The 57,485-nt window shown below is 63.4% G+C and carries 48 protein-coding genes and 1 tRNA gene (2 of these 49 running past the window's edge); 24 read left to right on the forward strand and 25 right to left on the reverse strand.

The window, feature by feature from the left end:
- Positions 1-525: the start of a primosomal protein N' gene (locus U8L64_RS15040; protein ID WP_234303217.1), read on the reverse strand. Its footprint begins 1,698 nt before the window's first position; the window shows 525 of its 2,223 coding nt (coding positions 1-525); the start codon lies at positions 523-525; its stop codon lies off the left edge, out of view.
- Positions 526-698: 173 nt separating this feature from the next.
- On the opposite strand from U8L64_RS15040, the gene rpmE reads away from it, so the two are divergent.
- From rpmE to U8L64_RS15055, 3 genes are all read left to right on the forward strand, one after another.
- Entirely contained in the window at positions 699-911 is a 213-nt protein-coding gene (gene rpmE / locus U8L64_RS15045; protein ID WP_008568318.1) for a 50S ribosomal protein L31, read from the forward strand.
- Between the two features lie 37 nt (positions 912-948).
- Entirely contained in the window at positions 949-1,722 is a 774-nt protein-coding gene (locus tag U8L64_RS15050; RefSeq protein WP_231736811.1) for a thermonuclease family protein, read from the forward strand.
- A gap of 147 nt (positions 1,723-1,869) precedes the next feature.
- The gene (locus U8L64_RS15055) at positions 1,870-3,138 is read left to right on the forward strand and encodes a malic enzyme-like NAD(P)-binding protein (protein WP_008568316.1); all 1,269 of its coding nucleotides are present in this window, start codon (positions 1,870-1,872) and stop codon (positions 3,136-3,138) included.
- A 65-nt stretch (positions 3,139-3,203) separates the two neighbouring features.
- Here the strand turns inward: U8L64_RS15055 and U8L64_RS15060 are convergent, their stop codons facing one another.
- Positions 3,204-5,603: a penicillin-binding protein 1A gene (locus U8L64_RS15060; protein ID WP_333398157.1), complete on the reverse strand. Its 2,400-nt coding sequence runs from the start codon at positions 5,601-5,603 to the stop codon at positions 3,204-3,206.
- A gap of 178 nt (positions 5,604-5,781) precedes the next feature.
- Between U8L64_RS15060 and U8L64_RS15065 the strand changes: the two genes are divergently transcribed.
- The 11 genes from U8L64_RS15065 (at position 5,782) to hemE (ending at position 21,269) form a co-directional block, all read left to right on the forward strand.
- Complete coding sequence (locus U8L64_RS15065; RefSeq protein ID WP_043297919.1) at positions 5,782-6,846, forward strand: pilus assembly protein PilM; 1,065 nt, start codon at positions 5,782-5,784, stop codon at positions 6,844-6,846.
- Positions 6,846-7,418, forward strand: coding sequence for a type 4a pilus biogenesis protein PilN (gene pilN, locus U8L64_RS15070; RefSeq protein ID WP_077682695.1), 573 nt, complete (start codon positions 6,846-6,848; stop codon positions 7,416-7,418). Before U8L64_RS15065 ends, pilN begins: the two co-directional genes overlap by 1 nt.
- Positions 7,415-8,038, forward strand: coding sequence for a type 4a pilus biogenesis protein PilO (pilO, locus tag U8L64_RS15075; protein ID WP_156716153.1), 624 nt, complete (start codon positions 7,415-7,417; stop codon positions 8,036-8,038). Before pilN ends, pilO begins: the two co-directional genes overlap by 4 nt.
- The gene (pilP, locus tag U8L64_RS15080; RefSeq protein ID WP_333398158.1) at positions 8,035-8,562 is read left to right on the forward strand and encodes a type 4a pilus biogenesis lipoprotein PilP; all 528 of its coding nucleotides are present in this window, start codon (positions 8,035-8,037) and stop codon (positions 8,560-8,562) included. The genes pilO and pilP overlap by 4 nt, the downstream gene beginning before the upstream one ends.
- Before the next feature lie 55 nt (positions 8,563-8,617).
- Complete coding sequence (gene pilQ / locus U8L64_RS15085) at positions 8,618-10,693, forward strand: type IV pilus secretin PilQ family protein (RefSeq protein ID WP_333398159.1); 2,076 nt, start codon at positions 8,618-8,620, stop codon at positions 10,691-10,693.
- Positions 10,694-10,697: 4 nt separating this feature from the next.
- Complete coding sequence (gene aroK / locus U8L64_RS15090; RefSeq protein WP_333398160.1) at positions 10,698-11,243, forward strand: shikimate kinase AroK; 546 nt, start codon at positions 10,698-10,700, stop codon at positions 11,241-11,243.
- Positions 11,244-11,263: 20 nt separating this feature from the next.
- Complete coding sequence (aroB, locus tag U8L64_RS15095; protein ID WP_333398161.1) at positions 11,264-12,367, forward strand: 3-dehydroquinate synthase; 1,104 nt, start codon at positions 11,264-11,266, stop codon at positions 12,365-12,367.
- Positions 12,368-12,376: 9 nt separating this feature from the next.
- Positions 12,377-13,930 (forward strand): AAA family ATPase, encoded by a 1,554-nt coding sequence (locus tag U8L64_RS15100; protein ID WP_333398162.1) that lies wholly within the window; start codon positions 12,377-12,379, stop codon positions 13,928-13,930.
- Positions 13,931-14,107: 177 nt separating this feature from the next.
- The gene (gltB, locus tag U8L64_RS15105; protein ID WP_043298836.1) at positions 14,108-18,553 is read left to right on the forward strand and encodes a glutamate synthase large subunit; all 4,446 of its coding nucleotides are present in this window, start codon (positions 14,108-14,110) and stop codon (positions 18,551-18,553) included.
- A gap of 111 nt (positions 18,554-18,664) precedes the next feature.
- On the forward strand, positions 18,665-20,083 hold the full coding sequence (locus U8L64_RS15110) for an FAD-dependent oxidoreductase (protein ID WP_333398163.1): 1,419 nt from the start codon (positions 18,665-18,667) through the stop codon (positions 20,081-20,083).
- Between the two features lie 121 nt (positions 20,084-20,204).
- Positions 20,205-21,269 (forward strand): uroporphyrinogen decarboxylase, encoded by a 1,065-nt coding sequence (hemE, locus tag U8L64_RS15115; protein ID WP_054094454.1) that lies wholly within the window; start codon positions 20,205-20,207, stop codon positions 21,267-21,269.
- A 45-nt stretch (positions 21,270-21,314) separates the two neighbouring features.
- On the opposite strand, the gene U8L64_RS15120 is transcribed toward hemE, so the two are convergent.
- A complete protein-coding gene (locus U8L64_RS15120; RefSeq protein ID WP_043298841.1) occupies positions 21,315-22,595 on the reverse strand; it encodes an MFS transporter in 1,281 nt (426 codons plus the stop codon).
- A gap of 144 nt (positions 22,596-22,739) precedes the next feature.
- Here U8L64_RS15120 and U8L64_RS15125 point away from each other — a divergent pair, with 144 nt between their 5' ends.
- On the forward strand, positions 22,740-23,639 hold the full coding sequence (locus U8L64_RS15125) for a LysR family transcriptional regulator (RefSeq protein WP_043298843.1): 900 nt from the start codon (positions 22,740-22,742) through the stop codon (positions 23,637-23,639).
- A 48-nt stretch (positions 23,640-23,687) separates the two neighbouring features.
- Here the strand turns inward: U8L64_RS15125 and U8L64_RS15130 are convergent, their stop codons facing one another.
- On the reverse strand, positions 23,688-24,113 hold the full coding sequence (locus U8L64_RS15130) for a hypothetical protein (RefSeq protein WP_077682686.1): 426 nt from the start codon (positions 24,111-24,113) through the stop codon (positions 23,688-23,690).
- 269 nt (positions 24,114-24,382) lie between these two features.
- Here U8L64_RS15130 and U8L64_RS15135 point away from each other — a divergent pair, with 269 nt between their 5' ends.
- The gene (locus tag U8L64_RS15135; RefSeq protein WP_008568296.1) at positions 24,383-24,871 is read left to right on the forward strand and encodes a DUF3015 domain-containing protein; all 489 of its coding nucleotides are present in this window, start codon (positions 24,383-24,385) and stop codon (positions 24,869-24,871) included.
- 67 nt (positions 24,872-24,938) lie between these two features.
- Positions 24,939-26,792: an Lnb N-terminal periplasmic domain-containing protein gene (locus U8L64_RS15140; protein WP_333398164.1), complete on the forward strand. Its 1,854-nt coding sequence runs from the start codon at positions 24,939-24,941 to the stop codon at positions 26,790-26,792.
- A 16-nt stretch (positions 26,793-26,808) separates the two neighbouring features.
- Here U8L64_RS15140 and U8L64_RS15145 read toward each other — a convergent pair whose 3' ends face one another.
- From U8L64_RS15145 to rpsU, 8 genes are all read right to left on the reverse strand, one after another.
- Complete coding sequence (locus U8L64_RS15145) at positions 26,809-27,102, reverse strand: hypothetical protein (RefSeq protein ID WP_156716168.1); 294 nt, start codon at positions 27,100-27,102, stop codon at positions 26,809-26,811.
- 78 nt (positions 27,103-27,180) lie between these two features.
- A complete protein-coding gene (trxC, locus tag U8L64_RS15150; protein WP_156716170.1) occupies positions 27,181-27,615 on the reverse strand; it encodes a thioredoxin TrxC in 435 nt (144 codons plus the stop codon).
- A gap of 78 nt (positions 27,616-27,693) precedes the next feature.
- A complete protein-coding gene (locus U8L64_RS15155; RefSeq protein WP_333398165.1) occupies positions 27,694-28,971 on the reverse strand; it encodes a bifunctional O-acetylhomoserine aminocarboxypropyltransferase/cysteine synthase in 1,278 nt (425 codons plus the stop codon).
- Positions 28,972-29,073: 102 nt separating this feature from the next.
- Positions 29,074-30,864: an SLC13 family permease gene (locus U8L64_RS15160; protein WP_333398166.1), complete on the reverse strand. Its 1,791-nt coding sequence runs from the start codon at positions 30,862-30,864 to the stop codon at positions 29,074-29,076.
- 250 nt (positions 30,865-31,114) lie between these two features.
- A tRNA-Ile gene (locus U8L64_RS15165) sits at positions 31,115-31,191 on the reverse strand.
- 112 nt (positions 31,192-31,303) lie between these two features.
- Positions 31,304-33,160 (reverse strand): RNA polymerase sigma factor RpoD, encoded by a 1,857-nt coding sequence (gene rpoD / locus U8L64_RS15170; RefSeq protein WP_043298875.1) that lies wholly within the window; start codon positions 33,158-33,160, stop codon positions 31,304-31,306.
- Between the two features lie 67 nt (positions 33,161-33,227).
- Positions 33,228-35,171: a DNA primase gene (dnaG, locus tag U8L64_RS15175; protein ID WP_333398167.1), complete on the reverse strand. Its 1,944-nt coding sequence runs from the start codon at positions 35,169-35,171 to the stop codon at positions 33,228-33,230.
- Between the two features lie 138 nt (positions 35,172-35,309).
- On the reverse strand, positions 35,310-35,525 hold the full coding sequence (gene rpsU, locus U8L64_RS15180) for a 30S ribosomal protein S21 (protein WP_003290642.1): 216 nt from the start codon (positions 35,523-35,525) through the stop codon (positions 35,310-35,312).
- A gap of 197 nt (positions 35,526-35,722) precedes the next feature.
- Between rpsU and tsaD the strand changes: the two genes are divergently transcribed.
- Positions 35,723-36,748, forward strand: coding sequence for a tRNA (adenosine(37)-N6)-threonylcarbamoyltransferase complex transferase subunit TsaD (tsaD, locus tag U8L64_RS15185; RefSeq protein ID WP_333398168.1), 1,026 nt, complete (start codon positions 35,723-35,725; stop codon positions 36,746-36,748).
- Positions 36,749-36,790: 42 nt separating this feature from the next.
- On the opposite strand, the gene plsY is transcribed toward tsaD, so the two are convergent.
- Entirely contained in the window at positions 36,791-37,360 is a 570-nt protein-coding gene (plsY, locus tag U8L64_RS15190) for a glycerol-3-phosphate 1-O-acyltransferase PlsY (protein ID WP_102828987.1), read from the reverse strand.
- 75 nt (positions 37,361-37,435) lie between these two features.
- Here plsY and folB point away from each other — a divergent pair, with 75 nt between their 5' ends.
- Together folB and folK are read left to right on the forward strand one after the other, a co-directional pair.
- On the forward strand, positions 37,436-37,789 hold the full coding sequence (folB, locus tag U8L64_RS15195) for a dihydroneopterin aldolase (RefSeq protein WP_043298879.1): 354 nt from the start codon (positions 37,436-37,438) through the stop codon (positions 37,787-37,789).
- Entirely contained in the window at positions 37,780-38,325 is a 546-nt protein-coding gene (gene folK, locus U8L64_RS15200; protein WP_333398169.1) for a 2-amino-4-hydroxy-6-hydroxymethyldihydropteridine diphosphokinase, read from the forward strand. The genes folB and folK overlap by 10 nt, the downstream gene beginning before the upstream one ends.
- On the opposite strand, the gene U8L64_RS15205 is transcribed toward folK, so the two are convergent.
- From U8L64_RS15205 to U8L64_RS15255, 11 genes are all read right to left on the reverse strand, one after another.
- A complete protein-coding gene (locus U8L64_RS15205; RefSeq protein WP_333398170.1) occupies positions 38,308-39,468 on the reverse strand; it encodes a multifunctional CCA tRNA nucleotidyl transferase/2'3'-cyclic phosphodiesterase/2'nucleotidase/phosphatase in 1,161 nt (386 codons plus the stop codon). The two genes, folK and U8L64_RS15205, sit on opposite strands and share 18 nt — an antisense overlap.
- 76 nt (positions 39,469-39,544) lie before the next feature.
- Positions 39,545-41,086 carry a SpoVR family protein gene (locus U8L64_RS15210; RefSeq protein WP_054094464.1) on the reverse strand — a complete coding sequence of 514 codons (1,542 nt, stop codon included), beginning with the start codon at positions 41,084-41,086 and terminating at the stop codon, positions 39,545-39,547.
- 9 nt (positions 41,087-41,095) lie between these two features.
- Entirely contained in the window at positions 41,096-42,367 is a 1,272-nt protein-coding gene (locus tag U8L64_RS15215; RefSeq protein ID WP_043298886.1) for a YeaH/YhbH family protein, read from the reverse strand.
- A 101-nt stretch (positions 42,368-42,468) separates the two neighbouring features.
- The gene (locus U8L64_RS15220; protein ID WP_008568271.1) at positions 42,469-44,391 is read right to left on the reverse strand and encodes a PrkA family serine protein kinase; all 1,923 of its coding nucleotides are present in this window, start codon (positions 44,389-44,391) and stop codon (positions 42,469-42,471) included.
- A gap of 269 nt (positions 44,392-44,660) precedes the next feature.
- Positions 44,661-44,993, reverse strand: coding sequence for a thiosulfate sulfurtransferase GlpE (gene glpE, locus U8L64_RS15225; RefSeq protein ID WP_333398171.1), 333 nt, complete (start codon positions 44,991-44,993; stop codon positions 44,661-44,663).
- The gene (locus U8L64_RS15230; RefSeq protein ID WP_043298889.1) at positions 44,990-45,817 is read right to left on the reverse strand and encodes a symmetrical bis(5'-nucleosyl)-tetraphosphatase; all 828 of its coding nucleotides are present in this window, start codon (positions 45,815-45,817) and stop codon (positions 44,990-44,992) included. The genes glpE and U8L64_RS15230 overlap by 4 nt, the downstream gene beginning before the upstream one ends.
- A complete protein-coding gene (gene apaG / locus U8L64_RS15235) occupies positions 45,814-46,197 on the reverse strand; it encodes a Co2+/Mg2+ efflux protein ApaG (protein WP_043298891.1) in 384 nt (127 codons plus the stop codon). Before apaG ends, U8L64_RS15230 begins: the two co-directional genes overlap by 4 nt.
- Before the next feature lie 27 nt (positions 46,198-46,224).
- Positions 46,225-47,019 (reverse strand): 16S rRNA (adenine(1518)-N(6)/adenine(1519)-N(6))-dimethyltransferase RsmA, encoded by a 795-nt coding sequence (rsmA, locus tag U8L64_RS15240; RefSeq protein WP_043298892.1) that lies wholly within the window; start codon positions 47,017-47,019, stop codon positions 46,225-46,227.
- A gap of 179 nt (positions 47,020-47,198) precedes the next feature.
- Complete coding sequence (gene pdxA / locus U8L64_RS15245; RefSeq protein ID WP_333398172.1) at positions 47,199-48,188, reverse strand: 4-hydroxythreonine-4-phosphate dehydrogenase PdxA; 990 nt, start codon at positions 48,186-48,188, stop codon at positions 47,199-47,201.
- A gap of 84 nt (positions 48,189-48,272) precedes the next feature.
- Positions 48,273-49,580: a peptidylprolyl isomerase gene (locus tag U8L64_RS15250; protein WP_054094502.1), complete on the reverse strand. Its 1,308-nt coding sequence runs from the start codon at positions 49,578-49,580 to the stop codon at positions 48,273-48,275.
- Positions 49,561-52,314 carry an LPS-assembly protein LptD gene (locus U8L64_RS15255; protein WP_333398173.1) on the reverse strand — a complete coding sequence of 918 codons (2,754 nt, stop codon included), beginning with the start codon at positions 52,312-52,314 and terminating at the stop codon, positions 49,561-49,563. The genes U8L64_RS15250 and U8L64_RS15255 overlap by 20 nt, the downstream gene beginning before the upstream one ends.
- Positions 52,315-52,442: 128 nt before the next feature.
- On the opposite strand from U8L64_RS15255, the gene U8L64_RS15260 reads away from it, so the two are divergent.
- From U8L64_RS15260 to U8L64_RS15270, 3 genes are read left to right on the forward strand one after another with little or no spacing between them, the layout of a single operon-like run.
- Positions 52,443-53,462, forward strand: coding sequence for an aminoglycoside phosphotransferase family protein (locus tag U8L64_RS15260; RefSeq protein WP_333398174.1), 1,020 nt, complete (start codon positions 52,443-52,445; stop codon positions 53,460-53,462).
- A complete protein-coding gene (gene murU / locus U8L64_RS15265) occupies positions 53,459-54,127 on the forward strand; it encodes an N-acetylmuramate alpha-1-phosphate uridylyltransferase MurU (RefSeq protein WP_333398175.1) in 669 nt (222 codons plus the stop codon). The genes U8L64_RS15260 and murU overlap by 4 nt, the downstream gene beginning before the upstream one ends.
- The gene (locus tag U8L64_RS15270) at positions 54,127-54,894 is read left to right on the forward strand and encodes a DnaJ domain-containing protein (RefSeq protein ID WP_043298901.1); all 768 of its coding nucleotides are present in this window, start codon (positions 54,127-54,129) and stop codon (positions 54,892-54,894) included. Before murU ends, U8L64_RS15270 begins: the two co-directional genes overlap by 1 nt.
- Positions 54,895-54,901: 7 nt before the next feature.
- Here U8L64_RS15270 and U8L64_RS15275 read toward each other — a convergent pair whose 3' ends face one another.
- On the reverse strand, positions 54,902-55,918 hold the full coding sequence (locus U8L64_RS15275; RefSeq protein WP_333398176.1) for a DUF3530 family protein: 1,017 nt from the start codon (positions 55,916-55,918) through the stop codon (positions 54,902-54,904).
- A gap of 96 nt (positions 55,919-56,014) precedes the next feature.
- Between U8L64_RS15275 and U8L64_RS15280 the strand changes: the two genes are divergently transcribed.
- On the forward strand, positions 56,015-57,485 hold the 5' portion of the coding sequence (locus U8L64_RS15280; RefSeq protein WP_333398177.1) for a PAS domain-containing sensor histidine kinase. It continues 947 nt past the right edge of the window; the window shows 1,471 of its 2,418 coding nt (coding positions 1-1,471); the start codon lies at positions 56,015-56,017; its stop codon lies off the right edge, out of view.

Below are 57,485 nucleotides of genomic sequence, written 5' to 3' on the forward strand. Positions count from 1 at the left end.
GTCCAGCAACAGTTCGAGGCTGTCGCGGTTCAGCTGCAGCTTGCCGAGCAGGCTGTGCGGTACGCCGTGCGGGTGCTGGGCGATGGTCTTGAGCGCTTCACGCTGGCGCGGCGCGCGTGCCAGGCGCGGATCGTCGGCGCGGGCGCCTTCGGCCAGCTGCCAGAAACGCTCCTGCCGCGCTTCCGCCGCCTCGCCCTGACGCAGCAGTGCCGGCAATGCCCAGCTGAAGGTGTCGCCCAGGCTATGCTGGTAATACTGGGCGGCCCACAGACAGAGTCGGAACAATGCGACCGGCAGCAGCGGCTGGCGGTCGAGCAGTTCGAGTGCCGGCTTGAGCTTCGCCTCCGGCACTTCACTGTGGTCGGACAGCTCGACCAGTACGCCCACCACCTCGCGCCGGCCGAAGGGCACGCGCAGGCGCACCCCCGGTTGCAGCGCGGCGATTGCGCAGCCGGCCGGCGGCAGATAGTCGAACAGGCGGCGCAGCGGCGAGGGTAGGGCCAGGCGAAGGATGGTCGTGGGCACGCGGCAATCCCTGGAGAGCGGGCGCCGATGGTAAACGATCGCCGCGCGCGCCGCTGCTTTGGCGGCCACGGCCCGCGCTTGCATCACCCGAATGCTCTGGTATCATTCGCGCCCTAATTCGTGCGGTACTCGGCATAGGGTCGGGTGGCGGCACGCAATCCAGAGGATTCATCATGAAAGCCGATATCCATCCGAACTACGTCGAAATCGACGCCACCTGCAGCTGCGGCAACGTCATCAAGACTCGCTCCACGCTGGGCAAGAACCTGAACATCGACGTGTGCTCCGAATGCCACCCGTTCTACACCGGCAAGCAGAAGGTACTGGATACCGGCGGCCGTATCGATCGCTTCAAGCAGCGTTTCGGTGTGTTCGGCGCCAAGTAAGCTGGCGTATCGAGAACTTATGCAGTTCTCCGAGTGCATGAAAAAGGCGTCCCTGGTGGGCGCCTTTTTCGTTTCCGTCACCTGCAGCTTGTCGGTGCAGGCTTTCTGTCCGGCACCGGAGCGCCTGCCCCAGTTCGCGGTAGCTCAGGTCATCGATGGCGATACCCTGCGCCTGACCGACGGCCGCAGCGTCCGCCTGATTGGCCTTAACACGCCGGAGTTGGGGCGTAAGGGGCGTGCCGCCGAGCCGCTGGCAGACGCGGCGCGTAGCCATCTGCAGCAACTGGTGAAGGCCAGTGACGGCCGGCTCGGTCTGCGCATGGGGGGCGAAGCGCGCGATCGCTACGGTCGCGTGCTGGCGCATGCTTATGATGCGCAGGGAAACAACTTGGAGGCAGCATTGCTGGCGCAGGGGCTCGGCTTCTTCGTCGCGGTGGCGCCCAATACCGAACTGGTCGACTGCCATCGTGCTGCCGAGGCGCAGGCGCGCCAACAGCATCGAGGTCTCTGGAAGCGACCGCTGCTGCGCCAGGCGCGGGAAATTCGCGCCGGCGGCTTCGCTCTGGTCGAAGGGCGGGTCGAGCGCGTCGAGCGCAACCGCGGGGGGCTGTGGATCGAGCTTGACGGACCGCTGGTGCTGCACGTGCCGCTACGCGATGTCGCAGCGTTCGCTGCGGTGCAGGCGTCGCTGCGAGGTGCGCGAATCGAGGCGCGCGGCTGGGTGGTCGATCGTGGCTCGCGGACGCGCCGCGATCAGGCGCGCTGGCTGATGCGGCTGTCTCATCCGGCGGCGCTTGTCGTTCGTCCGTGAGAAAACGCCGTTTAGCCTGGCATTTATTCCCTAAAAGTCGCAGTCGTCAGCGCTTGACACTCTCCTCTTGGCTCGCTTGTGACGGCGCGCGCTCTTGGCGTATGCTCGACCGCCTGTCTGTCCCAGAAAAAACAAGCGGAAATGCCAATGACTGACCTGAAAACCGCCGCTCTCGACTACCATTCCCAGCCGCGTCCGGGAAAACTGAGTGTCGAGCTGACCAAGCCTACCGCCACCGCCCGCGATCTGTCGCTGGCCTACAGTCCAGGTGTTGCCGCTCCCGTACGAGAAATCGCTCGTGATCCCGAGCTGGCCTACCGCTATACCGGCAAGGGCAATCTGGTCGCTGTGATCTCCGACGGTACCGCGATTCTCGGTCTGGGCAACCTCGGCCCGCTGGCCTCCAAGCCGGTGATGGAGGGCAAGGGTGTGCTGTTCAAGCGCTTCGCCGGCGTCGATGTGTTCGACATCGAGGTGGACGCCGAAAGCCCGCAGGCCTTCATCGACACTGTCAAGCGCATCTCGATCACCTTCGGTGGTATTAACCTGGAAGACATCAAAGCGCCCGAGTGCTTCGAGATCGAGCGCGCGCTTATCGAGCAGTGCGATATTCCAGTCTTCCATGACGATCAGCACGGCACGGCCATCGTGACCGCGGCGGGCATGCTCAACGCGTTGGAGATCGCTGGCAAGACCATCGAAGAGGCAAAAATTGTTTGCCTCGGCGCCGGCGCTGCCGCGACGTCCTGCATGAAGCTGCTGGTCAGCATCGGCGCGAAGATCGAGAACATCTTCATGGTCGACCGCAAGGGCGTGATTCATGCCGGTCGTGACGATCTCAACCAGTACAAGGCGATCTTTGCCCACGAAACCGACAAGCGCACGCTGGACGATGCGCTGGACGGCGCCGATGTGTTCGTCGGCCTGTCCGGGGCCAATCTGCTGAGTGCCGAGGGTCTCAAGCGCATGGCGGCCGATCCGATCGTTTTCGCTTGCTCCAATCCGGATCCGGAGATCAGTCCCGAGCTGGCGCACGCCACCCGTTCCGACGTCATTATGGCCACCGGTCGTTCGGACTACCCGAATCAGGTTAACAACGTGCTTGGCTTCCCGTTCATCTTCCGCGGTGCGCTGGACGTGCGTGCGACCCGCATCAACGAGGAAATGAAGATCGCTGCGGCGCTCGCCCTGCGTGATCTGGCGAAGCTGCCGGTGCCGGCGGAAGTCGCGGCTGCCTATGGCGTGTCCGACCTGCAGTTCGGTCGCGAGTACATCATTCCGAAACCGATGGACCCGCGTCTGATCACGCTGGTATCGGACGCGGTTGCCAAGGCGGCAATCGACAGCGGCGTGGCGACGTTGCCCTATCCGTCGAACTACCCGCTCAAGTCGGTCAACGACGTATTCAACGGCTGATCCCGACCTGAATGAAAAAGCCCCGCAGATTCTGCGGGGCTTTTTTGTTTGGGGTCGAAGGGGTTCTAGAACAGGTCGATCGGCGCCGCTTCGCTGGCTGGCAAAGGGCTGCCAGGCACCGGCGCGCCGGGCTCGAGTTCGCTCATCGAGGGGGGCGAGTCTTCGCTTTTGAATAGCTCGAAATATGCATTCGGCGTCGACGGTGTTGCTGCACGGCCGCTCTGCGGATCGACCCGTAGTGTCAGCAGCCCGGCGGGCTCGGCTGGCAAATGTTCTGGAAGATCTTTGAGCACGGTTCCCATGTACTTCATCCAGATGGGCAATGCCACGGTGCCGCCGTACTCGTGCCGGCCTAGACTCTGTGGCTGATCGAAGCCGGCCCAGACCGTCGTCACCAGATCCGCGTTGTAGCCCGAGAACCAGCTGTCGATCGAATCGTTGGTAGTGCCGGTCTTACCGGCTAAGTCGTGGCGGCCGAGCGCCAGCGCGCGCCGGCCGGTACCGCGAGTGATCACGTCCTGCAACATGCTGGTCATGATATAGGCGGTTCGTTCATCGATGATCTGCTCGGCAGTGCGGGGGGGCGTGTCCGCCTCCGCAGGTGCGACTTGGTCCGTACTGACGGTGGCCGCGTTCGGCGCATCCGGAACACGGGTGGGGTTGGCGGCGAAGACCTGCTGGCCTTCGCGATCCTCGACGCGCTCGATGAGATAGGGCTCGATCTTGTAGCCCCCGTTGGCGAACACGGTCCAGCCGGTAGCGATCTCCATCGGTGTGAGCGTCGCGGTGCCCAGCGCCAGCGAAAGGTTGCGTGGCAGATCCTGCGCTTGGAAGCCGAAACGGCTGATGTAGTCGATGGTGTAATCGATGCCAATGCTTTGCAGTAGCCGGATCGAAACGAGGTTACGCGACTTATATAGCGCCTCGCGCATGCGGATAGGACCGAGGAAGGTGTTGTTGTCGTTCTTCGGTCGCCAGATGCGATCCATCCCTTCTTCCACGAAGACGATTGGCGAGTCGTTAACGAGCGTGGCGGCGGTGTAGCCCGCGTCGAGCGCGGCGCTGTAGACGAAGGGTTTGAAGCTCGAGCCCGGCTGGCGTTTGGCCTGGATCGCACGGTTATATTTGCTTTGACCGAACGAAAAACCACCGGCCAATGCTTCGATGGAGCCGTCGACGGGATCCAGCGATACCAGCGCTGCCTGTGCGACTGGAACCTGGCTAAAGGTGGCACTCTCGCCATCGAGACGGATGCGAATCAGGTCGCCACGCGCCACGACATCGGCAGGTCGCTGGGGGCGAGGACCCAGGCTGTTGGTGGCCAGAAACGGCCGGGCCCATTTCATGCTCTCCCAGCTCACCGCGTGTTCGCTGCCGTCACGCAACAGCACCTTGATCCCTTCGCCGCCGACCTGGCTGACGATTGCCGGGAGCAGGCCGGAAAGTGCGCGATGCTGCGCCAGTTCTTCAAGCCAGACAGCTGGTGTCTTGTCACCCAGGCGAGCCTCGGGACCCCGGTACCCGTGGCGTTGGTCGTATTCGATCAGGCCTTCGAACAACGCCCGATTGGCGGCCTGTTGCCGCTCACTGCTGACGGTGGTGTAGACGCGAAAGCCATCGGTATAGGCTGCACTGCCGAAGCGGCCGACCATCTCCGCGCGTGCCATTTCGGCGATGTAGGCTGCATCCAGCTCCGGCGCAGCGCCATGGTAGCGTGCGGTTTCGGACTCAGCGATGGCTTGCTGGTAGCTGGCCTCATCGATCGAGCCCAATCGATACATGCGACCCAGAATCCAGTCGCGGCGCTCCTTGCTGCGAGCGGGATTGACCAGTGGATTGAACGCCGAGGGGGCTTTGGGTAGGCCGGCAATCATCGCCTTCTGAGCGAGGGTCAGCTCGCCGATCGATTTACCGTAATAGACCTGCGCCGCCGCCTCGATACCGTAGGCGCGATGACCCAGGTAGATCTTGTTCACGTAGAGCTCGAGAATTTCGTTCTTGGTGAGCTCGCGCTCGATCTGCAGGGCCAGCAGAATTTCATTGATCTTGCGGGAAAAGCTGCGCTCGCTAGTCAGGAAGAAGTTCTTGGCGACCTGCATGGTGATAGTGCTGCCGCCGGTCTGAATGTGGCCGCTCTTCAATAATTGCGCGGCAGCGCGCAGCAGCCCGGTGACGTCGACGCCATAATGATTTGCGAAATTGTCGTCTTCGGCGGCCAGCAGCGCCTGGATGAAGTCGCTGGGAATCTCCTCGAAGCGAACAGGAGAACGACGCATTTCCCCGAACTCCGCAATGAGCTTGTCATCGGCGCTGTAGACCCGCAGCGGGATCTGCAGCTGGATGCTGCGTAGCGAATCCACGGACGGCAGGTTCGGACTCAGATAGAGAAAAGCACCGCTGAGGCTGAGCGCAAATGCGCAAAAAAGTGCAAGGCAAGACCAGAAGAGAAACTTCAGAAAGCGCATCGGGGTTCTTGAAATCCAGAATATAGGAGGGCGCCGCAGGCGATGCTGAAAGGGAAAAACCGGTCACATTATAAGCGGTTTTTTTGTCAGCTAGCCATTTGCGCTTCTGTCAAGGCTGTAATCTAATGTGGATAACCATAATTAATCCGTAAGTCGCGGATAAAATAGGAAATTGGTCGTGCTAGGGCTCTTCACGAAGAAAGCGAACACGCTACTTGGGATCGATATTAGTTCGACATCCGTCAAGCTCCTCGAATTGAGCCGCTCGGGTAATCGCTATCGGGTGGAGGCTTACGCCGTTGAGCCATTACCGCCGAATGCCGTCGTCGAGAAGAATATCGTCGAGCTCGAGGGTGTCGGTCAGGCGCTGCAGCGTGTTGTCGCCAGGGCCAAGGTAAGCGTCAAGCAGGCGGCGGTTGCCGTGTCTGGCTCGGCGGTCATTACCAAGAGCATCGAGATGGAGTCCGGCCTCTCGGACGATGAGTTGGAAAATCAGCTAAAGATCGAGGCGGATCAGTACATCCCTTACCCCCTTGAAGAGGTAGCCATCGACTTCGAGGTACAGGGTCCTGCCGCGCGTTCGCCCGGACGTGTAGAAGTGCTGTTGGCAGCCTGTCGCAAAGAAAACGTCGAGATTCGCGAGGCCGCCCTTGCGCTGGCGGGCCTAACTGCGAAGGTGGTGGATGTCGAGGCCTATGCGCTGGAGCGCTCCTACGGCCTGCTTGCTCCGATGTTGGCAGGTGCGCAGGGCGAGCTGACAGTGGCTGTCGTTGATATCGGTGCCACCATGACAACTCTAAGCGTGTTGCACAACGGACGCACCATCTATACGCGCGAGCAACTATTCGGCGGCCGTCAGCTGACCGAAGAGATTCAGCGGCGTTATGGTTTGTCCGTTGAGGAAGCTGGTTTGGCCAAGAAACAGGGTGGTCTTCCAGATGACTACGACAGCGAGGTGTTGCAGCCGTTCAAGGAGGCGGTGGTGCAACAGGTCTCGCGTTCGCTGCAGTTCTTTTTCGCCGCCGGCCAATTCCATGATGTGGATTACATTTTGCTGGCCGGCGGTACGGCGTCGCTGCCAGGACTCGATCGTCTGATCCAGCAGAAGATCGGTACTCAGACTCTAGTCGCCAATCCCTTTGCCGATATGTCGCTGAGTAACAAGGTCAACGCAGGAGCGCTGGCCAGTGATGCACCGGCGCTGATGATTGCGTGTGGCTTGGCGATGAGGAGTTTCGACTGATGGCACGGATCAACCTGCTTCCCTGGCGCGAGCAGCTGCGCGAGGAGCGTAAGCAGCGCTTCCTGGCGACGCTGGCCGGTGTGCTTCTGCTCGCGGGTGGACTGGTCTTCCTCGGTGATCGTTATTTTCAAGGTGCTATCGAGTATCAGAACGCGCGTAACGACTTCGTGCGCAAGGAGATTGCTGTGCTCGATGCGCGTATCAAGGAGATCAGAGAGCTGAAAGAGCGGCGCCAGCAGCTTCTGGAGCGCATGAAGATCATTCAGGATCTACAAGGCAATCGACCGGTTATCGGTCGTGTGTTCGATCAGTTGGTGCGCACCTTGCCCGATGGCGTCTATTTCACCGGCTTGAAGATGACCGGGAAGAACATCGCCATCGTCGGCGCTGCCGAATCGAATAATCGGGTTTCCAACCTGATGCGCAATCTCGATGGGTCAGATTGGCTTGATGCGCCGAACCTCACTGAGGTCAAGGCGGTCACCGCGGGCGCGGTGGATCAGGAAAACGTGTTCCAGCTTACGGTGCAACAGACGCAGCCTGGCGTCGCCACGGAAGGAGGCAAGCCATGAGTCTGGCCGATTCGCTGGAAAGTCTGCGCAAGGTCGATCTGGCAGAACTGGATCTCAACAACCTCGGCTCCTGGCCCGGGCCTGTTAAGGTCATTGCCTCGGTACTTCTGCTGTCGGTCGTACTTGCGTTGGGTTACTACTTTCATTTGAAGGACCTGCAGACGAGTCTTGAGCAGCAGCAGGCTCAGGAGGAAACGCTGAAGCAGCAGTTCTCGACGAAGGCGTTCCAGGCGGCGAATCTGGAAGCCTACCGAGAGCAAATGGCTGAAATGGAAACTTCTTTTGGTGCGCTGTTGCGTCAACTGCCTAGCGATACGGAAGTTCCCGGTTTACTTGAGGATATAACTCGCACCGGGTTGGGAAGTGGCCTGGAGTTCGAGGAGATAAAGCTACAGCCGGAAGTTGTTCAGCAATTCTATATAGAGCTCCCCATACAAATAAAAGTAGTGGGTGGCTATCACGATTTGGCGACGTTTGTGAGCGGCGTTGCAAGCTTGCCACGTATCGTCACGTTGCATGATTTTGAGATCAAGACGGAAAAAGCGGATACCTCCAACAAGTTGCGCATGAGTATTTTGGCCAAGACTTATCGCTATAACGACAAGGGGCTGCAAAAATGAAAAAAGCCCGTTTCGCCGTATTGGGCTTGGGTCTGCTAGCGCTGACAGGTTGTGGCGACGGATCCGATTTATCCGATTTGCAGCAGTATCTCGACGAGGTGCGAGCCCGACCGAAAGGCTCGATCGAGCCTCTTCCAGCATTTGTTCCATACGAGGCCTTCACCTATAGCGCAGCCGCCCTGCGTCATCCATTCCAGCCGCCGGTGAAAATAGACCTGGCGCAGCGAGAAAAGGGGTCCAAGGATATTCGTCCGGACGAGACCCGGATCAAGCAGTTCCTCGAAGGTTTCAATATTGAAAATTTCGTCATGGTTGGAACATTGGCTAACGGTGACGGCCGATTCGCCTTGGTCAAAGGGGGGGATGGCGTTCATCGCGTTAAGGTCGGTGATTACTTGGGACGAAACCACGGTCGCATCGTCGATATCACTGATGCGGAGATCGAGGTGCTGGAGATAGTTCCGGATGGCGAGGGTGGGTGGCTAGAGCGCCCGCGCAGTTTGAATTTGAAAGAGCGCACCTGAGCGCGGGGCAACAAGAATGGAAAACCTGTACCGGTCTGCACAACGGAAGAACTCTATGAATAGCACCGTCTCGCGTCTTGGTGTCGCATTGTTGGCGCTCCTGGCCGCCCCGGCTCTGCTGGCTGCCAACCTCAACGCGTTGGATGTTGCAGCGCTGCCCGGTGATCGTGTCGAACTCAAGCTGGCGTTCGACGAGCCGGTGAATGAGCCACATGGCTATACGCTCGAGCAGCCGGCGCGCATTGCGCTGGATTTGCCCGGCGTGTCCAACAAGCTGGGTGTGAAGAATCGTGAGTTGGGAGTAGGTAATGCTCGCAGCGTTACGGTTGTTGAGGCGCAAGGGCGTACCCGTCTGATCGTCAACCTGACGACCCTGGTGCCCTACTCGACGCGCATCGAGGGCAGCAACCTGTTCGTTGTGCTCGGCGAATCCTCGGCGCCGGGTGCCGTATCCAATTCCGCCGTGGCTGCCCCGGTAGCTACGCCAGCGCCTTCTAAGCCACTGCTAACGAGCAAGGCAATCAACAACATCGATTTTCGGCGCGGCGAAGATGGCGCCGGTAATGTAATCATCACGCTTTCCGATCCTTCGATCAGTTCAAATATCGAAGAGCAGAGCGGGAAGATCCACGTTTCGTTTGCCAAAACTCAGTTGCCTGAGGCTTTGCGGGTTCGTCTGGACGTGCAGGATTTCGCTACTCCAGTGAAGTTCGTCGATGCGACTACACAGGGTGGTGGTGCAGCTATCGCCATTGAACCTACAGGTCGCTACGACTATCTGGCCTATCAGACCGATGACAAGCTGACGATCAGCATCAAACCGCTGACCGAAGACGAGGCGCAGAAACGCAAGGCAGAGCGCTTTGCCTATTCGGGCGAGAAATTGTCGCTCAACTTCCAGGACATTGATGTCCGCTCCGTACTGCAGTTGATTGCAGACTTTACCGATCTCAATTTGGTCGCCAGCGATACGGTGCAGGGCAACATCACTCTACGGTTGCAGAATGTGCCGTGGGACCAGGCTCTTGATCTGGTCCTCAAGACCAAGGGGCTGGACAAGCGGCAGGTTGGCAATGTGCTGCTGGTCGCGCCGGCTGATGAGATTGCAGCGCGCGAGCGCCAAGAACTTGAGTCGCAGCGGCAGATTGCCGAACTCGCTCCGCTGCGTCGGGAGGTGGTACAGGTCAACTACGCCAAGGCAGCCGATATTGCCAAGCTCTTCCAGTCAGTGACCAACACCGAGGGACAGGTGGACGAGCGTGGCTCCATTGCCGTCGATGATCGAACCAACAATATCATTGCCTACCAGACGCAAGATCGGCTGGATGAATTGCGGCGTATCGTTGCGCAATTGGACATTCCGGTGCGTCAGGTGATGATCGAGGCACGTATCGTTGAAGCCAACGTGGATTACGACAAGAGTTTGGGGGTCCGCTGGGGTGGTACCCAGATTTTTGCTAACGGCCGCGGTGCCGTATACGGCAGTGACGACTTCGGTGATGAGGGCGGCGACGCCGGCGAAGATAGTAACGGCAACTATCCGTTCGTCGATCTGGGAGTTACCAACCGTACCGCAGGTATTGGTATCGGCTATGTGACTGACAACCTGATCCTTGATCTCGAACTTTCGGCCATGGAAAAGTCGGGCAATGGTGAAATCGTTTCCCAGCCCAAGGTAGTGACCTCCGATAAAGAGACGGCAAAGATTCTAAAGGGTTCTGAAATCCCCTATCAGGAAGCTAGCTCCAGCGGAGCGACCAGTACATCGTTCAAGGAGGCGGTGCTGTCACTGGAGGTGACCCCGCAAATTACGCCCGACAACCGCATTATCATGGAGGTAAAGGTCACCAAGGATGCCCCCGACTTTGCAAACGCGCTCAATGATGTTCCGCCTATCAATAAGAACGAAGTAAATGCCAAAGTATTGGTCAACGATGGTGAAACCATTGTGATCGGTGGTGTTTTCTCGAACACCCAGAGTCGGTCAGTCGACAAGGTGCCCTTACTGGGTGACCTGCCGTTCCTCGGTCGCCTGTTCCGTCGCGATACTGTTACGGAGGAGAAATCGGAGCTGTTGGTGTTCCTTACTCCGCGTATAGTTAACAACAACGCCGTAGCTGTGAGTCGTTAACTGGGTGCAGAATCTGATCCTCGTAGGCCCGATGGGAGCTGGCAAGAGCACCATCGGGCGTTTGCTTGCCAAAGAGTTGCGCTTGCCGTTCAAGGACTCGGACAAGGAGATCGAGCAGCGCACTGGCGCCAGTATCCCCCTGATTTTCGATGTGGAAGGTGAAGGCGGCTTCCGTGAGCGCGAGCACGCCGCCATTGCCGACCTTTGCATGTTGAACGGAGTAGTGCTGGCTACGGGTGGGGGCGCTGTGTTGCGGGAGGACAATCGTCGCGCATTGCGCTCCGGTGGACAGGTCGTTTATCTGTGCACGTCCGTGGAGCAGCAGCTGGAGCGAACTTCCAGGGATCGTAATCGTCCGCTCCTGCAGGCCGCAGATCCACGGGCTGTGTTGGAGACTCTCATGGCCGTTCGCGATCCGCTTTATCGAGAGATCGCTGACATCGTGGTGGAAACCGATGAGCGTCCGCCGCGACTGGTGGTGACGGAAATTCTCGATCGGCTTCACGCACTCCGGCACCGTGAAAGCCGTGACGGAACTGCGCTATCCTAGCCTCCTTTTTTGGAGGCCTCATGCAGACACTTCAGGTCGATCTCGGCGAGCGCAGTTATCCGATAGAAATTGGCGAGCAACTACTGGACCGCGCCGATTTGCTGTCCGCTCGAATCCGCGGCAAGCAGGTGGCGATCGTCACCAACGAGACCGTTGCGCCGCTGTATCTGGATCGACTGGCGCGTTCGTTGAGTGCTTTCTCGGTCACGCCGATCATTCTTCCTGATGGCGAAGCCCACAAGAATTGGCAGACGTTGCAGCTGATCTTCGATGGCCTGCTCGGCGCGCGACATGACCGCGGTACCACGATCGTCGCGCTGGGCGGCGGTGTGATCGGCGATATGGCCGGCTATGCTGCGGCCAGCTATCAGCGGGGCGTCGACTTCATCCAGGTGCCGACGACCTTGTTGTCGCAGGTTGACTCTTCGGTCGGCGGTAAGACCGGGATCAATCATCCGCTGGGCAAGAACATGATCGGTGCGTTCTACCAGCCACGCGCGGTGATCATCGATACGACTACGCTAGGCACATTGCCGGCTCGTGAGCTATCAGCCGGACTCGCGGAAGTGATCAAGTATGGCCTGATCTGCGATGCGCCTTTCCTAGGGTGGTTGGAGGCTCATATCGAAGGCCTGCGCGCGCTGGACCCGCAGCTGTTGAGCGAGGCCATCTACCGTTCCTGTGCCGCCAAGGCGCGCGTAGTGGGGGCGGACGAGAGGGAGTCGGGAGTCCGTGCCATTCTGAATCTGGGGCATACCTTTGGACATGCCATCGAGACACATCAGGGCTATGGTGCCTGGCTGCATGGTGAGGCAGTGTCTGCAGGCACGGTGATGGCGCTGGAGATGTCGCGCCAGCTGGGCTGGATCGAAACTGCTGAGCGTGACCGTGCGATCCGCCTCTTGGTGCGCGCGGGTTTGCCGGTCGTACCGCCGCAGGATATGGAGACGTCGGACTTCCTGCAGCACATGGCGGTCGACAAGAAGGTTCTCGACGGCAAGTTGCGGCTAGTGCTGCTCAAGAAGCTCGGTGAGGCCGTCGTGACTGGCGATTTTCCCCGGATGGCGCTGGAAGACACGTTGCGCGTCGACTATGGGGCGCTGACGCAACATTTAGGAGCGTAAGAAATTTCCATGACCAGTTTGTCTGCGGACGACTCGTTTCTGAATCATTACGGGTTCAGTCATGATCCTTTTGCCGCCCGTGTCCCGGGTTTCAAATTCTTTCCCGCTCAGCGCAAGCCTGTGCTGGGGCAGCTGCATCACCTGGCACGATACAGTCAGCTGCTATTGGTGGTGACCGGCCCGCAAGGGAGCGGCAAGACGCTGCTGCGCCAGGCGCTGGTCGCCAGCAGCAACAAGCAATCCGTGCAAAGCGTGGTGATTACGCCGCAGGAAACCGCAGATGCGGCCGCGATACTGCAGCAGGTGGCTCAGGCGCTGAACGTGCAGCGGAGCGATTTCGACGCGGTGATGGCGCAGATCGTCCAGTTGGCACTCACCGGCCAGGAGGTGTACCTGCTGGTCGATGATGCTGAGCGCCTCACCGGTGCGGCAATCGAGACACTGCTGCGCTTCGCGGCAGGCAGCCCGGAGGCACGGCCACACGTGTTTCTGTTTGGCGAGCCGGCGCTGGTTGGGCGGTTGGAGGCGCTCAGCGACGGACCGGGTGAGCGCTATCACGTCATCGCTCTGCAGCCTTACGAGGAGGACGAAACGCGTGAATACCTTGCTCAGCGTCTTGAGGGGGCGGGCAGTGGCCTGGAATGCCTGAGCGAGGAGCAAATCACGCGCGTTCATGAGCTGGCCGGCGGATGGCCTGGTGCAATTAACGAGGTTGCGCGAGAGGAACTGATCGAGGGTATGCAGGCGAACAAGAAGCGCTCGCGCGCTGGCGGTTTTTCCCTGCCTGTTCCGAGAAAACACCTGCTGGCAGTGCTTGCTGTGCTGGTCGTCGTTGGGCTGGCGTTGCTGTTTCGTGGCGCTGGGGAGCGGGATGCGGCGGCACCGAGCAGCACGGCGCTTCCGCTGGGCGGCGCACCGGCTGAATCACCAGCGACCGGTGAGGCCGCAATCGAGTTCGACGGTGCGGATCGGCCGGCGGCGCTGCCGCTGACAGGGGATGCCCAGCCGGTAATTCGTGAACCATTGGCCGCAGCAGCCGGAGGCGAGCAAGAGGATGGGGCGACCGACATGCAAAGCGATGTCGATTCACCCCGGCTGATGGATCCGGCGCCACTGCCACCGGCCGAGACGACACGCGAGCCTGTTATGGCACCGGCACCGGCACCGGCACCCGCACCGGCACCCGCACCCGCACCGATAGCGGCGCCTCCAGTTAGAACGCCCGTGCCGGCCCCGGCTCCTAAACCGGCGGCCCGGGCGAAGACGGCCACGAACGTGGCTGGAGGAAATTGGTACGCCAGCCAACCTAGCGGCAACTATCTGCTGCAGATTCTCGGAACGCGTAGCGAGCAGAGTGCGCAGGCGGTGATTGCCAAGCATGGTGCGAGCTACCGCTATTTCATCAAGCAGCACCAGGGTAAGCCGCTCTACGTAGTGACCTATGGCAGCTTCGCCAGCCGCACCGCAGCCACTGCGGCAATCAAGTCGCTACCGGCAGAACTGCAGTCGAGTAAACCGTGGGTTCGCAGCTTGGGTAGCGTCCAGCAGGAGATACGCAGGTAAGCAAAAATGCCCCAAAAAAGTGCGCAATGCACCGAATTGGGGCTTGCAAAAAAAAATTGTGTCGTTCCACGGTTGCTTTGTAAACTGCTCCCCCTTTCGCCCGCGTGAATGACGGGGCTCTCCTGTGCTCCGTCAGTAAGGGGTTGATTTACAACGCATTTAGCTGGTGGAGTGCCTATGAGAGCAGGTCTGTTTCGTCCTGAAGAGTTCAAGGATAACTGCGGCTTCGGTCTGATTGCCCACATGCAGGGCGAGGCAAGCCATCACCTGCTCAAAACCGCAATTGCGTCACTCACTTGCATGACTCACCGCGGCGGCATCAATGCCGACGGTAAGACCGGTGACGGCTGTGGCTTGCTGATGCAGAAGCCGGACGCTTTCCTCCGTGCCATGGCGCGCGAGCACTTTGCGACCGAGCTGCCGGATCAGTATGCGGTCGGCATGATCTTCCTCAGTCAGGACCCCAGCGAAGCCGACATCGCGCGCGCGCGCCTCAACGAAGAAGTTGCGGCACAAGGGCTGACGCTGGTCGGCTGGCGCGAAGTGCCGGTGGACACCAGCGTACTTGGCCGCCTCGCCCTCGAGCGTCTGCCGCGCATCGAGCAGATCTACGTGGCGGGCGCCGGCCTGTCCGAGCGTGATTTCGGTATCAAGCTGTTCTTCGCCCGCCGCCGGGCGGAGGTCGCGCTTGCCGACCGGGAGTTCTATGTCTGCAGCCTGTCGGACAAGGACATCATCTATAAAGGCCTGATGATGCCGGCCGATCTGGCGCAGTTCTATCCCGATCTCGGCGACGAGCGCCTGGCGACCGCGATCTGCGTATTCCACCAGCGTTTCTCGACTAACACCCTGCCGCGCTGGCCGCTGGCCCAGCCGTTCCGCTATCTCGCGCACAACGGTGAAATCAACACCATCACCGGCAACCGCAACTGGGCGCAGGCGCGGCGACTCAAGTTCGCCAACGAACTGTTACCGGATCTGGAAAGCCTGGCGCCGCTGATCAACCGCACCGGCTCCGACTCCTCTAGCATGGACAACATGCTCGAGTTGCTGGTCACCGGCGGCATGGACCTGTTCCGCAGCCTGCGCATGATCATTCCGCCAGCGTGGCAGAACGTCGAAACGATGGACGCCGATCTGCGCGCGTTCTACGAATACAACTCCATGCACATGGAGCCATGGGACGGCCCGGCCGGCGTGGTGCTGACCGACGGACGCCATGCGGTATGCCTGCTGGACCGAAACGGTCTGCGCCCGGCGCGCTGGGTGACGACGAAGAACGGTTATATCACCCTGGCTTCTGAGGTCGGTGTATGGGATTACCAGCCTGAGGATGTCATCGCCAAGGGCCGCGTCGGTCCGGGCCAGATTCTCGCCGTCGATACTCACACCGGTCAGATTCTGCACACCAGCGACATCGACAACCGCCTGAAAGCCCAGCATCCCTACAAGAAGTGGCTGCGCGGCACGGCGCTGCGCATTCAGTCGACCCTGGACGACAACGACCACGGCTCGGCAGTCTACGACGTCGACCAGCTCAAGCAGTACATGAAGATGTTCCAGGTCACCTTCGAGGAGCGTGATCAGGTGCTGCGTCCGCTGGCCGAGCAAGGTCAGGAAGCGGTCGGCTCGATGGGTGACGATACGCCGATGGCCGTGCTGTCGCGTCGCGTGCGTTCACCCTACGATTACTTCCGCCAGCAGTTCGCGCAGGTCACCAACCCACCGATCGACCCGCTGCGCGAAGCCATCGTCATGTCGCTGGAAACCTGCCTGGGGGCCGAGCGCAACGTCTTCGAGGAAACCGCCGATCACGCTAATCGCGCGATCCTGACCACGCCGGTGATTTCGCCGGCGAAGTGGCGAACCATCATGGAACTCGACCGCCCTGGTTTCGAGCGCCATTTCCTCGACCTGAACTACGACGAGAGCCTCGGCCTGGAGGCGGCGGTGCGCAACCTGGCCGAGCAGGCCGAGGAAGCGGTGCGTGCTGGCAAGGTTCTGCTGGTGCTCAGCGACCGCCACATCGCGCCGGGCAAGCTGCCGATGCACGCCTCGCTGGCGGTCGGTGCGGTGCACCATCGCCTGGTGGAAACCGGCCTGCGCTGCGATTGCAACATCCTGGTGGAAACCGCCACCGCGCGCGATCCGCACCATTTCGCGGTACTGATCGGCTTCGGTGCCACCGCCGTCTATCCGTTCCTCGCCTACGAGGTGCTCAGCGACCTGATTCGCACCGGTGAGGTACTCGGCGATCTGTACGAGGTGTTCAAGCACTACCGCAAGGGCATCTCCAAGGGCCTGCTGAAGATCATCTCGAAGATGGGCATCTCCACCATCGCGTCCTATCGCGGGGCGCAGCTGTTCGAGGCGATCGGACTGGCGGAAGAAGTGGTTGAACTCAGCTTCCGCGGCGTCGCCAGCCGCATCCAGGGCGCGCGTTTCGTCGATCTCGAGGCCGAGCAGAAGGCACTGGCGGACGAGGCCTGGAATAACCGCAAGGCGATCCAGCAAGGTGGTCTGCTGAAGTTCGTCCACGGTGGCGAATACCACGCCTACAACCCCGACGTGGTCGGCGCCCTGCAGGCGGCGGTGCAGTCGGGTGACTACGCCCGTTTCAAGGAATACAGCGCGCTGGTCGACAAGCGTCCGGTATCGATGTTGCGTGACCTGTTGGGCGTCAAGCTGGCGGAGCAGCCGCTGGCGCTGGAGGAAGTCGAGCCGCTGGATTCGATTCTCAAGCGTTTCGATTCCGCCGGCATCTCCTTGGGCGCCCTATCGCCCGAGGCGCACGAGGCGATCGCCGCGGCGATGAACCGCATCGGCGCGCGCTCCAACTCCGGCGAGGGTGGCGAGGATCCGGCACGCTACGGCACCGAGCGCAGCTCGAAGATCAAGCAGGTTGCCACCGGTCGCTTCGGCGTCACGCCGGAGTACCTGATCAACGCCGAGGTGCTGCAGATCAAGGTGGCTCAGGGCGCAAAGCCTGGCGAGGGCGGGCAACTGCCCGGGGGCAAGGTCAACGGCCTGATTGCCCGGCTGCGCTATGCCGTGCCAGGGGTGACGCTGATCTCGCCGCCGCCGCACCACGACATCTATTCCATCGAGGACTTGGCACAGCTGATCTTCGATCTCAAGCAGGTCAACCCTCGCGCGCTGGTGTCGGTCAAGCTGGTGGCCGAGCCGGGCGTCGGCACCATCGCCGCCGGCGTCGCCAAGGCCTACGCGGACCTGATCACCATCTCCGGTTATGACGGCGGTACCGGCGCCTCGCCGCTGACCTCGATCCGCTACGCCGGCTCGCCGTGGGAACTGGGTCTGGCTGAAACCCACCAGACCCTGCGCGGCAACGACCTGCGCGGGAAGGTGCGGGTGCAGACCGACGGCGGCCTCAAGACCGGCCTCGACGTGGTCAAGGCGGCGATCCTCGGCGCCGAGAGCTTCGGCTTCGGCACCGCGCCGATGATCGCGCTGGGCTGCAAGTACCTGCGCATCTGCCACCTGAACAACTGCGCCACCGGCATCGCCACGCAGAACGAGCAGCTGCGCAAGGATCACTTCATCGGCACCGTCGAGATGGTGGTCAACTTCTTCCAGTTCGTTGCCGAGGAAACTCGTGAGTGGCTGGCCAAGCTCGGCGTGCGCAGTCTCGGCGAGCTGATCGGGCGTACCGATCTGCTGGAAATCCTGCCCGGCGAAACCGCTAAGCAGGGCAACCTTGACCTGACTCCGCTGCTCGGCGGAAGCAATGTTCCGGCCGATAAACCGCAGTTCTGCGAGGTGGAGAAGAACCCGCCGTTCGATCAGGGCCTTCTGGCCGAGGAGATGGTGCGACTCGCCAAGGGTGCGATCGAAGCCAAGAGCGGCGGCGACTTCGAACTGGAAATCTGCAACTGCGATCGCTCGATTGGCGCGCGGGTATCCGGTGAAATTGCCCGCCTGCACGGCAACCAAGGCATGGCCACGGCGCCGATCACCTTCCGCTTCAAGGGCACGGCGGGGCAGAGCTTCGGCGTATGGAACGCCGGCGGCCTGAACCTCTATCTCGAAGGCGATGCCAACGACTACGTGGGCAAGGGCATGACCGGCGGCAAGCTGATCGTCACCCCGCCCAAGAACAGCGCCTATGCCTCGCAGGACTCCGCCATTATCGGCAACACCTGTCTGTATGGTGCCACCGGTGGCAAGCTGCTGGCGGCCGGTACGGCCGGTGAACGCTTCGCGGTGCGCAACTCCGGCGCGCATGCCGTGGTGGAAGGCACCGGCGATCACTGCTGCGAGTACATGACCGGTGGCTTCGTCTGCGTCCTGGGCAAGACCGGGCACAACTTCGGTTCCGGCATGACCGGCGGCTTCGCCTATGTGCTGGATATGGACAACAGCTTCATCGACCGGGTCAACAACGAGCTGGTGAACCTGCAACGCATCACCGGCGAAGCGATGGAGGCCTATCGCAGCCACCTGCACGGCGTGCTGCGCGAGTATGTCGCGGAAACCGCGAGCGAGTGGGGTGCCGAGCTGCTGGAGAATCTCGACGATTACCTGCGGCGCTTCTGGCTGGTGAAGCCGAAGGCGGCCAACCTGGCCTCGCTGCTGTCGAGCACTCGGGCCAACCCGCAATAACAAGCAGCTTCAAGCCGCGAGCCTCACGACCCGAGCGGCGTGAGGCACGGCTCCGTGATCGTCATGCGGTTTGCAGCCTGAGGCTGGCCGCTGCTGTTGAGAGGTTTTGAAATGACTGAACGTCTGAATAACGACTTCCAGTTCATCGAGGTCGGGCGCAAGGATCCGAAGAAGAAACTGCTGCGCCAGCGCAAGAAGGAGTTCGTCGAGATCTACGAACCCTTCAAGCCGCAACAGGCCTGCGAGCAGGCACACCGCTGCCTGGGCTGCGGCAATCCCTATTGCGAGTGGAAGTGCCCGGTTCACAACTACATTCCCAACTGGTTGAAGCTGGTGTCGGAGGGCAACATCCTCGCTGCCGCCGAGCTGGCGCACCAGACCAATACCCTGCCGGAAGTCTGCGGCCGCGTGTGCCCACAGGACCGCCTGTGCGAAGGCGCCTGCACCCTGAACGACGGGTTCGGCGCGGTCACCATCGGCTCGGTGGAGAAGTACATCGCCGATACCGCCTTCGCGATGGGCTGGCGGCCGGACCTGTCCAAGGTCAAGCCGACCGGCAAGCGCGTCGCCATCATCGGTGCCGGACCGGCCGGTTTGGGCTGCGCCGATGTGCTGGTACGCAACGGCGTGGCGCCGGTGGTGTTCGACCGTAATCCGGAAATCGGTGGCCTGCTGACGTTCGGCATCCCCGAATTCAAGCTGGAGAAGAGCGTGCTCAGTCGCCGCCGCGAGATCTTCAGCGGCATGGGCGTCGAGTTTCGCCTGAATACCGACGTGGGCAAGGACGTCAGCATCGAGCAGCTGCTCGACGAATACGATGCGGTGTTCATGGGCATGGGCACCTACACGTACATGAAGGGCGGTTTTCCCGGCGAGGATCTGCCCGGCGTGCACGACGCGCTGGATTTTCTCATCGCCAACGTCAACCGCAACCTCGGTTTCGAGAAGTCCGCCGACGACTTCATCGACATGAAGGGCAAGAAAGTGGTGGTGCTCGGCGGCGGCGACACCGCGATGGACTGCAACCGCACCTCCATCCGCCAGGGTGCCAAGAGCGTGACCTGTGCCTACCGCCGCGATGCGGCGAACATGCCGGGTTCGCGTCGTGAAGTGAAGAATGCCAAGGAGGAGGGCGTGAAGTTCCTCTTCAACCGCCAGCCCATCGCCATCGTCGGCGAGGACCGGGTCGAAGGTGTCAAGGTGGTCGAGACCCGTCTCGGCGCGCCGGATGCCCGCGGTCGTCGCAGCCCGGAGCCGATTCCCGGTTCGGAGCAGGTGCTGCCGGCCGATGCGGTGGTCATCGCCTTCGGTTTTCGCCCGAGTCCGGCGCCGTGGTTCGAGGCGCAGGGTGTTCAGCTCGACAACCAGGGCCGCGTGGTGGCGCCGGCGCAGGGCGAATTCAAGCACCAGACCGCCAACCCGAAGATCTTCGCCGGTGGCGACATGGTGCGCGGTTCCGACCTGGTGGTGACGGCGATCTACGAAGGCCGGCAAGCTGCCGAAGGGATCATGGATTACCTCGGCGTCTGAGCCTGTGCCGGGCGCGCCGCGCCTGACATGAATCAAGCCCACGGAAAAGGCACGGCACTCGCCGTGCCTTTTGTTTTCCGCTTTGCGACAATGCACGGCACTTTTTTGCTGGGACCCCGCCATGACCACCTTGAAGAACGATCGCTTCCTTCGTGCCCTGCTCAAGCAGCCTGTCGACGTCACCCCGGTGTGGATGATGCGCCAGGCCGGCCGTTACCTGCCGGAATATCGCGCCAGTCGCGCCAAGGCCGGCGACTTCATGAGCTTGTGCATGAATCCGGAGCTGGCCTGCGAGGTGACCCTGCAGCCACTGGATCGCTATCCGCTGGATGCGGCCATCCTGTTCTCCGACATCCTCACCGTGCCGGATGCGATGGGCCTTGGGCTGTACTTCGAGACCGGCGAAGGGCCGCGCTTCAAGAAGGTAGTCAGCAGCGCCGCCGACATCGACGCGCTGCCGATCCCCGATCCGGAAAAGGATCTGGGTTACGTGATGGACGCCGTGCGCACCATCCGCCGCGAACTCAACGGCCGCGTGCCGCTGATCGGCTTCTCCGGCAGCCCCTGGACCCTGGCGACCTACATGGTCGAGGGTGGCTCTTCGAAGGATTTCCGCAAATCGAAGGCGATGCTCTACAGCGATCCGGCAGCGATGCACGCACTGCTCGACAAGCTGGCGCAATCGGTCACGGCCTACCTCAACGGCCAAATCCTTGCCGGGGCGCAGGCCGTGCAGATCTTCGACTCCTGGGGCGGCAGCCTGTCGGCGGCGGCGTACCAGGAATTCTCTCTGGCCTACATGCAGAAGATCGTCGACGGACTGATCCGCGAGCACGACGGCCGCCGCGTGCCGGTGATCCTGTTCACCAAGGGCGGCGGACTGTGGCTGGAGTCGATGGCGGGTGCTGGTGCCGAGGCGCTCGGCCTGGACTGGACCTGCGATATCGGCAGCGCGCGTGCGCGGGTTGGTGACAAGGTAGCGCTGCAGGGCAACATGGACCCCAGCGTGCTGTATGCCAAGCCGGAGGCGATTCGTGCCGAGGTTGGCCGCATCCTCGCCAGCTTCGGCCACGGCAACGGCCACGTCTTCAACCTCGGTCACGGCATCACCCCGGAAGTCGATCCGGCGCATGCCGGCGCGTTCATCGAGGCCGTGCACGAGCTGTCGGCGCAGTACCACCGCTAAGCGCGTCGCGCTGGACGAAACGCCCCGCTCATGCGGGGCGTTTTGCTATCCGCGTGCGCGGTTCTCCGGCGTGGCCGGCAGGTGTGCCAAATGCAGCGCCACCAGCAGCGAGACCAGCAGCAGGGCGGCGATGAACAGGCCTACGCCGGTCCAGCCGCCGGCATGCCAGAACAGCCCGCCCAGCGTTCCGGCGATGCTCGAGCCCAGGTAATAGCCGAACAGGTACAGCGACGACGCCTGGCCCCGCGCCTGAGTGGCGCGACGGCCGATCCAGCTGCTGGCCACCGAATGCGCGCCGAAGAAGCCGAAGGTGAACAGCAGCATGCCCGGCAGGATCGTTGCCAGCACATCGAACAGCGTCAGCCCCAGCCCGCCCAGCATCAGCACGATCATCGCCCAGAGCACCTTGCGCCGGCCGATCCGGTCGGCCAGCGCACCGGCCTGCGCCGAGCTGTAGATGCCCGACAGGTAGACCACCGCCAGCAGGCCGACCAGCGTTTGACTGAGTTCGAACGGCGCGGCGATCAACCGGTAGCCGATGTAGTTGAACAGCGTGACGAAACTGCCCATCAGCAGGAACGCCTGCAGGAACAGCCACGGCAGGCCAGCGTCGCGAAAGTGCATGGTGTAGCCCTGCACCAGCCCGCGCGGGCGCAACGGGCGCGCGCGGAAGTGCCGCGAGTCGGGCAGAAAGCGCCAGAACAGCAGCGCGGCCAGCAGCGCCAGCCCGCCCATCACCGCCAGCACGCTCTGCCACGGCAGGTAATCGACCAGCACGCCGCTGATCAGCCGGCCGCTCATGCCGCCGATCGCATTGCCGCCGATATACAGGCCCATCGCCAGGCCGAGGTGCCGTGGATCGATCTCCTCGCTCAGATAGGTCATCGCCACCGCCGCCAGCCCGCTCAGAGCCAGCCCGACGAGGGCACGCATCAACAGCACGCCGTGCCAGCCGGGCATCACGGCACTGAGCAGGGTGAACAGGGCGGCGGCCAGCAACGCGGTGACCATCACCGGTTTGCGGCCGATGGCATCGGAGATGGGCCCGGTGATCAGTAGGCCGATCGCCAGGGTGATGGTCGAGGATGACAGCACCAGGCTGCTTTGCGCCGCGTTGATGGCGAACGCCTGCGACAGCATGGGCATCAACGGTTGCACGCAGTAGAGCAGGGCGAAGGTCGCGAAGCCGCCAGCGAACAGCGCCAGCACGGTGCGGGTGAAGCGTGGCGTGCCCTTTTCGGTGAAGGCGTCGTGGGCCACGGCATCGGTGGAGGGCTGCGCGTGGGATTGAGCCGACTCGCCGGTCGCGCTCTGGAAACTGTTCATCGCCGATTCTCGCTGTCGTTCACCCGCTCGACATTCGGGCGTCGGGGTAGCAGGCTGATGAAGAGAACGATAGGGAGCTTTATTTAATGTTTCCAATATATTATTCGACCCAATCAATATGACTGGCGAATCAATGGGGTTGTCATGGAGCTACGCCACCTGCGGTATTTCGTCGCTGTGGCCGAGGAGCTGCACTTCGGCCGTGCAGCCGAGTTACTACGCATTTCCCAGCCGCCGCTGAGCCAGCAGATCCAGGCGCTGGAAGCCGAGCTGGGGGTGCGTCTGTTCGATCGCACCAACCGCCGGGTTTCGCTGACCGACGCCGGCCGGCTGTTCCTCGAGGAAACCCGCCGCACGCTGGCGCAGGTCGACAAGGCGGTGGATGTGGCGCGCCGCGCCAATCAGGGTGAGATCGGCGAGCTGCAGATCGGTTTCACCTCCTCGGCGCCGTTCACCTCGATTCTGCCGCGGGCGATTCTGGCCTTCCGCGAAGCCTTTCCGGCCGTGCACCTGGCGCTGCAGGAGATGACCAGCAAGCAGGTGGTGGACGCGGTGCAGGACGAGACGCTGCAGGTCGGTATGATCCGCCCGTTCGCGCTGCCGGCCGGCCTGCAGACCACGGAGCTGTTCAGCGAACCCCTGGTGGCGCTGATGCACGCCGGGCACCCGTTGGCGAGCGATAGAGAGGAGGGGATCTGGCTGGCCGAGTTGGCCGCCGAGCCTTTCGTGTTCTTTCCGCGCAGCTACGGCACCGGACTCTACGACCAGTTGCTCAACCTGGCGCGCCAAGCCGGCTTCAACCCGCGCATCGCCCAGGAGGCGAACGAGGCGCTGACCATCATCGGTCTGGTCGCTGCGGGGCTGGGGGTTTCGGTGCTGCCGGCGTCGTTCCAGCGTATCCGCATTGACGGTGTGGCATTTCGGACCGTGCTCGACAAGGAGGCGACCACCGCCGTCTGGCTGGTCAAGCGCCGTCAGGAGCAGTCACCGCTGACGCGCGCCTTCATCGACCTGGTCACGCGTGAGGCGCTTGCCGCCCGCTAGCGTGCGGTGAGAGTCCGTGCCGGCTGAGGGCCGGCACGGAGCGCACGGTCAGTTGTAGCGGTACTTCGCTTCGATCTTGCGCTTCTGCAGGGTGAACTGGGTCATGTCGATCTGGTTCTGTGCCAGCTGGTCTTCCAGCTTGTCCAGCTCGCCATTTTCCAACTTGCTGACGTGATGCTTGGTGGCGTGGTAGTTGATGGTTTCCGCGGCGCTGTGGCCACTGACCGGATCCCACAGAATGGAAAGCGGCCAGAACAGCAGGTTGACCACGCCAAGGCCGTACTCACGACCGTAGAACGAACCACCGCCGGGAAGCAGACCCAGCGCGGTACCCAGCGCAGGGCTCTTTTCCTCGACCGCCAGGCCGGCGGCTTCGAAGTGGCGCAGCTCGGATTCCTGATACGAATTCAGGCCGCTCGCGCAGCCGGTGGTAGCCAGGATCGCACCTGCAAGAAGGATAGGGGTGAGTTTCACGACAGCTCCTTGTTGTCTGTTTTTCATGCGCGCTCCGTGACGCGCGGCGCGGAAGCTATCATGGGGTGATGGCAATTTGACATGATTTTGCGCAGGTATCTGCTCTTTTGGTATGCCCCGACGAGGGGTGGATGCGTGGCTGCAACCGCTTTAGCTTGAACCATTCAGCAGCGAATGGCTTTCTGGCTTGACACCGCTCGCCGCTCTGCCAAAGCTACACCGCAGCCGGCGAGGGCGCCGGCCTTTCCCTCACGCACAAGAGAACGATCATGAAACGGATTCTGCTAGCGTCCCTGCTCCTCTCCGCATCGGCCAGTGCCTTCGCCACCGCACCGGGTGGCCCAGGTTGCGGCTGGGGCAACATGCTGTTCGAAGGCCAGCGCGGCCTGCCCTCCCACCTGGTGGCTTCGACCACCAACGGCACTTCCGGTAACGCCACCTTCGGCATGACCTCCGGCACCAACGGTTGCTCGACCGATGGCGCGCTGCAGTACAACGGCAAGTCCATGATCGTGCTGGGCAGCATAATGACCGAGCTGTCCGAAGACATGGCGATGGGCGAAGGTGAGGCTCTGACCACCTACGCCGTCGTGCTCGGCATCAAGCCCGAGGATCGCGCGCATTTCGCCAGCGTCACTCAGGCACACTTCGACGAGATCTTCAGCTCCGCTGACGTAACCGCCGAGCAGGTGCATGCCGCCACTCTGGCGGTGCTCAAGCAGGACGCTCGCCTGGCTCAGTACGCCGAGCAGGCCTGAGTTTCACGTTCCTTCTCTCGTGCCCGCTCCGGCGGGCACTTTCGTATCTGCTTGCCATTGGCCGAATATGCTTCGACCCCTGCTACTGCTGGCGCTGTGTAGCGCGAGCACCCTCGCGCTGTCTGCCACACCTGACGATTCCACGCTGCGATCGCTGGCCGACGAGCCCTACTGGCACTCGCTCGGACATTACGAGAGCGGCAAGCTGGGCGGTTGGCGCAGCTATGTCGATGATGACGATTTCTTCCTGGCCGATGGCGGTGAACATGATCCTGCTGCCGAGCTGGCGGCGACCCTTGCCGCGCTCTACGCGCCGGCGAGCGCCGGCGACCGTCACCCCCAGTGTGTTTTCCCGGCGCGCACGCGCTGGTTGCGCGAGCGGCTGAGCCTCACCGACCTGCCGACCGTCGAGTGCAAGGAGTTCCGCACCTGGTACGCCGACGTCGCGCCGCACAGTACCGTGCTGGTCTTTCCTGCGGCCTATCTCAACAGCCCGTCGTCGATGTTCGGCCACACCCTGCTGCGCATCGACCAGGCCGATATCGATACCCAGGGCAGTCCGCTGCTGAGTTCGGCACTCAACTTCGGCGCCTACATCGAGGGGATGGACAACAGCGTCCTCTACGCATGGAAGGGCCTGATGGGCGGTTATCCCGGGCTGTTCTCGCTCTTGCCCTACCGCGAGAAGATCGGCGAATACAGCCGCCTGGAGAATCGCGATCTGTGGGAGTACCGGCTGAATCTGACGCCGGACGAGACGGGCCGGATGCTCGAGCATGTCTGGGAGCTCAAGCAGATTCGCTTCGACTACTTCTTCTTCGACGAGAACTGTTCCTACCGTCTGCTTGAACTGCTGGAGGTTGCCCGGCCCGGCCTGAGATTGACTGCACAGTTCCCGCTGACCGCCATTCCGGCCGATACCGTGCGCGCGGTGATCGACGCCGGGCTGGTCGCCGACATCGACTATCGGCCGTCGCGCGAGCGTGAACTGCTGACCCGTACCGCACCGCTCGAGAGCGAGGAGCTGCGCTGGGTACGCCAGTTGGCCGACGATCCTCAGCAGCTCGAACGGGACGATTTCCAGGCGCTGCCGAGCGAGCGGCGGGCACTGATTCAGGACGGCGCCTATCGCCTGGTGCGCTACCGGGTGACTGGTGAGGAGCGCGATCCGGCGAATGCCGCGCACAGTTACCGTCTGCTGCAGGCGATCAATCGCAACCCGCCGCCGCGCCTGGACGTCGAGCGCCCGGTGCTGCCGGAAAACGGCCATGAATCGCGCACCCTGCAGTTCGGCGTCGGCAGCCGCGATGAGCGGGCCTTCGCCGAATACGGGCTGCGCATGGCCTATCACGACCTGATCGACATCCTGGAAGGCTTCCCGCTCGGCGCACAGATCGAGATCGCGCAGCTGCGTCTGCGTCAGTACGAGGGCAACCACTGGAAGCTGCAGCGGCTGGACCTGGCTGGAATCCGTTCGCTGACGCCACTCACGCCGCTGCTGCGGCCGTGGTCGTGGCAGATCGCGGCGGGGCTGGAGCGGATTGCCGAGGGCGACGGCGACGATCGGCTCGTCGGTCATCTGAATGGCGGCGGCGGCTTCACCTGGCAGCTGCGCGAGGATCTGCTCGGTTTCGCCCTGGCCACCGCGCGCCTGGAGCACCATCCGGAATTCGGCGCGGTGATCAGTCCGGCAGCGGGCTTCGACAGTGGGCTGCTCTGGCGCAACGGCGCCGGCAACTTGCTGCTGGAGGCGCGCGGCGACTACTTCCACAACGGCGAGGTGCGGCGGCGGATCAGCCTCGCTCAGCAGTTCGAGCTGCGTGACACCGCCGGCCTGCGGGTCGGCCTTGAGCGCAGCTTCAGTCACCGTGGCGAACCGGAAACGGAGTTTCAGGTTCAGCTGCGCTGGTATTTCTACTGAAGCGGCGGCAGGTGTATCAGGGCTGTTGATGGTGGCCCGGCGTGGTGCCCGGCGCGTGCTCGTGCACCAGCCGGGTCACGCGGATATCGGTGATGCCGAGAATCTCTGCCTGCCTGAGCAGCTCCTCGCCAGCGGCATCCGCTTCAGGCATCACCAGACCGTTTTCCGCATCGGCATGATGCAGGCGGATCAGGTGCGCAGCGGCCGTGGCGTTCGACAGGCTTTCGTCCTGCGACTCGATGACCTGTGCGCGCGGATCGTTCTGGTAGATGTAGTTCACTTCAAACGTGCGGGTGGTATTGCCGAACATGAGGGCGTCTCCGGACAGATGGATCTGTGCGGTGGACCGAATCGCCGTCCTGATCGTTCAGGCGCTCCAGACCTGCGGTCAGATGCCGTGCTGGCGCAGCCAGGTCAGCAGCTGCGGCAATGGCAGTGCGCCGCTCTGCCGAGCCACCTCACGACCGTCGCGAAACAGCAGCAGGCTGGGAATCGAGCGGATACCCAGCTGCGTAGAAAGCTGCGGGTTGGCTTCGCTATCGAGCTTGGTCAGGCGGCAGCGGCCCTGCAGCTGGCGGGCGGCTTCGGCGAAGGTCGGGGCGAAGCTGCGACACGGGCCGCACCAGCTGGCCCAGACATCGACCAGTAAGGGCAAGTCGCCCTTGAGCTGGCTGGCGAACTGACTTTGCTGCAGGTCGAAGGGCTTGTGCGGTAGGACTTCGGCCTTGCAGCGGCCGCAATGCGGCGCGTCGTGCAGGCGGTTGGCGGGAATCCGGTTGAGACCGGCGCAGTGTGCGCAGGGAATGATCAGTGACTCGGTCATGGCGAGGCTCCACAGGCGGTATGCCGAATAATGTGGAGCCGCGCGGCGCGATATCAAGGATCGCGCCGCGGGCGGCGGTCAGGCCTGGGCGGCTTCGAGCGCCTGGCTGAGGTCGGCGAGAATGTCGTCGATATGCTCGATGCCGATCGACAGCCGGATCAGGTCCTGGGAGACGCCGGCGCGCGCCAGTTCCTCGGCGTTGAGCTGGCGGTGGGTGGTGCTTGCCGGGTGGCAGGCCAGCGACTTGGCGTCGCCGATGTTGACCAGGCGCAGGACCAGTTTCAGCGCGTCGATGAAGCGGGCGCCGGCTTCCATGCCGCCGACGATGCCGAAGCAGAGAATCGATGCCGGGCGACCGCCCATATAGCGGCGCGCCAGGCCGTGCTCGGGATGGTCCGCCAGCCCGGCGTACTTCACCCAGGCCACCTGTGGGTGGGCCTGCAGGAACTCGGCGACCTTCTGCGCATTCTCGCAGTGGCGCTCCATGCGCAGCGCCAGGGTTTCCAGACCCTGCAGGATCAGGAACGAATTGAACGGCGAGATCGCCGCGCCCATATTGCGCAGCGGCACCACACGGCAGCGGCCGATGAACGCCGCCGGGCCGAAGGCCTCGGTGTAGGTCACACCGTGGTAGGAGACATCCGGTGTGTTGAGCAGAGGAAATCGCGTCTTGTGCTGCGCCCACGGGAACTTGCCGGAGTCGACGACGATACCGCCGATGCTGGTGCCGTGGCCGCCCATGTACTTGGTCAGCGCGTGCACGACGATATCGGCACCGTGCTCGAAGGGGCGGCAGAGCACCGGCGTGGCGACGGTGTTGTCGACGATCAGCGGTACGCCGTGGCGATGCGCGGCGTCGGCCAGGGCCTGGATATCGATGATGTTGCCGGCCGGGTTGCCGATGGACTCGCAGAACACCGCTTTGGTGCGCTCATCGATCAGTGCTTCCAGCGCGGCGATGTCGTCGTGGGGGGCGAAGCGTACTTCGATGCCCTGGCGTGGCAGAGTATGGGCGAACAGGTTGTAGGTGCCGCCATAGAGCTTGGCCACCGAGACGATGTTGTCGCCGACTTCGGTGATGGTCTGGATGGCGTAGGTGATCGCCGCCATCCCCGACGCTACCGCCAGCGCGGCAACCCCGCCTTCCAGCGCCGCGACGCGCTGTTCGAGCACATCGGTGGTGGGGTTCATGATGCGCGTATAGATGTTGCCCGGCACCTTGAGGTCGAACAGGTCGGCGCCATGCTGGGTATTGTCGAAGGCGTAGGACGTGGTCTGGTAGATCGGTACGGCGACCGCCTTGGTGGTCGGGTCCGGGCTGTAACCGGCGTGGATGGCCAAGGTTTCCAGTTTCATGTCGCGCTCCTGTTGTTGTTCGACGAAAAACCGGAGCTTGAAACGGAATGCGCGCCGGATCAATGACTCAGCGCAAGCGGCACGGGATTAAGGGCTCGGTGCTCAGGCCGTGTGCAACGGCCACACCAGCGGGATGACCACGATCGCAACCCCTACCATCAACAGATTCAACGGGATACCGATGCGCAGGAAGTCGCTGAAGCGGTAGCCGCCGGCGTTGTAGACGAAGGTGTTGGTCTGGTAGCCGATGGGGGTGGCGAAGCTGACGCTGGCAGCGAACATCACGGCCACCACGAACGGCCGCGGATCGAGACCGAGACTCTGGGCGATGCCGATGGCCACCGGCGTGACCAGCACCGCCACGGCATTGTTGGACAGAATCTCGGTGAGGATGGTGGTCAGCAGGTAGACGAAACCGAGCATCAGCAGCGGGCTGGCGTCGGGCAGTGCGGTCATGGTCTTGGCCACCACCAGATCGACCAGACCGACCTTGTCCATCGCGATGCTGATCGCCAGCATGCCGAAGATCAGGCTCAGCACCTTCCAGTCGACCGCCTTGTAAGCCTCTTCGACATCCAGGCAGCGAGTGGCCAGCACCACCGCGCCGGCGATGATCGCCAGGCCTTCGATGGGCATGAAGCGGAAGGCGGACAGAATCACCACCGCCAGCGTGGCGAGAATGGCGATCGGCGCCTTGTCGCGGCGGTAGGCGCGCTCCTGCACGGCGTTGAGACTGATCAGCTCGCCATTGTCGGCGAAGCGCTTGATCTGCGCCGGAGTGCCTTCGACCAGCATGACGTCGCCGAACTGCAGTTCGAAGTCGTCGAGGTTGCCGCTGACGTTGGCATCTTGGCGATGCACGGCCAGCACGTTGATACCGTAGCGTGCGCTGAGGTCGAGATCGCGCATCGGCCGGTGGCTGTAGCGCGAACCACGACCGACGATGGCCTCGGCCAGCACCAGGTCCTGGCTACTGACGGTCTCGAAGGCATCGCCGCGGTTGAAGCTGAGGTGGCCGCTTTCGCGCAGATCGACCACGTTGCGCACCTGACCGTGCAGCACCAGCAGGTCGCCGGCCTGCAGGACGAAATCGTGCTCGGGACGGCTGATCTGCTGTTCGCCACGGCTCACTTGCAGCACCTGCAGGCCGCTGCCGCCATTGAGATTGGCCTCGCTCAGCGTCCTGCCGATCATCGGCGAGCTATACGGCACCCGCAGCTCGCTCATGAAAGTGCGATCCAGGTCCGGGCGCAACTGCTTGGACAGCGTTTCCCGATCCGGCAGCAGACGCCGGCTGAACAGCATCAGATAGACGAAACCAACTGCGCAGAAGGCCAGCGCCGCGGGGGTGATTTCGAACATGCCGAAGGGCTCCAGGCCGGCCTTGCGCGCGACGCCGTCGACGAGGATGTTGGTCGAGGTGCCGATCATGGTCAGCATGCCGCCGAGCACAGTGGCGTAGGACAGAGGGATCAGCAGCTTCGATGGCGAACTGCTGGCGCGCTTGGCCAGCGCAATCGCCACCGGCGTGAGGATGGCCACGACCGGCGTGTTGTTGAGAAAGGCGGACACCACCAGCGCGGTGATCATCAGCCCGGCCAGCACGCGCGTGGGACTGTCGCCGACCAGATCACCCAGCCAGTTGCCCAGCGCATCGATACAGCCGGTACGCTCCAGCGCGGCGGAAAGAATAAACATGCAGGCGATGGTCACCGGGGCGGAGTTGGACAGCACACTCAGTACCTCGCCTGGGCTGAGCAGCTGCGTCGCCAACAGCACGGCCACCGCGATCGCCACCACGATATCCGGGCTCCAGGTCTCGCGAACGAACGCGACCAGCACCCAAACCAGCAGAGCGCAGACGAACAGCAGCGGCAGCGATTCCAAAAGCATGGAGATCCTTAAAGCGTGGCGATGAGCAAAAACGACAGGCCGCCCCGGCGACCCCGCGCGCACGATAGTGGCCACGGTTTAGAGAGTCCAGAAACCAATACTGCTGTTTATATTCGTTTTGGTTATTTAGCTGCTTTGGGCGAGATCGCGACGTCGCGGCCGCGTTCATCTACCGCGGCATGTATAGGTGCTGGCGATGAGGATGGGCTACGGCAGAAATGAAAAAGCCGCGCAATGCGCGGCTTAGAGATGGTGGGCCCACACGGACTCGAACCGTGGACCAAAGGATTATGAGTCCTCTGCTCTAACCAACTGAGCTATAGGCCCCAGAAGGAGCGGCGGATTATACCGATGCCGTTGTCAATGTGCCACGCGCAACGGGAGCTGTCGGTGAGGCTGGTGCAGAAAATAAAACCCCCGGCGGGCCGGGGGTTCAGGTTCACTCGTCGAGGAAGGAGCGCAGATGCTCGCTTCTCGTCGGGTGGCGCAGCTTGCGCAGTGCCTTGGCCTCGATCTGGCGGATACGCTCGCGGGTGACGTCGAACTGCTTGCCGACTTCCTCGAGGGTGTGGTCGGTGTTCATGTCGATACCGAAGCGCATACGCAGCACCTTGGCTTCGCGAGCGGTGAGGCCGGAGAGAACTTCGCGGGTGGCTTCCTTGAGGCTCTCCACGGTCGCCACGTCGATCGGCGATTGCATGGCGGAATCCTCGATGAAGTCGCCCAGATGCGAGTCTTCGTCGTCGCCGATCGGTGTTTCCATGGAGATCGGTTCCTTGGCGATCTTCAGGACCTTACGGATCTTGTCCTCGGGCATCTCCATGCGTTCGCCCAGCTCTTCGGGCGTGGGCTCGCGGCCCATTTCCTGCAGCATCTGACGGGAAATGCGGTTGAGCTTGTTGATTGTCTCGATCATATGCACCGGGATGCGGATGGTGCGCGCCTGGTCGGCGATCGAGCGGGTGATCGCCTGGCGAATCCACCAGGTGGCGTAGGTCGAGAACTTGTAGCCGCGACGGTATTCGAACTTGTCCACCGCCTTCATCAGGCCGATGTTGCCTTCCTGAATCAGGTCGAGGAACTGCAGGCCGCGGTTGGTGTACTTCTTGGCGATGGAGATGACCAAGCGCAGATTGGCCTCGACCATTTCCTTCTTCGCACGGCGGGCCTTGGCCTCGCCGATGGACATGCGACGGTTGATATCCTTGATGTCGGCAATCGCCAGCTCGCACTCCTGTTCCAGCTCGATCAGCTTCTGCTGGCAGCGCTGAATGTCTTCCTTGCGGGCACCGATCGCTTCGGCGTACTTGCTCTTGCCCGCGGCCAGTTCTTCGGCCCAGGCAAGATTGGTTTCATTGCTCGGGAATTGGCGCAGGAAGTCCGCGCGCGGCATGCGCGCATCACGCACGCACAGCTGCATGACTGCACGTTCTTGAGCACGAATCTGGTTCAGTGCATCGCGAACGCGTTCGACCAGGGCGTCGTACTGTTTCGGTACGAGCTTGATCGGCATGAACAGGATGGCCAGCGCCTCGAGCTCGTCGATGGCCTGCTGACTGGCGCGTCCGTGCTTTTTCAGCGCTTTCTTGGCTTTTTCCAGCTGCTCGGCCACAGCACCGAAGCGTACGCGGGCGACTTCCGGGTCGGGGCCACCGTCGCCTTCTTCCTCTTCGCTGTCAGACTCTTCTTCCTCGTCATCGTCCTTATCGTCGGCAACCGGCTTGGCTGCGACCTGTGGAGCGACGGGTTCGACTTCCTGAGGTGCACCGGCAGCGCCGTCGTCGTCAGGATCGATGTAGCCGCTGAGAATGTCCGAAAGGCGGCCGCCTTCGTTCGTCACGCGCTCGTAGTCGGCGAGGATGCCGTCAACAGTGCCGGGGAAATGAGCGATGGCGCTCATCACCTCGCGAATGCCTTCCTCGATACGCTTGGCGATTTCGATTTCGCCTTCGCGGGTCAGCAATTCGACGGTACCCATCTCGCGCATGTACATGCGCACGGGATCGGTGGTGCGGCCGATATCGGTTTCCACTGCGGCAAGCGCAGCGGCAGCTTCTTCGGCGGCGGCTTCGTCGGTGTCGGCTTCGGCCAACAACAGGGCATCGGCATCCGGGGCAACCTCGAATACGTTGATGCCCATGTCGTTGATCATACGAATGATGTCTTCCACCTGTTCCGGATCGGAAATATCCTCCGGTAGGTGGTCGTTGACCTCTGCGTAAGTCAGGTAACCCTGCTCACGGCCACGCTGGATCAACTCTTTGAGGCGGGACTGCTGTTGCGCTTTTCCGGACATATAACCCTATCCACTGAAGGTTCTGGCGGGCTGAAAACAAGCTGAGCATTATAGCCGAGCTAAGACCTCACGCGCCAGTTGAGGTCGTTGTTGCGGGTGTGCTGTCGCGACTCAGGAGGTGACGCAGCTGGTCTTTTTCCTCGGTGCTGAGCGCGCCCTGGCGGGCCTTGCGCAACAGCAGTTCGAGGCTGCGTTCGCGCTGTCTGGCGGCAAGGGTGTTAATGGTGTCGAAAAATTGTTGTTCAAGGTTATCGGCCGATATCAGCCATTCTTTCTCGGCCAGTGCACGTAAAAGTCGCCCCTGATCGGTGCCGTGCCAGCGCGCGATCAGTTGCAGGCTGCGCAGCCGGGGATTTTTCTGCAGTGTGCCGAGCAGAGCTACCAGCAGCTGGGCGTATGTGTCGTCTTCGGCTGCGAAATGGCTGGCATCCTCGACCTTCTGTGCCAGTTCCGGGTGATGCAGCAGCGTGCGCAGGGTGGTCAGTGCTGGTGGCTCGACCGTGGTTGGCGTGCGCGGTCCGCGTGGCTTGAAGTCTGGTCGCTGTCCCGGTTTTTTCCAGTCCTTTTTCCATTCCTTCGTCGGCTTCTTCGGCGCGAGGGAGGGCTGGCCGGAGTCCGGGGCAAAGTAGTTCTCGTGCTCGCCGGTGCTGGTGTCGTAATAGAGACTGTCGTCGTAGGGCGTGGCGGTGGGATTCGCATCCGTCACCGGCGCCGCCATGGTTTGCAGCGCTTCGCCGGTCAGTCCAGTCAGCTCCGCCAAGCGCTGGCGCATGAGGGTGCGCAGATTGGTGCCGGGTATTTTTTCGATAAGCGGCGCCGCCAGTGTGGCGAGGTGGGCCTTACCCTCGAGCGATCGTGGGTCGGCTTCTTCGCTCAGCTGTTGGAAGAAGTAGTCCGCCAGCGGCTGGGCCTGTTGGTTGATTCGGGCACGAAAGGCATCGGTGCCTTCGGCGCGTACGAGGCTGTCCGGGTCCTCGCCTTCGGGCAGGAACAGGAAGCGTGCGCGACGGCCATCCTGCAGGCTCGGCAGGGTCGCCTCCAGGGCGCGCCACGCCGCCTTGCGTCCGGCAGAGTCGCCATCGAAGCAGAATAATACGCTGGGCACGAGGCGGAACAGGCGCTTGAGATGCTCCTCGCTGGTGGCGGTGCCAAGAGTCGCCACGGCGTTGCGCAGCCCCTGCTGGGCAAGCGCGATCACGTCCATGTAACCCTCGACCACCATGATTTCGTCGAGGTTGCGATTGCTCTGCCGTGCCTCGAACAGGCCGTAGAGCTCCTGTCCCTTGTGGAAGACCGGGGTTTCCGGCGAGTTCAGATACTTGGGCTTGTCGTCGCCCAGGACTCGACCGCCGAAGGCGATCACCCGGCCGCGGCTGTCGCGGATGGGAAACATCACGCGGTCGCGAAAGCGGTCGTAGCGCTTGCCGTTATCGGCATTCTCGATCAGCAGGCCCGCGTCGATCATGGCTTTTTGCTGCAGCGCATCGCCGCCCAGGTGCTTGAGCAGATTGTCCCAGCCCGGCGGGGCGAAACCCAAACCGAAGTCGCGGGCGATCACGCCAGACAGGCCGCGGCCCTTGAGGTACTCCACCGCCGCTTTGCGTGCAGGGTGGCTTTTCAGGGCCTGGCGATAGTAGTCGGATGCGGCGGCGAGAAGCGGGTAGAGCGGCGAATCGACCGGCTGACGTGGCTTGTGGCTGCGCCCGCTGTCCTCGTGCGGGACTTCCAGGCCGGCGCGGCGGGCCAGGTCTTCGACCGCCTGGGGGAAGTCCAGGTGATCGTGGTCCATGATGAAGCCCAGCGCGTTGCCGCCGGCGCCGCAGCCGAAGCAGTAGTAGAACTGCTTGTCCGGGCTGACGCTGAAGGACGGCGTCTTCTCGTTATGGAACGGGCAGCGCGCGGTGTAGTTCTTGCCGGCTTTCTTCAATTGAATGCGCGAGCCGATCACTTCGACGATGTCGGAGCGATTGAGCAGGTCATCGATGAAGGATTGCGGAATCAGGCCGGCCATAACAGTCTCGGGGTGCGCTCGTAATGTTCGACCCGGAAATGGCAAAAACTCCGACCATTCGCCGGCTGGCGAAGCGGAGTCTTGTTCAATGCAAAGCCCGGCCTAGGCCGGGCTTTATGCTGCGTCAGCTGTACGGGATCAGTACAGGCGAACGCTGCGGCGCTGCTCGCGCTGCACTTTCTTGGCGTGACGCTTGACTGCGGCGGCAGCCTTGCGCTTGCGCTCTGCAGTCGGCTTCTCGTAGAACTCGCGCGAACGGACTTCGGCCAGCACGCCGGCTTTTTCGCAGGAGCGCTTGAAGCGACGCAGGGCTACGTCGAAGGGTTCATTCTCTTTAACTTTGACAGCGGGCATCCAGGACGTACCTTCACTTGATTACCGGTGGCAACGCGCTTCGGCAAATGACTCGCAAGCACGCTGGTTTTAAGGGTTGCGGATGTTAACCCCGGAACGCCGAGAATGCAAAGCCTGCGAGCGAAAAGCGCTGGTCGGTCGCCGGCCGTGGCGATTAATATGCATGGCTTCATTCGCCTCCGTGGAAGGTTGAACCCATGCTGGTGCTGGGGCTGGAAACATCCTGCGACGAGACCGGGGTCGCGCTATACGACAGCGAGCAGGGCCTGCTGGCCGATGCGTTGTTCAGCCAGATCGATCTGCACCGCGTCTACGGCGGCGTGGTGCCGGAGCTGGCCTCGCGTGATCACGTCAAGCGCATGCTGCCATTGATTCGCCAGGTGCTTGCCGAGGCGGGCCGCGAGGCTGCGCAGATCGATGCGGTGGCCTATACCGCAGGGCCGGGACTGGTCGGCGCGCTGCTGGTCGGCGCGTCCTGCGCGCAGGCGCTGGCGCTGGCCTGGGGCGTACCGGCCGTGGGCGTGCATCATATGGAAGGCCATCTGCTGGCGCCAATGCTGGAGGAGCAGGCCCCGGCGTTTCCGTTCGTCGCGCTGTTGGTATCCGGCGGGCACACCCAGCTGGTGCGCGTCGACGGTATCGGTCGCTACGAGCTGCTCGGTGAGTCGGTGGATGATGCCGCCGGTGAGGCCTTCGACAAGACGGCCAAGCTGATGGGGCTGCGCTATCCGGGTGGTCCTGAGATCGCCCGACTGGCGGAGCAGGGCACGCCGGGGCGCTTCGTCTTTCCTCGGCCGATGACTGATCGCCCCGGGCTGGATTTCAGCTTCAGTGGGCTCAAGACCTTCACCCTCAATACCTGGCAGCAGTGTCGTGGCGCTGGCGACGAGTCCGAGCAGACTCGTTGTGACATCGCGCTGGCGTTTCAGCAGGCGGTCGTCGAAACGCTGACGATCAAGTGCCGCCGCGCGCTGAAGCAGACCGGGCTGAAATCGCTGGTGATTGCCGGCGGCGTCAGTGCCAATCATGCGTTGCGCCAGGCGCTGGAAAAGATGCTCGGCGAGCTGAACGGCCAGGTGTTCTACGCTCGCCCGCGTTTTTGTACCGACAACGGCGCAATGATTGCCTACGCCGGCTGCCAGCGGCTGCTGGCCGGGCAACATGACGGCCCGGCGATCGGCGTGCAGGCGCGCTGGCCAATGGAGTTGCTGCCGGCGATCTGATGGAGGCGCTGGGCATGGCCGCCATCTATAGTCAGTCGAAAATCAGAAATGGCGTTCCTGGCCGGCACGCAGCGCACGCAGGTTGCTGCGATGGCGCCAGACGATCAGCACCGCCAGCAGGCTCATCGGCAACAGCGCCCCGGGTTGCTGCCAGGCCAGCAGCGGCAGGCAGAGCGGCAGGGCGATCAGTGCAGCGAGCGAGCTGGTGCGGGTGAGGCGGAATACGGCGAGCCAGGCGACGACGGCCAGCAGTGCGGCGGGCAGATACAGCCCGAGCAGAGCACCGGCTGCGGTGGCAACACCCTTGCCGCCGCGGAAACGGAAATACAGTGGATACAGATGACCGATCACAGCGGCGAGGCCGACCCAACCCTGCTGTTGCACGCTCAAGTCCAGGCGAGCGGCAAGCAGTACCGGCAGCAGCCCCTTGAGCAGATCGCCGAACAAGGTGGCGATGGCCAGGCGTCGACCAGCCAGGCGTAGCATGTTGGTCGCGCCGGGATTGCCTGAGCCGCTGGCACGCGGGTCCGGCAGACCGGTCAGGCGGCTGAGCAGAATGGCGAATGACAGCGAACCGATCAGGTAGGCGAGCAGTGTCAGCAGCCAGAACATGGAATACACCCGGGGCAGGAGGCTCCTGAGTCTAACGATGCGGCCGGTGCTTGTCGTGTCGCGGGAGAATGCTACGTGGATACAGTTTTCATCGAGGGTCTGGAAGTCGACACCGTGATCGGTGCCTACGACTGGGAGCGCGGCATTCGCCAATGCCTGCGCCTGGACTTGACCCTGGGCTGGGACATCCGTCCGGCAGCCGCCGAGGATGAGCTGGACAAGGCGTTGGATTACGCCAAGGTCGCTGCGATGATCGATCGGTTTGCCGCGGCAGCGCGTTTCGAACTGGTGGAAACCTTCGCCGAGCGGCTGGCGGCGAGCCTGATGCAGGAGTTCGGCATCGTCTGGCTGCGGTTGCGCGTGACCAAACCCGGGGTCAACCCGCGGGCCCGGGCACTGGGCGTGGAGATCGAACGCGGATGCCGCTGACTCCGGTACTGCTCGGGCTCGGCAGCAACATCGAGCGCGAGAATCACCTATGTGCCGGCCTTGATGCGCTGGCCGAATTGCTGACCGACATGCGTTGCTCGCCGGTATTCGAGAGCTTGGCGGTGGGCTACAAGGGCGACAATTTCTACAACCTAGTGGTGGCCGGACAAACCGCGCTGCCGCTCAATGAGCTGGATCGCCGGCTCAAGTTCATCGAAGCGGACAACGGTCGCTATGCGCCGGAGCGCAAGGGGCTGCCGCTGGATATCGACGTACTGCTCTACGACACGCTGGTCGGTGACTTCGACGGGCTGCGCCTGCCTCGCACTGAGATCCTGAAGAATGCCTTTGTGCTTCGGCCGCTGGCGTTGCTGGTGCCCGAGCAGCGGCATCCCGGTGTCGGCCGCAGCTTTGCCGAACTCTGGCGCGAGGCGCGGATTGACCAGCAGCTGTGGCCGGTGAGTTTCTACTGGCGAGGCGCCGAACTGACGCCGCTGGAGCTGCTGCAGGAGCCGCGATCAGGCATCCCGGCCTGATGCTGCGCACTCGGTCCGAGCGCGGGTGAAGCGGGCGACGGCCTCCAGCCGCGTGCGCTTGAGCGCTTCGCCCAGTTCGGCGCCCTGATATCCCTGTTCGATCAGCGGTTGCACCGTCACCGCGCGGACGGCTTGCGCCGCGCCACGCAGGTAGTCGGCTTGAGGAAAGGCTGCGCCGCGACCGCGAGCGAGCAGGACGCAGGCCTGCAGGAACAGCTCGAAGCGCTCGGGGCGCCGCTGGATGTCGAGGTGCTGCAACAGCTCGAACAGCTCGGCAGACGTCAGTTCGGCCGCGCGGCTGGCGTCATCGTGGAAGTGACCAACCAGCAAGGCCAGCTCCTGGCAATCGCGCGGTGCCTTGCTGCGTGCATTCAACCCCTCGATGGCCGTGTCGTCCAGCATGGCCAGCAGGCAGGCCCAGCGTACCGGTAGCGGCTGCTGGTCGAGCGCGCATTCGAGCAGGGTCCGCAGCAGCGGCTGCGCCGCGCTGGCCGAGCGTGCGAGCTGCGCATTCAGTTCAGGAAACAGTTCGCCGAGCGCGCCGCAATCACGCAGCACCTGAATGAACACGTCGGGGCGCGGCTCCATCAGTGCGCGGGAGATTTCCTTCCAGCTGCGCTCGGGGGTGAGTGCCTGCAGCTCGCCGGACGCGGCCAGATCGGCCATCAGTGCGCGGGTTTCCTCGGCGACGCGAAAGCCCAGCGGCGCATAGCGGGCAGCGAAGCGCGCCACCCGCAACACACGCAGCGGATCTTCGGCGAAGGCCGGGGATACGTGTCGCAGCAGTCGCGCCTCAAGATCGCGCTGGCCGCCGTAAGGATCGTAGAGCCGGCCTTCGGCGTCCTCGGCCATCGCATTGATGGTGAGATCGCGGCGAATCAGGTCCTGCTCGAGCGTGACATCCGGGCTGGCATGGAAGACAAAGCCCCCGTAGCCGCGACCGTTTTTGCGCTCGGTACGCGCGAGCGCATATTCCTCGCCCGTCGTGGGATGCAGGAACACCGGGAAGTCGGCGCCGACCGGGCGGAAGCCTTGCGCCTGCATGGCCTCGGCCGTGGCGCCGACCACCACCCAGTCCACCTCGGTCACTTCGCGGCCCAACAGGCGATCGCGCACGGCGCCGCCTACCTTGTAGATCTGCATGTTTACCTCCGTTGGCGCGGAGGATAAAGGATTAGCGCGCCCCCGCCATCTCGCGGGGGCGGCGCGGGTGCCGTCGTCAGGCGAAATTCATTCCCGGGAAGCGGCTTTCGGCCTCCGGTTCGGGCTGCGGCGGCATGTGATGGGCGTTGACTACCTGTTCGCCCTGCATCGATTGCAGGTGCACGTCGAACCCCCACAAGCGGTGCAGGTGCTTGAGCACCTCGTCCGTGGACCTGCCCAGCGGCTTGCGGTCGTGCTGCTGGTGGCGCAGCGTCAGCGAGCGATCGCCGCGGCGGTCGACGCTCCAGACCTGCACGTTGGGCTCGCGGTTGCCGAGGTTGTACTGCGCGGCGAGCAGTTCGCGGATGACGTGGTAGCCGTTTTCGTCGTGGATCGCCGGCACCAGCAGGTCGTCCTTGCGGTCGTCGTCGAGGATGCTGAACAGCTTGAGGTCGCGGATGACCTTGGGCGAGAGGAACTGCAGGATGAAACTCTCGTCCTTGAAGTTCTGCATGGCGAATTTCAGCGTGGTCAGCCAGTCGCTACCGGCAATGTCGGGGAACCAGCGGCGGTCCTCCTCGGTGGGCTGTTCGCAGATGCGGCGGATATCGCTGTAGATGGCGAAACCCAGGGTGTAGGGGTTGATACCGCTGTAGTACGGGCTGTCGAAGCCGGGCTGGTAGATCACGCTGGTGTGAGCCTGGAGAAATTCCATCATGAAACCGTCGGTGACCAGGCCTTCATCGTAGAGGTCGTTCATCAGCGTGTAGTGCCAGAACGTGGCCCAGCCCTCGTTCATCACCTGAGTCTGGCGCTGCGGATAGAAGTACTGCGCAATCTTGCGCACGATGCGCACCACTTCGCGCTGCCAGGGCTCGAGCAGCGGCGCGTGCTTCTCGATGAAGTAGAGGATGTTCTCCTGCGGTTCGGCCGGGAAGCGCTTGCCGTCGTCGGCCTCGTCACCCTTGCCGGCGCTCTTGGGAATGGTGCGCCAGAGGTCGTTGATCTGCCGCTGCAGGTGCTCCTCGCGTTCCTTCTGCCGGCGCCGTTCCTCCTCGGCGGAAATCGGGTAGGGGCGTTTGTAGCGGTCCACACCGTAGTTCATCAGCGCATGGCAGGAGTCGAGCAGGTCCTCCACCGCATCGATGCCGTGGCGCTCCTCGCACTGGGTGATGTACTGCTTGGCGAACACCAGGTAATCGATGATCGAGCTGGCGTCGGTCCAGGTGCGGAACAGGTAGTTGCCCTTGAAGAAGCTGTTGTGGCCGTAGCAGGCGTGGGCGATGACCAGCGCCTGCATGCAGATGGTGTTCTCTTCCATCAGGTAGGCGATGCAGGGATCGGAGTTGATCACGATCTCGTAGGCCAGGCCCATTTGCCCACGTTTGTAGCCCTTCTCGGTGCTGAGGAAGTGCTTGCCGTAGGACCAGTGGTGGTAGCCGATGGGCATGCCGACGGAGGCGTAGGCGTCCATCATCTGCTCGGCAGTAATCACCTCGATCTGGTTCGGGTAGGTATCCAGCGCGTAGCGTTCGGCGAGGCGGCCGATCTCGCGGTCGTAGGCGCGGATCAGCTCGAAGGTCCATTCCGAGCCGGTGGAGATGGGCTGTCGTTTCATGGCATCTCCTCAGGCGTTGATGCGCCGCTGGAACAGCTCGCGGAACACCGGATAGATGTCGGCGGCGCTGACCAGCTGCTGCTGGGCGAACGAGTCGGCGAAGGCCTCGGCGACCTGGTTGTACTCGTACCAGAGCGCCTGGTGTTCGCGCGGGGTGATTTCGACGTAAGTGAAGTACTGCACGAACGGCATGATCTGGTTGATCAGGATGTCGCGGCACAACGGCGAGTCGTCGTTCCAGTTGTCGCCGTCCGAAGCCTGCGCGGCATAGATGTTCCATTCGTTGGCCGGATAACGCTCGGCCATGATCTCCTGCATCATTTTCAGCGCGCTGGAGACGATGGTGCCGCCGGTCTCGCGCGAGTAGAAGAACTCTTCCTCGTCGACTTCCTTGGCGCTGGTGTGGTGGCGGATGAACACCACATCGATCTTGTCGTAGTTCCGCTTGAGGAACAGGTACAGCAGGATGAAGAAGCGCTTCGCGATGTCCTTGGTCGCCTGGGTCATCGAGCCGGACACGTCCATCACGCAGAACATCACCGCTTTCGAACTGGGGTTCGGCTGTTTGACCAGCAGGTTGTATTTGAGGTCGAAGGTGTCGAGGAACGGCACGCGGTTGATCCGAGCGCTGAGGCGTTCGATCTCGGCCTCGGTGGCCTTGATGTCGTTGAAGTTGTCCGGTTCCTCCAGCAGCAGGCGGGTCAGCTCGGCTTTCATCTCGCGCAGCTTGGTGCGGCTGCTGCCCGACAGCGCGATGCGCCGTGCATGGGCCGAACGCAGGGTGCGCACGATGTTGATGCGCGACGGATTGCCTTCGTTGCTGATGCCGGCGCGCACGGTCTTGAAGGTTTCGGTGCCGGCCAGGTGGCGCTTGACCAGGTTGGGCAGTTCCAGATCCTCGAACATGAAGTCGAGGAATTCCTCCTGGGTGATCTGGAACACGAAGTCATCCATGCCTTCGCCCGTGTTGCTGGCCTGACCGCTGCCGCCACCCCCGCCGCCGCCCTGCGGTCGTGGGATGCGCTCGCCGGCAACGAATTCCTTGTTGCCCGGGTGGACGATGGTCTGGCGTCCGCCGTGACCGTGGTGCAGCACCGGTTCGTCGATGTCGCGGCCCGGAATGCTGATCTGTTCGCCGTGTTCCATGTCGGTGATGGAACGCCGGCTGACGGCTTCCTCCACTGCCTTCTTGATATGCCCACGGTAACGCTGCAGAAAACGCTGGCGGTTTACCGTGCTCTTGTTCTTGCCATTCAAACGACGGTCGATGACGTAGCTCATAAGGGCCCTCCGGCCAACTGCAGGCTTCTCAGGCTGCAGACCGCCAGCCCGCGCGGCCGGTCAGGTGCACCGTCCGCGCGGGCTGGCGAGCTGGGGCCGTGTTACTGCGATTTACGCACCCGCAGATACCATTCCGACAACAGGCGAACCTGCTTCTCGGTATAGCCACGCTCCACCATGCGCACCACGAAATCGTTGTGCTTTTTCTGATCTTCCTTGCTGGCCTTGGCGTTGAAGCTGATGACCGGCAGCAGGTCCTCGGTGTTGGAAAACATCTTCTTCTCGATCACCACGCGCAGCTTCTCGTAGCTGAGCCAGCTTGGATTCTTGCCATTGTTGTTGGCGCGGGCGCGCAGCACGAAGTTGACGATCTCGTTGCGGAAGTCCTTCGGGTTGCTGATGCCGGCCGGCTTCTCGATCTTCTCCAGCTCCTCGTTGAGTGCGCCGCGGTTGAGAATCTCGCCGGTTTCCGGATCGCGGTACTCCTGGTCCTGAATCCAGAAGTCGGCGTACAGCACGTAGCGATCGAAGATGTTCTGCCCGTACTCGCTGTAGGACTCGAGGTAGGCGGTCTGGATTTCCTTGCCGATGAACTCGATGTAGCGCGGCGCCAGATATTCCTTGATGTAGCGCAGGTAGCGCTCGCGCACCTCGGCGGGGAACTGTTCCTGCTCGATCTGCTGTTCGAGTACGTAGAGCAGATGCACGGGGTTGGCGGCGATCTCGTGTGGGTCGAAATTGAACACCTTGGAGAGGATCTTGAAGGCGAAGCGGGTCGACAGGCCATTCATGCCCTCGTCGACGCCGGCAGCATCGCGGTATTCCTGGATCGACTTGGCCTTGGGATCGGTGTCCTTGAGGTTTTCGCCGTCGTAGACGCGCATCTTCGAGTAGATGTTCGAGTTTTCCGGCTCTTTCAGGCGGCTCAGTACGCTGAACTGCGCGAGCATCTTCAGGGTGTCCGGCGCGCAATGGGCCTGGGCCAGCGAGCTGTTGATCAGCAGCTTGTCGTAGATCTTCACCTCATCGGTCACGCGCAGGCAGTACGGCACCTTGACGATGTAGATGCGGTCGATGAAGGCCTCGTTGTTCTTGTTGTTGCGGAAGGTGTGCCATTCCGATTCGTTGGAGTGGGCCAGCAGGATGCCGTTGAACGGAATCGCGCCCAGCCCCTCGGTGCTGTTGTAGTTGCCTTCCTGGGTGGCGGTCAGCAGCGGGTGCAGCACCTTGATCGGCGCCTTGAACATTTCGACGAATTCCATCAGGCCCTGGTTGGCCCGGCACAGCGCCCCCGAGTAGCTGTAGGCGTCGGCATCGTTCTGCGGGAATTCCTCGAGCTTGCGGATATCCACCTTGCCAACCAGTGCGGAGATGTCCTGGTTGTTCTCGTCGCCCGGCTCGGTCTTGGCCACGGCGATCTGGTTGAGAATAGACGGGTACAGCTTGACCACGCGGAACTGGCTGATGTCGCCGCCGAATTCCTGCAGGCGCTTGGTCGCCCACGGCGACATGATCGAGTTGAGATAGCGCCGCGGGATGCCGTAATCCTCTTCGAGAATCTGCGCATCCTCAGTGGGGTTGAACAGCCCCAGCGGCGACTCGAACACCGGCGAACCCTTGATCGCGTAGAACGGTACGCGCTCCATGAGCTGCTTGAGTTTCTCGGCCAGCGAGGACTTGCCGCCGCCCACCGGGCCAAGGAGGTAGAGAATCTGCTTCTTCTCTTCCAGGCCCTGCGCGGCGTGGCGGAAGTAGGAAACGATCTGGTCGATGCAGTCTTCCATGCCGTGGAAGTCCTCGAACGAGGGGTAACGGCGGATGACCTTGTTGGAGAAGATCCGCGACAGCCGCGGGTCGGTGGAGGTATCGACCAGCTCGGGCTCGCCAATGGCCATCAGCAGCCGCTCGGCGGCGGTGGCGTAGGTCCTCGGGTCCTGCTTGCACAGATCGAGATATTCCTGCAGCGAGTATTCTTCCTGGCGGGTCGCTTCGAATCGTTGTTGGAAGTGACTGAAAATGCTCATGACTTCACCTCGGTCGATGCACGGAGCCGGCGTTGTCATCAGGCATCCTGGAGCCCGGCCGAAAGGGCGGCCAGTGGAGTTCCCCCGAACACCTAATGGTCGAAACCTGATTCTGGAAGCCGCGTACGGCTTTCATTTCTTGGATGGCCTGAACTCAAGGATAGTTCGGATTCGGCGCAGCGAAGGACGAGGGCGGCATTTTCCCGGGACGTGATGCCGCCGGGACGCTCGGAGGCCGCGACTGGCGCGGCGTGAAGGCTGGGATTTATTTACGCGGGATCGTCGCCGCGCTCGACGTCCAGTGGGAACGTGGCGCGCCAGAGTTCAAAGCCACCGTCCAGGCTGTAGACGTCGGAGAATCCCTGGTTGGCCAGATAGGCCGCGGCGCTCTGGCTCGAATGGCCGTGGTAGCAGGTGACGATCAGCGGATGGTCGAAGTCGGCGGCGGCGATAAAGTCCGGCAGCGAATGATTGTCCAGATGTGTCGAGCCGCTGATGTGGCCGCTGGCGTAGCTGTGTGGGTCGCGGATATCGACCACCACGGCGCCGGCGGCGCGCATCTGCTGGGCGGTGTCGGGGGAAATGCGCTTGAAGTCGGTCATGCTGCGGTTCCATGGTCGCAATCGCAGCGCAGGAGTTCTTCGCTGTCGAGGTTCATGAGGGTCATGGCGTTGCCCCAGACGCAGCCGGTGTCCAGGGCGAATACGTTGGGTTCGTCGCAGTTGCCTTCCAGCGCCGCCCAGTGGCCGAAGATCAGCTTGACGTTGCGGGTCTTGCGCTGCGGGTGGCTGAACCAGGGCGCGAAGCCTTTCGGTGCGCTGTCCAGGCCTTCCTTGCTTTCCAGCTCCAGCGTGCCGTCGGCTTTGCAGAAACGCATGCGGGTGAAGTAGTTGGTGATCAGGCGTAACCGCGGTACGCCGTGCAGGTCCTTGCTCCACTTGGCGGGCAGGTTGCCGTACATGCCGTCGAGAAAGGGCAGCAGCATCGCGTCGTCCTGCAGCGCCAGCTCGACTTCAGCCGCACGCTTGAGGGCTTTCTCCAGCGTCCACTGCGGCGGAATGCCAGCGTGCACCATCGCGGTGTGGCGCTCGGCGTCGTAGTGCAGCAGCTTCTGTCGGCGCAGCCAGTCGATCAGGTCGGCGCGGTCGGGGGCGTCGAGGATCGGTCTGAGCGTGTCGGATTTGCGCAGGCGCTCGATGTCATGTGCGATCGCCAGCAGGTGCAGGTCATGATTGCCCAGCACGGTGATGGCTGAGCCGTCCAGATCACGTACGAAACGCAGGGCTTCGAGCGATTGCGGGCCGCGGTTGACCAGATCGCCAGCCAGCCACAGGCAGTCGCGCGAGGGGCTGAAGTCGACCTGCTCGAGCAGGCATTTGAGGGGTTCGAGGCAACCTTGCAGGTCGCCGACAGCATAGGTGGTCAATGCAGTGCTCCGGGTGCGGCGAGGCGGAACGGCGCGATGGGGGCCGTGAAAGCGTGGCCATCCTCGGCGCGCATCTCGTAGCTGCCCTGCATGCTGCCGACCGGCGTCGCCAGCAGGGTGCCGCTGGTGTAGACGTGCCGCTCGCCCGGAGCAATCAGTGGCTGCTCGCCGATGACGCCGGCACCACGGACTTCCTGCACCTTGCCGTCGCCATCGGTGATGATCCAGTGTCGCGCCAGCAGCTGCGCCGCCACCTCGCCAGTGTTTTCGATCGTTACCGTGTAGGCAAAGGCATAGCGGTTTTGTTCCGGCTCGGACTGCGCAGTCAGATAGCGGGGCGTGACGCTGACGTCGATGCGGTAGCGGCGGTCTTCGGTCATGGCAGACTCGACTCGGTAGGCGCGCCGCTAGCTGCGTAGCGCGAGTTGATCGGAGAGACGGACGAATGCGGCGAGGTCGAGCTGTTCGGGGCGCAGGCCACCGTCGACCTGCGCGGCCTCGATGGCCTCGGCGTCGAGCAGACCCTTGAGCGTATTGCGTAGCGTCTTGCGGCGCTGGTTGAAGGCTTCGCGTACCACCCGCTCGAGCTGACGGTGGTCGCGTGCCGGATGCGGCAGCGTCTCGTGCGGCACCAGACGGACGATGGCCGAATCGACCTTGGGCGCAGGATTGAACGCGCCCGGACCGACGTTGAACAGATGCTCCACGCGGCAGTGGTACTGCACCATGATCGACAGCCGGCCCCAGTCACCGCCACCCGGTTCGGCGGCCAGGCGCTCGACCACTTCCTTCTGCAGCATGAAGTGCATGTCGCGGATCAGTCCGGCGTGCTCGAGCAGATGAAAGATCAGTGGGGTGGAAATGTTGTAGGGCAGGTTGCCGACGATGCGCAGGCTGGCCGGTTTTTCGCTCAGGCGCGCAAAGTCGAACTTCAGCGCATCGCCCTGATGCAGGGTGAAATTCTCGCGCCCGGCGAATTTGCTTTGCAGGATGGGAATCAGGTCGAGGTCCAGTTCGACCACGTCCAAATGCGCGCCGCTGTCGAGCAGGCCTTCGGTGAGTGCACCCTGGCCGGGGCCGATCTCGACCAGCCGTTCACCCGCCTTGGGATGAATGGCGCGCAGGATGCGATGGATGACGCCGGCATCGTGCAGGAAATTCTGGCCGAAGCGCTTGCGTGCGCGGTGTTGGTAGTCGGACATAACGGCAGCTCCAAGCCTCAAGCTGCAAGCGTCAAGCAGGAGCCGAGAACGGTAAGGCAAAGGCGTGCAGTTTAACAGCGAAAGGCGGTGCCGCTGTAGGCGGTCCGCCCGGTTCGCACGGATTCAGGGGCGTCTGTGAATGTGTAAGTGACATCCCCCTGCAGCGCGCCAGCCTCGGCTCAGCGCGGGCTGGCCATCTGGTAGGCTGTTTCCAGAGCCACCTGCAGGCTGCCGGTATCGATCCGGCCGGTGCCGGCCAAGTCCAGCGCGGTGCCGTGGTCGACCGAGGTGCGCACGATCGGCAGGCCGAGGGTGACATTTACGGCGGCACCGAAGCCCTTGTACTTGAGCACCGGCAGGCCCTGGTCGTGATACATCGCCAGCACCGCGTCGCATTGGTCGAGGTGCTTGGGCGTGAACAGCGTATCGGCCGGCAGCGGACCGATCAGGTTCAGCCCTTCGCCGCGCAGGCGTTGCAGCGTCGGTTCGATGATCTCGATTTCCTCGCGGCCCAGGTGCCCGCCCTCGCCAGCATGCGGGTTGAGCCCGCAGACCAGAATGCGCGGCCGGGCAATGCCGAACTTGCCGACCAGATCGGCATGCAGGATGCGCGCGACACGGGTCAGCCGCTCGACCGTGATCGCCGCGGCGACCTCCTTGAGCGGCAGGTGGGTAGTGACCAAAGCCACGCGCAGGCCGCGCGTGGCGAGCATCATGACGACCTGTTCGGTATGGGTCAGCTCGGCGAGAAATTCGGTATGGCCGGAGAAGGCGATACCCGCCTCGTTGATTACGCCCTTGTGCACGGGGGCGGTGATCATCCCGGCGAAGTGACCGTCGAGGCAGCCCCGCCCGGCGCGGGAAAGGGTTTCCAGCACATAGAGGCCATTCCGGGCGTCCAGATGGCCGGCCGTCACCGGCGCGGCGAGTGGAGTATCCCAGACATACAGACTGCCGGCCGGCGCCGGAGCGCTCGGCCAGGCGCCGGGGCCGACATCGAGCAGCGCGATGTCCAGTCCCAATTGCCCCGCGCGTTCGGCCAGCAAGGTGCGGCTGGCGATGGCGATAAGTGCTTGTGGCTGGGCCCGACGCGCCAGCAGCAGGCACAGGTCGGGGCCGATGCCGGCAGGTTCTCCGGGGGTCAGGGCGAAGGGACGCGAAGGGGACATGGGGGCCTCGAAAAAAAACAGTGGCGCAAAAAAAAGGGTGACGCACCGGTCGGTCCATCACCCTGGGTACTTCCGGCTATCAGCTTAGAGCTTGATTTCCACGTACGCCTCGTCACGGATCTGGCGCAGCCAGGCCTGTAGCTCGTCGTCGTATTTACGGTTGCGCAGCAGATTAAGGGCCTGCTGCTCGCGGAACTCTTCGCTGGTGTCGGTGGCGCGACGCCCCAGAACTTCCAGGATGTGCCAGCCGAAGGGCGACTGGAACACCGGAGACAGCTGGCCGCTGGCGGTATTGGCCATCACTTCACGGAATTCCGGCACCAGAGCGGCCGGATCGATCCAGTTGAGGTCGCCGCCGTTGAGCGCCGAGCCCGGATCCTCCGAGAAATTCTTCGCCAGTTCGGCGAAGTCTTCGCCAGCGACGATGCGCTCGCGCAGACGTTGTACCAACAGGCGCGCCTCGTCGTTGCTGCGGATGGCGCTCGGCTTGATCAGAATGTGGCGAACATGCACCTCGTCGCGCACCTGGGTATCGCCGCCGCGTTTTTCCAGCAGTTTGAGGATGATGAAACCCGGTGGTGTGCGTACCGGACGGGTGAATTCACCCACCGCCAGTTCGCGCACGTCGCTGTCGAACGGCGGTGGCAGCTGGGCGGCCTTGCGCCAGCCCATCTCGCCGCCTTCCAGGGCGTTTTCGCTGGCCGAGCGGGCAACCGCCAGCTGGGCAAAGTTGGCGCCTTGCTGAAGCTGCTCGTAGGTTTCGTTGGCGCGTCGCTCCGCCGCCTGGATGGTGGCCGAATCGGCACCCTCGGGCACCGCGATGAGGATGTTGGCCAGCCGGTACTCTTCGGACAGTTGGAGCTTGCCCAGGTCCGAAGCTAGGAAGTTGCGTACTTCCTGGTCGGAAACCTGTACACGCTCGGCGATCCGCCGTTGCCGCACACGGCTGATGATCATCTCGCGACGTATCTGCTCGCGCGCCGTTTCCAGGCTCAGGCCATCGTTGGCCAAGGCGTTGCGGAACTGCTCGAGGGTCATGTTGTTGCGCTGGGCGATGGTGCCCATCGCCTGGTTGAGCTCTTCGTCGGAGATACGGATGCCCGAGCGCTCGCCGATCTGCAGCTGCAGGTTCTCGGTGATCAGGCGCTCGAGCACCTGCTGACGCAGGACGTCCATCGGCGGCGCATCGGCACCGCGCTTGTCGATGGTCTGCTGGACCTCGCGGATGCGCTGTTCCAGCTGGCTCTGCATGATGACGTCGTTGTCGACGATGGCGACCACGCGATCCAGCGGCTGTACCTCGGCGCTTGCGAGAGGAATCAGTGCAGCGTTGCCCAGCAGCAGGGCGCCCGCCACGAGCGGGCGCAGGTAATCAGAAAGCTTGGTCTTCACGTTCACGGTAGCCTTGAATGCCTTCGTCGAGGAATGTTTCGGTCGCATTGCCGACCACGCCACCCAGTCCCTTGAGCACGATCTGCAGGAAGATACCGGTGTCCGGCTCGTCGTTGAGATCGGGGTTGAGGCTGGTTTCGTCGTAGTCGATCCAGTAGCGGTTGATCAGCCGCAGCTTCCAGCAGCAGCTGTCGTACTCGAAGCCGCCAAAGGCTTCCAGTGTGCGGCTGCGGCTGTAGTCGTGCTGCCAGCGCCCGATGACGCTCCACTGCGGGACCACCGGCCAGATGAACGAGAAGTCATGCTGGTTGATCTTGTAGTAGTCCTTGATGTAGTTCGGCTGGCCGGGTCGTCCATAGTCCCCGCCATAGGTCCATTCGCCGGTCGCCTGATCGAAACGCATGGTGTCGTTGCGATAGCGATAGCCGATATTGACGATCTTGTTCGGGTTGTCCGCCGGCTGGTAGTGCCACATGGCGCTGCCCGAGCGGGTACGCCCCTCGTCCGGATCCCAATTGAACGTCGAAGTGAAGTTCCAGTCGCGGTTATAGCGATACATGTATTCCAGCGCGTATGGCGAAACCGACGACGTTGCGCTGGCGCGCGTGCGGTAATCAATGCCGCGCAACTGGACCTTGCGATCTTCGAAGTAGAACGCCTGGCCGATGCTGAAGCGCTGCCGCTCGAAGCCGTTGGATTCGATCCAGCGATTGGTCACGCCCAGCGATACCTGATTGGCGTCGCCGATACGGTCACGGCCGGAAAAGCGGTTCTCGCGCCAGAGCGAGGAGTAGCTGAAGCTGCTTTCGCCCGTGTCGAAGATGGGAATATCGGTCTGATCCTCTTCCGGCACATAGAGGTAGAACAGCCGCGGCTCCATTGCCTGCCGGTAGTCCTTGCCGAACCACTGCGTATCGCGATCGAAATACAGGCCGCTGTCGACGCTGAAGATCGGCACGCCGCGATTCTGGTTGCGATCGAATGATTCGTAGGCGCCCAGAGTGCGCTGCCCGGTCGCGTCGAGATCCAGATCGTACTGGGTGTACGCGTATTTCAGCGATGGCTTGACGAAGCCCCAGCTCCAGTCCAGCGGCAGGCTGACGCCCGGTTCCAGATGGATACGTTCGCCTTCGGCACGCGTCAGACCGCGCAAACGATCGTCGTACCAGCGTTCCGGATTGCCGTCTTCGTTGATGAAATTGCCGTCACGCAGGTTGCGCTGGAAGCTGACGAACTCGGTCTTGTAGGCGAAGTTCAGGCCGCCCGGCTGGAACGGCAGGCGTCCATCGAGGGTCAGCTGCGGCAGGCGCTCATAGGGCGTGATGTCGGCCACCGTGGCACGCTCGTAACCGTGGACATTGAGCCTCGCGGTATAGCTGTCGCCGCGCCAGGTCAGGGTACCGCGCTGATCGAGGTGGTCGGGCTGGTTGATGCCTAGATTCGTGTCCAGGTCCTGGAAATAGTACGGATCGCTGAGGTCGGTGTAGTCCACCTCGGCGAGCAGGCGTGAATCCAGGCCGCTGCGGTTCTGCCAGCTGTACATCCAGCGCTGGTCTTCGTACTCCGACTGCAGTTTGCGGTCGTCGTTGCTGTCGTCCAGGTAGGCGGCACCGATCTGGCCCTCGCTACTGCGGGTCAGGTAGCGGAATTCGCCTTCCATCAGCAGGCCGCGATCGGTCATCAGGTGCGGGTAGAGCGTGGCGTCGAAGTTCGGCGCCAGGTTGAAGTAGTAGGGTGTCTGCAGCGACAGGCCGGTGTCGCTGGAGGAGCCGATGCTCGGCGCGAGGAAGCCGGACTGGCGGCGATCGTCGATCGGGAAATAGATGTACGGTGTGTAGAACACCGGAACGTCCTTGACCCGCAACGTCACGTTGGTGGCCGAGCCGAAGCCGGTGGCCGGGTTAAGCGTGACGTTGTTGCCCTTCAGGTGCCAGCTGTTTTCGCCTGGCTCGCAGCGGGTATAGGTGCCGTCCTTGAGGCGGATGATCGCGTTCTCTTCGCGCTTGGCGTACAGCGCGCTGCCGCGCACCTTGCCCGAGTGCACGACGTACTCGGCGTTCTCGACCTTGGCTTCACCGGTGTCGAGGAAGATTTCCGCGCGGTCGCCGACCATCAGGGCGTTGCGATCACGCAGGCGAACGTTGCCGTTGAGTTCGCCGCGGTTCTCCAGCTGATAGAGACTGGCTTCGTCGGCTTCGGCCTGCATGCTGCCCTGGCGCAATACGACATCGCCGGCCAGGGTGGCGACTTCCTGTTCCTGCTCGTAGCGGGTCGCCTTCGCGGAAACGTAGGTGGGCGCCTCGCTCATCGGCGTGTCGTCGAGCTTGCCCGGACGGTCGGGTTCGACGTAGGTGCCGGCGCAGTAGGGGCCGGTTTCGGCAAGCTGGGCGGCCGTCAGCTGATCGCGCGGCACCCAATCCAGATGGCTGTAGTCGGCGCTGCGCGAGGCGAGGGCGCGGCCCTTGCTCTCCGTCACCAGTTTGGCGCTGGTGTCTGCCTTGCCATCGCTGGCAGCGATCGCCTCGGCGCTATCGGTGGCGGCCTGATTCGGCCGGGGCGGCAGTTTGGCGGTCGGAGTGCTGGTGGCGCATGACCAGCCACCACCGGCGCCGGGTTGGCAGGCAAACTGCTCGGCAGCCAGCAGCATCGGAGCGGTCATCGGCTGCATCGCCAACAGGCCGCCAGTCATCAGAAGAGGGAATTTTCTACGAAACGCGGGATATTTGACTGCCATCTTGTTCTGGGGTCCGTGCTTGCGGCGAGCCATCGTCCGGCTGAGCCGCACGCCTCTCGATGGGCTGAGAAAGATGCCGGATAATAAAGCATGACCCGCCTATCGGCTAGCGCCGTGGAGACCGCCCGATGCCTCACCAAGATCACCGCCTGCAGGACGTTCGTGCCTGGCTGGAGCAAGAACTGCCTGCCCTGTTTGCCGCCAACGGTTGGGGTGACGTGCCGGTTGCGCAGCTGACCGCAGCCAGCAGCGACGCAAGCTTTCGCCGCTATTTCCGCTGGGAGCGCGATGGCCGCAGCCTGATCGTCATGGACGCGCCGCCGCCGCAGGAAGACTGCCGGCCCTTCGTCAAGATCGCCGGCCTGTTGGCGGCGGCCGGCGTGCATGTACCGCAGGTGCTGGCGGCGGATCTCGAGCGCGGCTTCCTGCTGTTGAGCGATCTCGGTCGGCAGACCTACCTGGACGTGATCGATGCGGACAACGCCGATCAGCTGTTCGCCGACGCCATCGACGCACTGCTGACCTTTCAGCGACAGCCGCTGCAGGTGCCGATGCCGCTGTACGACGAGGCGCTGCTGCGGCGCGAGCTGCAGCTGTTCCCCGAGTGGTACGTGCAGCGCCATCTCGGTTGCACGTTCGACGATGGCCAGCAGCAAGCCTGGGAGCGTGTCTGTGGTGTGCTGATCGACTCGGCACTGGCACAGCCACGGGTGCTGGTGCATCGCGATTACATGCCGCGCAACCTCATGCTCAGCGAGCCGAATCCAGGCGTGCTGGATTTCCAGGACGCGGTGCTCGGCCCGGTGAGCTACGACATCACCTCGCTGTTCAAGGATGCCTTCGTCAGCTGGCCGGAAGCGCGCGTGCAGGGTTGGCTGCGGGAATACTGGCAGAAGGCGCGCGACGCCGGAATCGCCGTGCCCGACAGCTTCGATGAGCTGCAGCGCGCCAGCGATCTGATGGGCGTGCAGCGTCACCTCAAGGTGATCGGCATTTTCGCGCGCATCTGTCATCGCGACGGCAAGCCGCGTTACCTGGCCGACGTGCCGCGCTTCTTCGCCTACATCGAGACGGTGCTGGCGCGGCGCCCGGAGCTGGCCGAGCTGGCCACGCTGCTGCGTAGCCTGCCGGCGGAGCCGCGCCCATGAAGGCGATGATCCTCGCCGCCGGCAAGGGCGAGCGCCTGCGGCCGCTGACACTGCATACGCCCAAACCGCTGGTGCGAGCCGCCGGTGTGCCGTTGATCGAATACCACGTGCGTGCGCTGGCGCAGGCGGGATTCGCCGAGCTGGTGGTCAACCATGCCTGGCTAGGTCAGCAGATCGAGGACTACCTGGCCGACGGCGCGCGCTTCGGTGTGCGCATTCGCTATTCCGCCGAAGGCGAGCCGCTGGAGACGGGCGGCGGTATCCAGCGTGCGCTGCCGTTGCTTGGCGAGCAGCCGTTCGTGGTGGTCAACGGCGATATCTGGACCGACTTCGATTTTACCGCGCTGCGCCAGCCGCTCAGCGGTCTTGCCCATCTGGTGCTCGTGGACAATCCGGCGCATCACCCGCAGGGCGATTTCTGTCTGCTCGATGGTCGGGTGAGCGAGGGCGGTGCAGCCTCGAAGCTGACCTACAGCGGTATGGCCGTGTTGCATCCGGCACTGTTTCGCGAGTGCACGGCCGGCGCCTTCAAGCTGGCCCCGTTGCTGCGCCAGGCGATGGCAAGCGGACAGGTGACGGGCGAGCATTACCGCGGGCGCTGGGTGGATGTCGGCACCCATGAGCGGCTGGCCGAAGTCGAGCACCTGCTCGGGGCACGCTGCTGATGGTCTGGCCGCTCACGGCGCTGGGAGCGCTGATCGGTTGGCTGCTGGCGAGCATTCCCGGCGCGCTGCTCGGCGGATTGCTCGGCCAGATGCTGGATCGCCGCTTCGGCTGGACGTCGTGGGCGGGGCTGCGCGAACGGCTGGCGAGCCGCGACGAGATGCGCGGCAACGAGCTGCTGTTCTTCTTGCTCGGGCGTCTGGCCAAGAGCGGCGGGCGCGTCAGCGAGGCGCACATACAGGCGGCACGGACGGAGATGCGTCGTCTGCGTCTGGACGGTGCGGCCCAGCGCGCGGCGATCGAGGCGTTCTATCGCGGCAAGGCCAGCGACGTGGCCTTGCGTGCGCCGCTCGCCCGCCTGCGCCAGCGGCGCGAGGAGGCGGCACGCTTGCTGGAAGCCTGCTGGCGCATGGCGCGGGCCAACGGACAGATGGGCACGCGCGAGCACGAGCTGATCCTCCTCTGGGGCAAGTGGATGGGCTGGGACGGCGCCGCCGTAGCGGCACTCGATCACGCTGCGGCACGCGGTCAGGAAGCGCCGATGAGCCGGGCGGGTGCTTACGAACAGGCGCTGCGTCTGCTCGGCGTGCGCCACGATGCCGATCCGGCGACGATCAAGCGCGCCTATCGGCGCCTGCTCAGCAAGCATCATCCGGACAAACAGGCTGGCGCTGGCGCCAGTCCGGCCGCCGTGCGCGAGGCCACCGAGCGCACGCGCGAATTGCATAGCGCCTACACGCTGATCCGCGAGCGCCGCGGTTTCCGCTGATTGCCCCTCAGCGCGGCGGCTGACGATCCAGCCAGCCGCGTACGCGGCGCACCAGTTGTTCTTGCGCGCCGTCGCGATCGGCCGCCAGCGCCGGCAGGGCGACCTGACGATAGTCCGGATGGTCGGCGCGCCGCGCCGCGTTGCGGCGTTGCAGCGCCTGCCGCTGCGCCGCCGGCCGCTCATCGGTATGGAAGTCGCCTACCGCGACGGGTAATGCCGCCAGCGTGTCCTCCAGTGATTGCTCGGCCGGCGCCGGTCGTCGCGGATCGATCACGATGAGCTGGCGGATGTCCTTGGGTGAATCCTGCGCCAGGTACCGACTCGCCCAGTAGGCCCCGGTGCCGTGGCCGATGAGCACGATCTCCGCCGGCTTCGCGGACCGTGCATGCTCGACCGCGGCGGCAAGGCGCGCCTGCATGCGCTCGACGTTCGCAGGCGCGGCGTCCTCTTGCGGCGGCGTGGGCTCCGCGGACGGCTCGTCATCGGCGGGGGCGGTCTGCTCGGGCAGATAGCCGGCGTCGGCGGGCTGTGGCGAGGCATCGGCATCGATGTCGTCCTCGGCTGCCTCGTCCTCGGCCGGCGCAGAGGGGGCTGCTTGCGCGGGCGTCGTCAGGCGCGCCAGCGGATCCGCCATTGCATCGGTGGGCGTAAGGCTCAGAGTATGCCAGCCATGTTCGGGGAGCGCGCGGCGCAGCGGCGCGACGACACGTGGCCAGTCCGCAGTTTCGCCTTCGCTCGGCACGATGATCAGCACCCCGCGCGGCTTGGGCGTATTCGCTGGTTGCCAGAGCGCGAGAAAGACGTCTTCGCTGCCGAGCTGCAGTTGCGCGGCTTGGTCGAGCTGTCGGCGCAAGCCTTCGGCCTGAGCGGCGCTGCGCGGCTGCACGGCTGATCGTGGCGTGGCCGGGGCTTCGTCCGCCGGTTTCTGCTGTGGCGGCTGCGGCTCTTGCGCAGAGCTGATCCGTGGCGCAACGCCACCAATGGCAAGGCCGAGCACCAGCGCGAAAGCAGGCACGCGACGCATGGAGTGTCTCCCGTATCGAGGCCGGAGCCATGCTGGCGCCGGCAGGGTTTATGCATTACAACAGCGTGTCGGCACGCCCATCGATTGCGTGAATATATGCTTGCTTCCACCCTGCGCCGCCTCGTTCTGTTCGTGCTGCTTTTGCCCTTCGCCGCGCATGCCGCGCCGCAGGACGAGGGCGCGCGAGCCTGGCTGGATGGTCAGCGCGAGTGGCGCGTCGGGGTGGTGATGGGCGCGCCCTATGCGGAGTATGACCAGCGTCAACGGCGCCTGTCAGGCTTCCATGTGCAGCTGATGGAGCAGATCGCCGCACAGTTGGGTGTGCGGCTGCATTGGCGCCGCTTCGACGATGAGGCCGCGCTCGAGAACGCCGCCCGTGACGGACTGATCGACGTGGCGCCCGGTCTGCGGCAGACACCGGCCGGCCTGCGGCTGTGGCGCTACAGCGACCCGTTTCTGCGCATTGCACGCCTGCTCGTCGGCGACCGCGACGGCCCGCGCGCCATCGACCTCGAGCTGCTGCACCCCAGCGAGCTGATCGCCGCCGAGGGGCCGGGCTCGGTCACCGAATTTCTTGCCGCCAACTACCCCAACATCACCGTGCTGACTGCGGCCAGCCAGGCCGATGCGCTGCGTCAGGTGCTGGAAGCCAAGGCCAGCTACGCGGTGATCGACGAACCGCTGTTTGGCCGTCTGTCGCAGCAGATCGAGTACGCCCCGCTGGTAGTGGTCGGCGATCTGGGCAGCCCGCAGCTGCTGCGCATCGCCTCGCGGCGCGACAGCCCCGCGCTTGCCGCGCTGCTCGACAGCGCCATACGCGAGTTCCCGGCGCGGGAGTTCGCGCAGCTGCAGGACCAGTGGCTCAAGCCGCGCAGTATCGATCTTGGTCGGGAAGTCGGCTACTGGCGCAGCCTCAGCTTGCTGCTGGGCGTGCTGCTGCTGATCTGCCTGCTGATGTTCGGCTGGCAGCGCCATCAGCATGGCCTGCTGGAAACCCGGCTGAAGGCCGCGCGGCGCGACATCGAGCTGCGCGAGGCCGCCGAGGAGTCGCAGCGGCTCACGCAGTTCTGCCTGGATCACAGCACCGTCGGCATCCTCTGGCTGAACTGGGACAGCCGCGTGCGCTACGCCAACCAGGCGGCCGAATCGCTGCTTGGCTATGCCAGCGGCGAACTGCTGGATTGCCCGCTGGATACGCTCGATCCGACGCTGCGAATGGAAGCCTGGCTCGAGCGCTGGCGCGCCGCGCGCACCGGCGAGAACGACCGCCAAGTGCATGAATGCGAGTGGCAACGCGCCGATGGTCAACGCTTTCCCGCGGCGATCACTTACAGCTTCCTGCGCTTCGGCAGCCGCGAGTATCTGGTGGTGTTTCTCGCCGACGTCACCGAGCGCCGTCGCGCCAGTGCGCAGCTGCAGGAAAGCGAGGCGCGGCTCAAGGCCATGGCTGGCAACGTGCCGGGGCTGGTGTTCCGCCTCGAGCGCGAGGCGCCGCAGGGCGCGGTGCGCATTGCCTATATCAGTGAGGCCAGCCAGCGTCTGGTGGGTTATTCCGCCGAGCGCCTGC

It is taken from the genome of Pseudomonas sp. FIP_A4 (assembly GCF_036701605.1).
Taxonomy (GTDB): domain Bacteria; phylum Pseudomonadota; class Gammaproteobacteria; order Pseudomonadales; family Pseudomonadaceae; genus Stutzerimonas; species Stutzerimonas phenolilytica.

What these genes read in the sequence shown, in the direction of transcription:
- U8L64_RS15220 (WP_008568271.1), bottom strand. Translation starts at nt 44,391, where the DNA reads ATGAGCATTTTCAGTCACTTCCAACAACGATTCGAAGCGACCCGCCAG.
- apaG (WP_043298891.1), bottom strand. Translation starts at nt 46,197, where the DNA reads ATGACCGAAGACCGCCGCTACCGCATCGACGTCAGCGTCACGCCCCGC.
- U8L64_RS15155 (WP_333398165.1), bottom strand. Translation starts at nt 28,971, where the DNA reads ATGAAACTGGAAACCTTGGCCATCCACGCCGGTTACAGCCCGGACCCG.
- glpE (WP_333398171.1), bottom strand. Translation starts at nt 44,993, where the DNA reads ATGACCGACTTCAAGCGCATTTCCCCCGACACCGCCCAGCAGATGCGC.
- pilQ (WP_333398159.1), top strand. Translation starts at nt 8,618, where the DNA reads ATGAATAGCACCGTCTCGCGTCTTGGTGTCGCATTGTTGGCGCTCCTG.
- trxC (WP_156716170.1), bottom strand. Translation starts at nt 27,615, where the DNA reads ATGACCGAGTCACTGATCATTCCCTGCGCACACTGCGCCGGTCTCAAC.
- U8L64_RS15210 (WP_054094464.1), bottom strand. Translation starts at nt 41,086, where the DNA reads ATGAAACGACAGCCCATCTCCACCGGCTCGGAATGGACCTTCGAGCTG.
- hemE (WP_054094454.1), top strand. Translation starts at nt 20,205, where the DNA reads ATGACCACCTTGAAGAACGATCGCTTCCTTCGTGCCCTGCTCAAGCAG.
- U8L64_RS15160 (WP_333398166.1), bottom strand. Translation starts at nt 30,864, where the DNA reads ATGCTTTTGGAATCGCTGCCGCTGCTGTTCGTCTGCGCTCTGCTGGTT.
- U8L64_RS15060 (WP_333398157.1), bottom strand. Translation starts at nt 5,603, where the DNA reads ATGCGCTTTCTGAAGTTTCTCTTCTGGTCTTGCCTTGCACTTTTTTGC.
- U8L64_RS15145 (WP_156716168.1), bottom strand. Translation starts at nt 27,102, where the DNA reads ATGTTCGGCAATACCACCCGCACGTTTGAAGTGAACTACATCTACCAG.
- U8L64_RS15275 (WP_333398176.1), bottom strand. Translation starts at nt 55,918, where the DNA reads ATGCGTCGCGTGCCTGCTTTCGCGCTGGTGCTCGGCCTTGCCATTGGT.
- U8L64_RS15140 (WP_333398164.1), top strand. Translation starts at nt 24,939, where the DNA reads ATGCTTCGACCCCTGCTACTGCTGGCGCTGTGTAGCGCGAGCACCCTC.
- pdxA (WP_333398172.1), bottom strand. Translation starts at nt 48,188, where the DNA reads ATGTCCCCTTCGCGTCCCTTCGCCCTGACCCCCGGAGAACCTGCCGGC.
- aroB (WP_333398161.1), top strand. Translation starts at nt 11,264, where the DNA reads ATGCAGACACTTCAGGTCGATCTCGGCGAGCGCAGTTATCCGATAGAA.
- U8L64_RS15205 (WP_333398170.1), bottom strand. Translation starts at nt 39,468, where the DNA reads ATGCAGATCTACAAGGTAGGCGGCGCCGTGCGCGATCGCCTGTTGGGC.
- U8L64_RS15260 (WP_333398174.1), top strand. Translation starts at nt 52,443, where the DNA reads ATGCCTCACCAAGATCACCGCCTGCAGGACGTTCGTGCCTGGCTGGAG.
- dnaG (WP_333398167.1), bottom strand. Translation starts at nt 35,171, where the DNA reads ATGGCCGGCCTGATTCCGCAATCCTTCATCGATGACCTGCTCAATCGC.
- pilP (WP_333398158.1), top strand. Translation starts at nt 8,035, where the DNA reads ATGAAAAAAGCCCGTTTCGCCGTATTGGGCTTGGGTCTGCTAGCGCTG.
- rpmE (WP_008568318.1), top strand. Translation starts at nt 699, where the DNA reads ATGAAAGCCGATATCCATCCGAACTACGTCGAAATCGACGCCACCTGC.
- U8L64_RS15215 (WP_043298886.1), bottom strand. Translation starts at nt 42,367, where the DNA reads ATGAGCTACGTCATCGACCGTCGTTTGAATGGCAAGAACAAGAGCACG.
- rpoD (WP_043298875.1), bottom strand. Translation starts at nt 33,160, where the DNA reads ATGTCCGGAAAAGCGCAACAGCAGTCCCGCCTCAAAGAGTTGATCCAG.
- U8L64_RS15100 (WP_333398162.1), top strand. Translation starts at nt 12,377, where the DNA reads ATGACCAGTTTGTCTGCGGACGACTCGTTTCTGAATCATTACGGGTTC.
- U8L64_RS15125 (WP_043298843.1), top strand. Translation starts at nt 22,740, where the DNA reads ATGGAGCTACGCCACCTGCGGTATTTCGTCGCTGTGGCCGAGGAGCTG.
- rpsU (WP_003290642.1), bottom strand. Translation starts at nt 35,525, where the DNA reads ATGCCCGCTGTCAAAGTTAAAGAGAATGAACCCTTCGACGTAGCCCTG.
- U8L64_RS15110 (WP_333398163.1), top strand. Translation starts at nt 18,665, where the DNA reads ATGACTGAACGTCTGAATAACGACTTCCAGTTCATCGAGGTCGGGCGC.
- rsmA (WP_043298892.1), bottom strand. Translation starts at nt 47,019, where the DNA reads ATGTCCGACTACCAACACCGCGCACGCAAGCGCTTCGGCCAGAATTTC.
- pilN (WP_077682695.1), top strand. Translation starts at nt 6,846, where the DNA reads ATGGCACGGATCAACCTGCTTCCCTGGCGCGAGCAGCTGCGCGAGGAG.
- plsY (WP_102828987.1), bottom strand. Translation starts at nt 37,360, where the DNA reads ATGTTCTGGCTGCTGACACTGCTCGCCTACCTGATCGGTTCGCTGTCA.
- U8L64_RS15120 (WP_043298841.1), bottom strand. Translation starts at nt 22,595, where the DNA reads ATGAACAGTTTCCAGAGCGCGACCGGCGAGTCGGCTCAATCCCACGCG.
- gltB (WP_043298836.1), top strand. Translation starts at nt 14,108, where the DNA reads ATGAGAGCAGGTCTGTTTCGTCCTGAAGAGTTCAAGGATAACTGCGGC.
- U8L64_RS15055 (WP_008568316.1), top strand. Translation starts at nt 1,870, where the DNA reads ATGACTGACCTGAAAACCGCCGCTCTCGACTACCATTCCCAGCCGCGT.
- tsaD (WP_333398168.1), top strand. Translation starts at nt 35,723, where the DNA reads ATGCTGGTGCTGGGGCTGGAAACATCCTGCGACGAGACCGGGGTCGCG.
- U8L64_RS15255 (WP_333398173.1), bottom strand. Translation starts at nt 52,314, where the DNA reads ATGGCAGTCAAATATCCCGCGTTTCGTAGAAAATTCCCTCTTCTGATG.
- pilO (WP_156716153.1), top strand. Translation starts at nt 7,415, where the DNA reads ATGAGTCTGGCCGATTCGCTGGAAAGTCTGCGCAAGGTCGATCTGGCA.
- U8L64_RS15050 (WP_231736811.1), top strand. Translation starts at nt 949, where the DNA reads ATGAAAAAGGCGTCCCTGGTGGGCGCCTTTTTCGTTTCCGTCACCTGC.
- folK (WP_333398169.1), top strand. Translation starts at nt 37,780, where the DNA reads ATGCCGCTGACTCCGGTACTGCTCGGGCTCGGCAGCAACATCGAGCGC.
- murU (WP_333398175.1), top strand. Translation starts at nt 53,459, where the DNA reads ATGAAGGCGATGATCCTCGCCGCCGGCAAGGGCGAGCGCCTGCGGCCG.
- U8L64_RS15135 (WP_008568296.1), top strand. Translation starts at nt 24,383, where the DNA reads ATGAAACGGATTCTGCTAGCGTCCCTGCTCCTCTCCGCATCGGCCAGT.
- U8L64_RS15270 (WP_043298901.1), top strand. Translation starts at nt 54,127, where the DNA reads ATGGTCTGGCCGCTCACGGCGCTGGGAGCGCTGATCGGTTGGCTGCTG.